The following is a 56,827-nucleotide window of genomic DNA, read 5'->3' as shown; positions in this document are numbered from 1 at the left end:
GAAAGTAGAGACGAACGGATCGACCGGAGTGAAAAATGAATTGACGTCGGCTGACATCGCGAAAGCGACAGCGATCATCGTCGCGGCGGACAAGGCGGTCGAGATGGACCGCTTCGCCGGCAAACACGTCATCGAAGTTCCGGTCGCCCAAGGGATCCGGAAACCGGAAGAATTGATTAACCGTGCCGTGAAGCAAGATGCGCCGGTTTATCAGTCGACTGGTAAATCTGGTGGCGAGAATAAAGAACAGCGTACCGGTGTATACAAACACTTGATGAGCGGGGTCTCAGCGATGCTTCCCCTCGTCGTCGCGGGTGGTCTCTTGATCGCACTCAGCTTCTTCTGGGGCATCAACTCGGCGAATCCGGACGATCCGTCATACAACGAGTTTGCCGCACAACTCATGACGATCGGTGGCGCCGCTTTCGGGTTCCTCGTTCCAGTCCTTGCCGGTTTCATCGCGATGTCCATCGCCGACCGTCCGGGTCTTGCACCTGGTCTCGTAGCCGGTTTCCTCGCAAGTGAGGGTGGGGCAGGGTTCCTCGGTGGTCTCATCGCCGGTTTCCTCGCAGGTTATGTCGTCGTGTTCTTGAAGCGTGCGCTCGCGAATTTGCCGGCCTCACTTGAAGGAATCAAGCCAGTTCTCTTGTTCCCGCTACTCGGTTCATTCATCTCAGGTATGATCATGTTACTCGTCGTCAACGAACCGATTGCCGCGTTCATGACATGGCTCATGGAAGTGCTCAACGGCATGAGCGGTGCGAACGCCGTCTTGCTCGGCGTCATCGTCGGAGGCATGATGGCAGTTGATATGGGTGGTCCGATCAACAAGACCGCCTACGTCTTTGGTACAGCAGCCCTCACGGCCGGAAACCAGGAAGTCATGGCGGCTGTCATGGCCGGTGGGATGGTCCCGCCACTTCTCGTCGCACTCGCATCGACTGTGTTCGCACGTCAGAAGTTCTCGAAACAAGAGCGTGAGGCAGGGAAGACCGCCTACGTCATGGGTGCATCCTTCATCACGGAAGCAGCCATCCCGTTCGCAGCGGCTGACCCGATTCGCGTCTTGCCGTCAGCGATTCTCGGATCTGCCATCGCCGGTGGATTGTCAGCATTCTTCGCCATCCAATTGCCTGCACCGCACGGCGGCATCTTCGTCTTCCCACTCCTTGAAGGAGCCGGAAACGTCGTCATGAGCATGGGGCTTTACGCACTTGCGATTCTCGCTGGTGCCTTGATTGGAGCACTCCTCCTTTCATTCTTGAAAAAACCACTTACGACTGCGACCGCTACACCTACACCGAAACAAGACGTCGCGTAAGATGAACGACCGTGGACAGACCACGGTCGTTTTTTGTCGCTAAATTGTCTTTGGATTTGCTTGGCTAATGGATTGCAAGGTGGCGATTTGTGGTAAAATACTTGTAAAACTTGTGCTAGGAGGGGGCCGAGATGATTATACGAGTAGCTGAACCGAAAGATGCGTATGGAATCGCACGCGTCCGAGTGAACGGTTGGCGGACGACGTATCGGGGCATCGTGCCGACCGATTTTCTATTGAAGTTGTCATCGAACGCGGTTGAGTGGGCCGAGAAGGTCCGCGACGCCCTCTCGCAACGGGAAGTGGACGGATATGTCGCCGTCGTCGATGAAGAAATTGTCGGCTTCGTCCTTTACGGAGCAGAGCGGACAGGGAAGTATCCAGACCATTCGAATGAAGTTTACGCCATCTACGTGCTCGAAGAACATCAAGGGAACGGTCTCGGCTCACGTTTGCTCGAGAAGGCAGTCGAAGCGATGAGTAGCTCAGGGATGATCATCTGGGCGCTCGAGTTGAACCCGTATCGCTCGTTTTACGAGCAAAAACAAGGCGAAGTGATTGACGAAAAAGAGCGCACGTTCGGGGAAATCGCGCTTCGCGAAGTCGCCTACGGGTGGACGAAGGCCAATTATGATGCCATTATCGGTGCTTGAACGGACGTGACCTCGTTGTCGCGTCTTTTTTGACGACTTCCAATCAAAAGGAGAAGATGACTGGATATATATATACAGTGTGACGAAATACAATCCTGACACGAGAGGGAAGATTGACGAATGGATCGATATGTCATGCATCGGTGACACGTATGACGTGATTGTCTTCACGCTTGAAGAATATCTACGTGTGGAAGCCAATTACATTGAAGCGATTGAGCGAATGATGGATGATTTGGGCGTGAAAACGTTGACCGTCTCCTACCTTGAGCGACGTTTCCATGACTATGCGTATCACCCCTCTTCAAGACGTGCGTTCAATGCGCTCTATCCGATTCGAATGAGAGACATGCGTAAAAAAATGAAGACAGGCAACGTCCTATCGCGGTGTCACATCCCGAACATGCTACGACTCATGTTAAGGAAAGGGCTATACACCGAGTTAGAACATAAGGCGGAAGGCTCAGACGAAGCGTATATGTTCAAAGTGTTCATCGGATACGACTACATGATGGGTGTTCATTCAGCGGTTGATCTCTCGTCACTTCAAGACGAGTTGCGCCAGTTGGCTATGTATCTTGAAGACTAATGCGGGGAGGGGAATAGCGTATGAATACGATTCAGTTGAAGTTTCATTTCGAGCACGAGACGAACCAACAGACAGCTCGCGACGTGTTAAACATCATGACGGACTATGGTCTAGTCATAGACAAATTAGGTTTCTATGAGCCGATCAACACCCCGTTTACAAATGAAACGTTTCTAAGCATGTGGATGGACGGCCTTGACGGTCATTTTCTTTTTTATGGCTCTCTCAAGCAAAGGAAAAGCTGGATGGCGTTTCATACACGAGGTGAGGGTCTGCCTGGTAGCTTTTATGTAGCTGTAAACCTCTCTGAAGCCCACTTCCATGAGCGGCCGGACGAGTGGGTTTTATTTTTTAAAGCGCTGTGCGACGCGCTAACGCCATACCGGGCCTTCATAGCGAAGGAGACCGTGACGCACTATATGTATGAGTATGAAAAGGATGAAGCAATCTTCCTCAAACCAGACGAGGTCGAATGGTACAACTATTGGAGTGGCGATGTATTCAAACATTCTACATTGGAATCGGTCAAACGTTTTGATTGGGCTTCAATCGAAAAAACTTCATCTGGTCTCTATTGTCAGTTGATTAAAGACATCCGAGACGACAATTACATTCTTCGGGCTGAACAAGCGAGAGCAGGCTTGGGCGAAGGGTTGCTATTGAAAAGAAACCTTGATCCTGAACTGTTATATGAACTGAACTATCAAGCTACATTACACGGTATAGAATTGGAACGTCATACTATCGTCTCTTTTATAAAACATATAAAATACCAACCGTTGAAATCCTACGAAGAAATTGTCTCGGCATTCTTGCTATTTATAAACCGACATGGAAAAAGGCATAATTAGGCTCCACAAACACAGCCTTTGCACCTGCGCGAGCAGGTGTTTTTGTCGTTTGTCGACTGCAAGCTGGAATAAAAAGGTTTTCAATTATGAACATTCTAACTAGCAAGAAGCATTTTAGTGAGGGTTATAAAGAAACACAGACTTCGTCCGATGTTGTCAGTAACGTGACGATCAATCGCTCGAGATTGGAGTTGTTTTATGAACCGAAAGTCAACACGCACGATCAGCATCAAACAGAAATTGATTATCATGTCTGCACTCGTTTTACTCGTTCCCTCTTTATTGATTGGACTTGTCGCCTATGGTCAGGCGAAACAGAAAATCAAAGATCAAATTTTGCAGTCTGCCCACTCGGGTGTGGAGCGGATGGATGTCGAGATCAACAATTTGATTGGTCCGATTAAAGGTGACGTCGATTTCTTTGCCGAGCGCATCGATGCGACGCTCTAGGAGTCGGGAGGTGACAATCTGGCATTAGAAGAGAAGCTCCTCGAGTATTTGGCGACACATCCGAAAGTCACCAACATCTATTATGCCTCTGGCGAAGGCGAGATGACCATCTATCCTGCACAGACACTTCCGGATGACTACGACCCGCGGACACGTCCGTGGTACGAGGCGGCCGAAGCGACAGCTGGGCAAGTCGTCATCACCGACCCATACGTCGACGCCGCGTCAGAGAAGATGATGGTCACCTTGTCGCGCGAAGCGACTGATGGACGAGGGGTCATCGCGGTCGATGTCGACGTCAATGACATCGCAGCCGTCGCGGCGAGCATTCAAATCGGGAAAGACGGCTATATCACGATTCTCGACCGGACTGAGCGGTTCGTCACCCATCCGACGCTCGCAGCTGGGGAAGAGGCATCGGGCGACTGGGTCGAACCGCTCTACAGCAAAGAGTCGGACAGCTTCGCCTATACGCTCGAAGGTGACGCGAAACAAATGGATTTCATGACGAACGGACTGACCGGTTGGAAAGTCGCCGGTACGCTTTACGAAGCCGAGATCGACCAAGAGACGGTCGGCATTTTGTGGACGACGCTCGCGGTCATCGCGGGGATGATTCTCATCGCGTCGGCTCTACTCTATTTCGTCATTCGCTCCATCGTTCGTCCGCTCAATCGTTTGACCGCCGGGGCCGCACGCATTCAACAAGGTGATTTGACGGAACAGATTCGGGTTGACTCAAACGACGAAATCGGGCGTGTATCCGAAAGTTTCAATGCGATGACCCAATCTTTGCGGACGATTGTTTCAAGACTTGATGCATCAATCGGTCAAGTGGCGGCATCGTCGCAGGAACTGATGGCCAATTCCGCTCAAAACACGGCGTCCTCTGAACAGATTGCCGGTGCGATTCAACAGATGGCGGCCGGCGCGGACGACTCAAAACGTCAACTTGACGATAATGCCGTCTCACTTCAAGCCATCACTTCTGGAATCATGCGCATCGCAGAGAGTTCGACGGACGTGTCAGAGCTCTCGCGCGAGACGGCGATGGAAGCAGAGGATGGGACCGCTGCCGTGACGAAGAACGTGGCCCAGATGCGCGCCATCGATACGTCGGTCGAATCTTTCGCTCACGTCATCGAGTCGCTGTCAGACCGCTCAAACGAGATTGGGAATATCGTCGACGTCATTAACGGAATCGCGGCGCAGACGAACTTGCTCGCCTTGAACGCAGCAATCGAGGCGGCCCGGGCCGGCGAGAACGGCAAAGGGTTCGCGGTCGTCGCGAGCGAGGTACGGAAGCTCGCCGAACAATCACAACAGTCGACGAAACAGATTGCCCATTTGATTGAACGCATCAAACAAGAGACCGAACAGTCGGTTGTCTTGATGAAAGAAGTGGCGGGTCATACGAAAGCAGGGCTCGAGACGACGGAGAACACAGCGGCCCGGTTCCATAAAATCATGGCCCGGACGCAAGCGATGACCCCGCGCATCGAGGACGTGACGGCGACGGTCGAAGAGATCGCCGCGAACGTCGAAGAAGTATCAGCGGCGGCGACACAAATCGCGCACATCGCGGATGAGAACTCGAGTGCCTCGAAGCAAGTGGCCGCGACGACCGAAGATCAACTCGGTTCGATGGAGGAAGTGTCACAATCCGCTAAAGAACTCGCCGATATGGCAGAAGAACTACAAGAACTCGTTTCACGATTCACGATTTAACGACAAAGCGTCGCGAACTCCAAACTCGGAGGATTGCGACGCCTTTTTTCATTGCTTGCTTGAGACTTGATTCCGACCGTGGTGTTTCGCCGCATATAACGCTTCGTCCGCGTCTTGTAACACTTGCTCGACCGATTTGCCGCCGGCGAACGAACTGACGCCGAACGAGCACGTTACGTGAGGGACTGGCCCGAACGGTTCGACGTTCACGGTTTGGCGGAGCTTGTCGGCCAAACGGACCCCGTCGGCGAGTGAGGAATGCGGGGCGACGATTAAAAACTCTTCCCCGCCCCAGCGGCCAATCGCATCGGTCTTCCGGATGTTTCGTCGGAGTAGCTGGGCGATTGAGCGTAAGACGAGATCTCCTGTCGGGTGGCCGAACGTATCGTTGACGAGCTTGAAATAATCGATATCGAGCATGATGACCGCGGCATCCGTTGAGGCATCGGGACGCTCGGCCACGGCCATCAACAAGTCGCTCACTTTCTTACGGTTGTACAGTTCGGTCAACGGATCGAGGGAGGACAGCTGTTCCATCCGTTCTTCGTAACGCCGCTGCTCGGTCACGTCTTCGAGCACGCCGACGCCTCCGGTCACGCGGTCGTTCTGGAAACTAGGCGACATCGTCGTCCGAAGGAAGCGGGCCTGCTCGTTCGAGCGATGGTGCCATCCGGCAAGACGGACCGTCTCGCCTGACAAGACGCGTTCTGCTGCCTCACTCAAATTCAATTGAACAGACGTGCATCGTTCAAATGAAGGGTAATCATGCACGGACAGACCGAGTAGTACGATGAACGCCTCGTTGTAGCTGATGATTCGGCCGGACCGGTCAAATGAGAACAGTCCGACCGGAAGTTCGTCCCATGAGGAAGGATCGATTCGTGCTGCAGTTGCTTCATGTTGGTCTCTAGGATCAGCCATAGGTGACATATGCGCGAACGCATACTTCCTCCTTTCCGAGTGGAAATTGAAAGCTTAGGACGTTCGTATTGATACTTTATACCCTGAATTGGAATTGGATTAGCTAAAAAGATAGAGAAATGTGCTGAATCTAAAAAACTGTCAAGGATTAGTCAAATCGAATACAAAAATTGAGGCACGTGCTGCTAGTCAATCAACGCAGAGAAAAAGAGGATGCGAACGAGGCACCCCCTTTTGTCTTAAGTTGAATCACGTAAAGATGTCGTCCTTATTTTGGAGGAGGATTGCGACCTGTCGTCTCACACGGGGAACGGAATCGTTTCGTTCGTACGCAGTCAACACCGGTTCGATTTCGTCGAGATGCGTCTCGAGGATGCGGGGCGATTGGGTGTCGACATACAACCCACCATGGCCTTCTACACAGCTGACCATCGCTTCAAGCGCGACTAAACTGAACGGCCGTCCACGTTCTAACCAGGCATTCATCCGATGCCACGTCGGCATGCTGACGGCAGCGAGTCTCGCCCAGTTCGAATCGAACGCGTCACAGTTTGACTCGATCCAATCGAGCACGTCAGGCGAACGGAAACGATATAAACATAAGAATGCGACACTCGGAAGTTCTTTCGGTTCAATCGCGTCCAACTTGTCGTAAACGCGTTTCAACCCTTCTTCGGTCGGTAGACTGGTCGCGGTCGCAGAAGCGAGTGAATCGAGTAGCTCTACGTCGACATCATGCCAGAGGCTGCGTACCCAGTCGGCTGCCGGTGTTTGGATGACGTCAGCGACGATTTCGAGCAGACGGGCCTTCACGTCGAGGTTTGGGGTCTGCTCATATCTTGTCTTCAAGGCATCGAGCAGCTCAAGCGCGTCGTGTTGCTTCAAAGCACTGATGACTTCGTCCTCGACATACCACCTCGTTACGGCAAACGAAAGGAGCGCCTCGACATCGGATTGGGCTTGCTCAAGCGAAGGGGGCAAGTCCTGTCTCGTCACGATGACTTCTGTTTCCGGTTGACACGCCGTGCCATCTTCATCGTATAAGTCGTCATGTAGCATCGGCTTAAACGATCCATGTACACTTGCCAAGTTGTACCACTCGATCGGGCGCAAGGCATAGTCCATCAGTCGTTCATGGCACGAGGCGCACAGACGGTACGGTTGAACCGGGTCATCGGTCGTCTCGATGACATCGACTACTCGGTGCTGACAGGCTTCACATATGGATTGATTTGACAACATACTTCCTCCTATTCATTGTTCACTATTGAAAAGTCCGCTCTCCGATGAGAAGCGGACCATTCTGACATTATAAGATTGGACTGAGCAGGCGTGACACGCCTTCTCGCATCCGGACGGTCCATTTCCGTTCGGCGTAATCTTCGACCGTGTAGCGTCGGCTGACGGCAATATCTGACTCGAACAGCGAGGCGAGCTCGAGGGCGACTTGTTTGTCATAAATGAGGGCGTTCACTTCGAAATTCAAGCGGAAACTTCGGGCATCGAGGTTCGTCGTCCCGACCGTCGCAATCTCATCATCGACGACGAGCGTCTTCGCATGTAAGAAGCCTTGGTCGTACATATAGACGTTCGCCCCGTAATCGAGCAGCTCGCCGAGGAACGACAGCGACGCCCACATGACGAACGGATGGTCCGGTTTCCCGGGAATCATGATGTTCATCTCGACGCCGGAAAGGAGCGCCATCTTGCAGGCGTCCATGAAACTCGCGTCGGGGATGAAATATGGCGTCTGAATGATGACACGATGTTTCGCCGACATGATCATTTTGATCATCATGTTCTTCAAATGCTCCGTGTCCGAGTTCGGACCGCTCGTCACGATTTGCATCGGCGATTTGGTCGAGATGTCGTGCCGGGCAAAACAGAACGTGTTTTCCGGGTCGTGCTTATCGTGTCCTGAATAGTTCCAGTCCAAGATGAAACGGTGCTGCAGATGATAGACGACGTCACCCTCAACCCGGAGGTGGGTATCGCGCCAATACCCGAACTTCTCGACGAGGCCGAGATATTCGGTCCCGACGTTGAAACCGCCGACATACCCGATCTTCCCGTCGATGATGACGAGCTTGCGGTGGTTTCGGTTGTTCAGTTTGAAGTTGATGATTCCGAGCGTCGGTGGAAAGAAGACGCGGACCTCACCGTTATGGGCGATCAGTTCTTTAAAATCGGAGTTCCGCAAGCTGCGTGACCCGACGGCATCATACAATAGACGTACTTTGACGCCGGCCTTGGCGCGTTCGATCAATTCGTGGATGAGCGCCTTGCCGAGGGCGTCCCGTTGGATGATGTAATACTGGATATTGATTTCGGTCTCGGCGTTCCGGATGTCATCCATAAGCGCCTTGAATTTCTGTTCCCCATCATGTAAGATGGACGACTTGTTGTGGACGCTGACGAGTGATTTCGAGGAGCGTAGGTTCATCTCGAGCAGTTGCTCATACTTCTCGAATAACGGTTGCTGGAGCGCCGTCTCTTTCCGGCGCAATTGTTCGATTTGATTCTCGACTTGAAGCGAGTGGAACGAACGCTCCTCGACGCTCAAGTTGAAGAAGTTGTCTTTCTTCAATTGGCGTCCTAAAAACAAATAGACGATAAAGCCGAGAATCGGCAAGAAAAATAGGACGAGGAGCCACGCCCAGGTGGCCCCGACGTCACGGCGCTCGGCGAAGATGACAGCGAGCGCGAATAATAAGTTTAATCCAAGGACGACATACAATCCCCAGCTGATAATGACGGACCAATCCATAATCCACTCTCCTAACGACAATTTGAACATCTAGCATTATCATACCTCATTACGGGGAATAGTATGCTATCGAAACAAAGGGGGAGAAACAAGATGCATATAAAACTGGACTGGAAACAAGGAATGGCGTTCGAATCGATGACGCCATCGGGGCACCGGGTCACGCTTGACGCGGGGGAAGACGTCGGCGGATTGAACCTCGGTCCACGACCGACCGAGATGCTTTTACAGGCGACGGCCACATGCACCGGAATCGACATCGTCTCGATTCTTCATAAGATGCGGCTACCACTCGAGACGTTCGAGATGGAGATTGACGGCGTCCGGGCGACGGAACATCCGAAACGGTTCACGGCGATTCACCTTCTGTATGTGCTCAAAGGCGATATGCCCGAAGAACGCGTCCGCCGCGCCATCGAACTATCGGTCGACCGGTATTGCTCTGTCTCACACAGCTTGAACGCGACGTTCACGTACAGTTATCGGTTGAACGGGGGAGAGGTCGTCTTGTTCCGGGCGGATTAATGAAGCAAGATGGTTGAAATCGGTCAGACACGTCCGTTATATTGGTATTTCAAATACTGTATGACTAAGGAGGACGTTATGATTCGACTCGCGACGAAACGCGATGCCTCAAACATCGCGAACTTAATCGAACAACGAGCCGTAGCGCTAAATGAACAAGGAAGCGACCAATGGACGGAATATTTGGAGCAAGATTTGTTGAAACGGGTAGAGACCGACATCGCTAGCGGTGACGTTTATGTATATGAACAAGCAGATGCCATATTGGCCTCGATCGCCTTGCTTCCACCGGACGAGTGGGACCATGCCTTATGGGAAGATGGCGAGCACGGTCAATATATTCACCGCATCGTCGTCAGCGAACAGTTGAAAGGGCAAGGGGTCGGACAACGGTTGATGCAACACGTCCTCGAAGAAGCGGACGGGGACGAGCCGATCCGTCTCGACTGTGTCGCAGACAACGCGTTTTTGAACGACTATTACCCCCGGTTCGGCTTCGTATATGTCGGCTCGAGGAATGGGTACAATACGTTTGAATACAAGCTCGAGGCGAGCGTCAGTGCATGAGAGGTCAAACGACCTCTCTTTTTGCTATACTAAAGGATGACCGATAGGAGGAGAGTACATGATCAACACGATTTTAGTCGGATTCGGATTCTCGGCGACGACGTTTCATTTACCTTTTTTAAAGGCGTTAGACGAATATAACGTGACGGGTGTCGTCTCATCACGGCCGGACGACGTGAAGCGCGAGTTACCAGATGTGACCGTGTACGAGTCACTCGAGGCGGCACTCGAGAGTGAGGCGACACTGTTCGTCATCACGACGCCGTCGCATCTACATAACGACATGGTCGAGGCGTGTTTAAAGGCCGGGAAAGACGTCCTCGTCGAAAAACCTGCGTTCTTGAGCGTCAAGGAAGGCGAGAAGCTCCGCGACCTTGAGGCGAACAGTCGAGGCATCGTCAACGTGTTCCATAATCGCCGGACGGACGGGGACTTCTTGACAGTCAAGGCGCTACTTGAAAAGGGGGAACTCGGGGACTGGAAAGTATTCGAGTCCCGATTTGACCGTTTCCGGCCCGCCGTCCGTGACCGGTGGCGGGAGAACGCAGGGCCTGGGTCGGGTATCTTGTTCGACCTCGGCAGTCATTTGATTGACCAAGCGCTCGTCTTGTTCGGTGTTCCAGACCGGGTGCAAGCGGACGTGATGATTCAACGCGACGGAGGGCAATCGGACGACGGCTTCTTCATCACGCTCCATCATGGAGAGAAGCGGGTGTATCTGCGCTCGAATCCGTTCATCGCCGGCGAGGCACCTCGTTTCGAGTTGCACGGGACAAAAGGAAGTTTCATCAAACATGGGCTCGACCCGCAAGAAGCGGCACTGCGGAACGGGAATCTGTCGCCGGACGTCCTCGAGACGGGAACGCTCAGCCAAGGCGAGACGAGTGCGGTCGCGATCGAGTCTGGTCGCTACACCGACTTTTACCGGGAACTCGCAGCTAGTTTTATCGCCCGCCGTCCGCTCGTCCCGCTAAGTGACGCGCTCTTGACGACACGAGTCATCGAGCTGGCCCGTTTGTCTTCAGACGAACAACGTACAATCGATTTCTAACCAAAAAATTCGGACGTCCCGTGGGACGTCCAAATTTTTTATGCTGCTTCTTCTGCTTCAATCGTCTTCTCGCTTTGCGAGACGATCGGGAAGTTTTTAAAGAGCTTGCTGCCGACGAGACCGGCGACGATTCCAATCCCGAAGACAATCACAGCCGTCACGGTGACGGTTTGCCAATCGTTGAACCCATACATGACGAGGAGACCAGGGACACCTGCGGCCGAGCCCGGCGCGTTATTGACCATTCCCGTCATCGCGACGACGAGACCGGCCATGGCGCCACCGATAAAGTTGACGCTATAGATTGGAATCGGGTTGGCCGAGATGAGGTCAGCTTGCGTGAGCGGTTCGATCGCGACCGACAGTTGGTCTTTTTTCGTCCCGATATTCAAGCGTTTGAACAGTAAAAAGTTCATTGAGATCGATGCTGTTAAGGCGAGCGCGGCGATGGCCATCGGCACGCCAGTCAGGCCGAGCATGGCCGTGAGTGCCATCGAACTAAGTGGTGACGTCGAGACGACCGTCACGATTCCACCGAGGACGAGCCCCATAATAATCGGATTCTGTGTTGCCGCGAGTTCGATGACCGCCCCGATTTGGGCGAGCGTGTTCGAAACGATTGGGTCGACGCCAATCGCGACGAGTCGAGCGAGCGGTGCCATGACGATGACGTAGAAGATCATGTCGACACCGGCCGGTAAGTGTCGATCCATCCGACGACCGACCAATCCGAGGATATATCCGGCGAAGAATCCCGGCAAGATCCCGAAACCAGCGACGGAAAGTCCGAGCATGAGCGCATAGACCGGGTTGATCCCAAGCGCGATGGCGACGAGTGCCGCGGCAGCCGGTCCCGAGAGCGACCCGGCGGCTTGGCCGACCTCTTCATAGAGCGGGAGAGGCAACAGCCCTCCGATCGCATAGGCGTTGAACGCCTCGACCAAGAACGTGGCGATGGCGGCCCCGGCGAGCGCCCCCATCGCTTTCATGCCGAACGGGGCCTTGTAACTGAACAATGTAAAAAGTGCGAGAATCAATAGTAACAGTGCTATCCCTTGTATGATCACCATGGTGTTGTACCTCTTTCTCTCCGTTTGTATTTCTTCTATATTTAAATATTCGATCGCTCCTGTAAAGCCATTTCATCGAACTGACATAAGAAATTCCGATGATAACGTTTCCAATCATATGGTTGGAAAAATATAGTTGGTCAAATATGAAAATGTGCTGAAAAAAAGTGTGAAAATGTGTCAGGATGCGCCGGAGTGGGAAACATGAAGTAGAAGTAGATTTAGATAGAAGGAATTGGAGGAGGAGAAGCAGAGATGGAGATCGAGAATCAAAAGTGGCACGCCCTCGAACCGGACCAGGTGAGGGAGCATCTCGAGACAGACGTCGACAACGGCCTATCAAAAGAGGAAGTGTCGAGCCGTCAAGAAAGATACGGGAAGAACGTGTTACCCGAGAAGGAGAAGACGCCAGAAATCATCAAGTTCTTACGACAGTTTAATGACGTCCTCGTCTACGTCCTTCTCGGTGCCGCCGTCGTGACCGGATTCCTCGGGGAATATATCGACACGATTGTCATCTTGCTCGTCGTGACAATCATCGCGGTCGTCGGGTATCTTCAGGAAAACAAAGCCGAACAGGCACTAGAAGGAATTAAAAAATTGCTTGAGACGAAAGCGAGCGTCATCCGTGACGGGAAACAGATTCAAGTCGATTCGAGTGACCTCGTCGTCGGTGATGTCATGGTGCTCGCGGCAGGAGATAAAGTACCGGCCGACGCCCGCGTCGTTCATGCCGAGAAGTTTAAAGTCGAAGAGTCCGCACTGACGGGTGAAGCGACGACGGTCGAGAAAAAGATTAAAGTCGTACCGGAAGACGCAGTGCTCGGAGACCGGAAGAATATGATCTACTCCGGGACGAGTGTGGCGACCGGCAGTGCGAAAGCACTCGTCACGTCCATCGGAGAAGGCACGGAGCTCGGTCAAATCAACGCCTCGATCGCTGAAGTCGAGACCGTGAAGACACCGCTCATCCGTCAGACGACGAAGTTCGGTCAAACGGTGTCAATCGCCATCCTCGTCATTTCAATCGCCATTTATGCGTTTGGCTATTTCTTCCGTGATTATGACCCGATCGAACTGATGCTGACGACGATCGGTCTTGCGGTCGCTGCCATCCCAGAAGGTCTCCCGGCCGTCATCTCGATTATCCTCGCGCTCGGCGTCCGCAACATGGCCGAGAAGAAAGCGATTGTACGAAGTCTGCCGTCAGTCGAAACGCTCGGTGCCGTTTCCGTCATCTGTACGGATAAGACCGGGACGTTGACGAAGAATGAAATGACCGTCAAACAAGTCGTGACGGCAAACCATGATATCGAAGTGTCAGGGAGCGGGTATGCCCCGGACGGCGACCTCGAGCTTAACGGACAACCGTTCGACCTCGATGATGACCCCTCGATGGTCGATTTGCTCACGGTCGGTAAGACGTGTAACGACGCCCAACTGTATCAAGAGGAAGGCAAATGGGTCGTCAACGGGGACCCGACCGAGGCGTGTTTGTTAACGCTCGCCGAGAAAGCCGAGCAACCGATCGAACGGTTGAAAGTCATCTCGAAGATTCCGTTTGACTCAGAATATAAATATATGGCCACCCTCGTCGACTATAAAGACGAGCGGATGATCTTCATCAAAGGGGCCCCGGATCGTCTGTTTGATATGGCGGAGAGTGCTGATTTCGACCGTACGTATTGGGATGAGAAACGGAAAGAGATCGCCGACCGCGGTCAGCGTGTACTCGGTGGCGGCTTCAAACGTGTCGATTCTTCAAAAGAGACGGTCGACCATGAAGACGTCGAGGACGGAGTCACGTTCCTTGGCCTGTACGGAATCGTCGATCCACCTCGCCCAGAGGCGATTGAAGCGGTCGCGGCTTGTCGTGACGCAGGGATTCGAATCAAGATGATTACCGGTGACCATAAAGACACCGCCGTCGCCATCGCCCGTGAGCTCGGGATGGAAGTCGAAGGGGCACTCGAAGGGAAAGAATTGACGAACATGTCCGACGAGGAGATTAAAGAAGCCTCGGTTCATAACGACGTCTTCGCACGCACGAGCCCGAACGACAAACTGCGTCTCGTCAAAGGGCTTCAACAGAACGGGTTCATCACGTCGATGACCGGTGACGGTGTCAATGACGCCCCGGCTCTGAAACGGGCCGATATCGGGGTTGCGATGGGGATTAAAGGGACGGAGGTCGCAAAAGAAGCGTCGCAGATGGTCCTTGTCGATGACAACTTCAAAACGATTTACAACGCCGTCCGTGAAGGGCGTCGCGTCTACGACAACTTGAAGAAGACGATCCTGTTCCTCTTACCGACGAACGGTGGACAGGCGCTCCTCGTCGCGATGAGCATTTTGCTCGGGGCTTCCGCGCCGCTCAGTCCGGTTCAGATTTTATGGGTCAACATGGTCGTCGCCATCACGCTCTCGCTCGCGATCGCTTTCGAGCCGCTTGAGGAGAGCACGATGAAACGCCCACCGCGCCCGGCGAACGTGCCGCTCTTGAGTAAGTATTACGTCTTCCGAATCATTTTCGTCTCGATTTTAATTGGGGGAGGGAGCCTCGCTATCAACTATTTACTCGCCGACTATGATTTCTCGACGGCGAAGTTGCAGACGATTACGCTCAACACGATCGTCATGGCCCAGTTGTTCCACTTGTACAACTGTCGGACGGAACTCGCGCCAGCGTTCAATCGCCATTTCTTCGATAACAAGATTGCGTTTCTCGTCTCTGGCCTGTTGATCGCGCTTCAACTGTTCATCACGTATGTGCCGTTCATGCATACGTTGTTCGGAACAGCCGCGCTCGAGCTTAGTGACTGGTTCTTCCCCGTCGTCTTCGGGTTCATCGTCTTTGTCATCGTTGAAATCGAGAAAGCCATCTCGCGTCGCGTGATTGGCAACAAAAACATTCACTGACGTTTCAGAAGTCTGACGCGGTGGAAAGAATGAATTATCGCAAAGGAGGGTTGCTTGATGAAACGTGACGAATCTCAGCCAGGGGTCCATCCAGACCCGGAGCCAGACGAACAATCCGATCCAGCTAAAAAACCGGCGCCGACCCAACATCCTGACCCGGACCCGGAAGAAGATAACGAATAACAAAAAGGAGAGGACCTTCGATCAGGTCCTCTCCTTTTGCGTTCATTTTTTCTTGACAGCCTTGAACTCATTCATGCGGTCAAACTCTTTTTCGTTGAAGTACTCGACGATGACGAAGTCACCGACCGGGCATTCCCAACGGTCTTTGGCGACTTGGCACTCCTTTAAGCTGACGTTCTCTTCATACATGTCGAGTTCGAGCATGTCTTTTAAAAATTGGTCGACCTTTTTCTCAGGCACTTTATGGTATTCGCTGAGGATGACTTCCTCTTGCTTGTCGTTCGTATGTGTCATGACTTTAAAATAACGCATCGTTTCATTCCCACTTTCTCTTGCACTTTTCTAAGTGCTTTTGTCTCAACGTCCATCATACCTTAATCAAACAACAGAAGAAACACGGACGCCCTATAACGTAATCTACGCGTCGGGCGTCCGTGTCTTATGCGTGCCGGGGGCGCCTTGTTGGCGCTTCGTTGAACGGCTGCTTATGGCGAATGATGAGCCAAAACAACAACCCGAATAGCGGGATGTAAGGGAGTGGCCAGAGGCTCATTTTGTATCGCTTCGCGTCACGGTTCATGAGCGTGATTTGAATGAAGGCAAGTAAGAAAAAGTCAACTGTCATCGTCCGGACGAACTGATTCTGTTCCACGTATGTCCAGTATGTCTTCACATCACCGGTCGTCGCGGCTGCGATGAATAACCCGATTGTCACGGCGAGCAAGACGACGCCGAGGATCCGTGTCGGAAGCGGCTTGATTGGTGTCGGGTAAGGCGACTGCCGGGCGAAGGCCAAGTAAGGCGCGATGATAAAGCCACCGACGACGAAACCGGTCGCTGCTGGCAAAAGCGGATTCGGTCTTAACTGATTGACCTCTGACCACAGGAGCGGAAATAAAGCGAGTGGATACACACCTAAGATGCTAAACAAAGACAGGGAATATCCTTCATATACGTCGGTGTTATACGTTAGAAAATCGAGTAAAAATCGGCTCGAGAACGGCTCGTTTGGTCCTAGGACTGCAATCGCAATTGCCAAACCCCATGGGATTAATAAAAACTTTCTTGTCATGCCGACACCTCACATCAAATACTGTTTTCAATAGTATACCCCGTTTTCAAATAACGAAAAATGAGAAAGTGTCAAAAGACACTCCCTCATTGATTCTCGCGTGCATAGGACTTAATCATCGTCACGAGCTGTTGCGCTTCTTCGTCACTCGATTCAAGCATAATGCCGTAATCATACAGGCTGCCCATTTGACTGCGGTGTCGGACGTGACCGGTCGCTTCGATTGCTTTCAACATCGGGACGAGGTCGATGGTGACGGCAACTTTTAACCCTTCAGACAAAGGGAATAGATAGTCACAACGCAATTTCAAACCGTGGGAGCTGATGTTTAATAACATCGCTTCCCCGTCGTGCAATTCTTTGCCTTCCCATACGAGGCGATACGGAATAAAACGAGGATTCGGTAAGATGTAGCGAAAGTTCTCTTGGCGTCGATAACGCATCAGTTCACCTCATTTCTTTACTACTTGTATCGGCTAAATCCTAGAAAAGTTAAAGGCTTGAATCTAAAAACTCAGCAAGGCGCGGTTTACAGAAATACGAGTAGTTTTTATAATAAAGACATGGATTGGGTCGAAGGAGGGAATCGTGTGAACGTCAAGGAGTTACTAACACGTTACTCGATCGACGAGCCCGTCGTTTATGTGAAAAAACGCGGGGAGTGGGTCAAGATGGAACGCTTGCCACCTTACACCATACTCGAGGTCAGCACGACCGAAGATACCATTGAAGCACTCGCCATCGACGCCTACGTTGCGCTCGCCGTCTGTCGAGAGACGTCTACCGTCGAAGATGCAAGACCATATGCAGTCCGACTCAAGATTCGGGCAAAATAAAACGCCACGACTTCTTCGTGGCGTTTTTCATTATGCTGCCTTTTCGGCTTCGTCTTCTTGCGGCTTTGTCCGTTTCGCATAATACATGAACGGTGTGGCCATCCAGGCAATCACGAACTTCGCGACGTATGTCGTGACGAAGATGTTCCACCAGATGCCCCATTCCATACCCCAAAAGGCGATCGTACAGAACGTGAGCGTGTCGATGAACTGGGAGACGACGGTCGAACCGGTCGTCCGGAGCCATAGTTTCTTCTCACCGGTCTTCGCCCGAATCTTCGAGTAGATGAAGACGTCGAACAGCTGCGAGACGAGATACGCGGCGAGGCTACCAAGCGTGATGAGCGGGAGCATTGAGAACAACGCCTCGAAACTCTCATGCATGAAGAGCGCTTCTTCGAACGGCTCGTATAGCAAGGCGAACTGCATGAGCACCGTCGAGACGATCAAGATGAAGAAACCGAGCCAGACGCCTTTACGCGCCGTATGACGACCGTATTTCTCGTTCAAGATATCTGTCGCTAAATAAAGGGAACCGTAGACGATATTCCCGAGTGTGAAGATGAAACCGCCGATTACAATCTGCTGCGTCACTTGGATGTTGGCGACGACCGAGGCCATCGCGATCCAGGCGAACAGCCCGACACGTCCGAACAGCTTATAGCTGAGGACGAGCAGGCCGAGCGTGAGCAAGGCAGAAGGAATCCATAACCATTCATTAAGCATTGGGATGTTGCTCCTTCCGAATCAATAGGTACTTTTAACTTTTCAAGTTTATAGAGGAACGGAAACCGTGTCAAGACAGTTTCCATGACTGAATGGAAAAGCTCTCACCCGAGTTTTGGATGAGAGCGATTCATCTGATTGGGATGTGGTCATACACCACTCAGATTGATAGCGATACCCTTCATAATTGATGACAGGTAATTCAGTTGAGTACGGGCATCTAAGCGTCCTCCGGGGCGTTTTTTGTCGTCTATCAAAGTATCACTCCTGGCTACGATTCAATATGTGACCTCAAGTCACAAAGAGGTCACGCATGAGTAAATCACGATGTCGCTTTAAACCAGAAGACTGATAGGCTATGGCATCGATGGACGGATAATCTGTCAGAGATATCTGATTTATTCAAATCAATCAAAATCGTCTGATAAACCGCTTTTGGGCACAAACTGTGCACGAATAAACAAAAGCACCTCCTGTCATAAACAGGAAATGCTCTGGACCGCTTGGTTGAGCGGTGTTTTTGATGCCTCCGACGAGAATCGAACTCGTGCTGCAGCATTACCATTGCTGAGGTCTGCCACTAACCTACAGAGGCGTTACACGTATTATGTTACACAGTTCGTTCAGCAATTTCAAGCTTTTTTAGAATAATAAGACCCCGCATCCATTTTGGACGCGGGGCAGGAGTGTTACTGTTTGCGAATCCAAACGGCACCAGCCGAGTTGTCTTTCGCTTCGCCGACGACGTCGACGACGAGACCGTACTTAGGCAATTTCTTACCTGCGTCCGGGATGAGCGAGTTGATATACGTGTTGGCGTCATTGAATTGCTTCACGCCAGGTTGTGCTTTGTAGTCGTAGATGCCACGGCTCGGTGAGTTGATATACCATGGAATCGTCTTGTCGAGACTGAACGCCGCGTCCGCGATTTGGTAACGCGTGCTGCCTGCGACCGTGTCTTTGCCGTTCAATTTCCCGATCAATGCTTCAGGATGTGAATCGACGACTCCGAGGAATCCTTCACCAGGGTGGACACCGACCCAGTTGTCAGAGAACGAATCGTCTCCGTACCAGACGACGAGACCTGTGTTGTATTTGACGCCACGGCCGTTCAAGAGACCCGTGTCAGCACCGGCATGGTTCCGCCACTCCAAGTAGTAGTAGTGTGGCTTCTCATCCCAACCGTCCGACTTGACGAAACCGTTCAATTTGACCGCTTCCGCGCCTTCCGCGTCGTCAGAGAACAATGTCGCGCTGCCCGATGTAATCGAGACGTTGTCGAGGGCAAAGCCTTCAAGCGCAAGGCCACCGTCCGTCACGTATTCGAAGACGATTGAGACGTCTTGATTAGCGAATTGTGACAAGTCGTATGACTTACGAACCCATTCACCGTTCGTCGATTCTGCATCGTTACCTGTGTTGTCGTCACCGTAAACGTCGAGGACGACTTCTTTACCGCCGCTAAGCGCTTTGACATAGAGATAGTCATAATCGTATTCAATTTCAAAACGTGTATCGAAGGCAAGTTGCCCGTCAGCTCCGAGTTTCACGCTTGGGATCGCCAATTCCGTATGCAAGTTGTCGCCTTTAGTCGAGTAGTAGTAATACTTCCCGAACTTCGGCTCGATGCCTTTAACCTTTTTATCTGGCAAGTTGATTTTCACGATGCCAGGGTTGTTCGATTTCGTCACTGATTGGTCGATTTGAGAGACGAAGCCTTGCGCGTTAATATCATCGAGTTCGACTTCCGTGATGTTTGCCCAGTTGCCGCCCATCAACTTTTGGAAGTACTCTTTGTTTTGTGGAGAGAAGCTTGTCGGTTCAGTACCGGCGATCTTCCCGGCCCAGCTACCGCCACTCATGATTGACCATGATTGGACCGGTTCGCCTTGACCTGTGTATTGCGTGTCATACTCATCTGGGAGCCCGAGGTCGTGACCGTATTCGTGCGCGAAGACGCCGACTGCACCGTCTTCTGGTTGAATCGTGTAGTCGAACGCGGCCACTTGTCCGCCCCAATACGGGACAGCTGCTTGTGTGCCGGCGATGCGATACGGGCTGTTGCCGACGACCCAACGGTGTGACCAGACTGCGTCGTCACCGAGCACACCGCCACCTGCTTCTTGGCCGGTACCCGCGTGAATGATCATCAAGTGGTCGACTAAGCCGTCCGGCTCGTTGAAGTTGCCGTCACCGTCAAGGTCATATAGATCATATTGGTCGAACTCAGCCAAGTTCATGCCGCTCTTCACAGCCGCGTTCAACGCGTCTTTGACAAGTTGACGTGGTCCTGGCCCGGCGTTGTCATGTCCGCCTGTCGGACGGTCGGCGCCGTAGTCTTTCGCCGTACCCGGGACGGTCAACCATTCTGAGACCGTTCCATCGACAGTGTAGCTGCCGCCTGATTGTTCTTCATAATACTGTTTGAACGTCTGGACTTTATCACCATTGAACAGTTCGAATGACTCGTCGCCGAACATATACTGTTCATAGTGTTCTTTACTGAAATTGTCACTATATAGATAGCCTTCCTCTTGGACGACGTTGTTATGTTTGAAGTCGCTATACTCGACGAGTAAGACGAGTACTTTGTCTTCGCGCACAGCGCCGTTATAGCCAGCCTGTTTCGCCGGGTCGACTTTGACTTGACCGTTCGGCTTGCCTTTACGATAGTTCGCTTGTCCCTTTTTCGCTTTGTCGAGGAGACGGTTCGATTCTTTTTCGAACTGGTTATGTATCTTCTCTTTGGCAGCGGCTGCTTTGTCATTCAAGTCATGCTTATGCGGGTCTTGCGCCGCACCTTGCTTCTTGGCGATATATGCCTCGACCGCTTTCGTGCGTTCTGAAGCCGATAAGCCTTTCTTGATGACGCCACGATTCTCAAGTGCTTTGGCGAGACGTTCCTCATCGATGATGTGATGATCGAACGGGGCGTGTTCGCTAGCCGACGGTAAGGCCGGTGCGACATTTGTTGGTCCTGCAGCGACCGGGATGGCGCTGACCGTCATCGCTGACGTCAGGACGGCCGCGAGTGTTGTGCGGCGGATGGAACGATTTTTCATCTGGACTAACCTCCTGTGTAAATAATGGGAAATTGTGTGAGCTTAGGGTAAACATTAGACTTGCGTCTGATTAATGTCAATATTCAGAAAATGGGTAGCGAAAAAAAGAGACTTTCGTCCCATTTGGGCAATAAGCCCTAAAGGATGTCTGTCTCCATGTCGATATATCCGTAATGCAGTTTTGACGTCTTTCGGATAATCCTCGTAAAACCGTACTCGTTGAACCATTCACTCTCAAAATGCGCTTTTAGGACGATTCGTTTTTTGGCGACACGCCGCGCTTCTCGAATGAGTTGGTCTGTTAGCGGGGCGGTGTTCGCGAGTGAACGTAACGGGTTCAAATGAACCGATTCTGAAATCGTCTTCTCGAACATCGGATCGAAGTAGACGACGTCAAACGAGTCGTCGGGACATGTCTTCAAATAGGCGAGGGCGTCTGCATGCATGACCTCGATTCGGCGCATCGCCTGATTGATGGCATCCTCTTTCTCGACCCAGACGCTGAGTCCTTCCTTGACGAGCATCGCCGTCACGAACTCACTTTCGAGTCCGGTGAGGCGACCGTCTGGTCCGATCGCATGGCTCATGACGATTGAGTCGGAACCGAGGCCGAGCGTACAGTCGAGGACACGGTCGCCGTTTTTGAGCTTGGCCGTGTCGACGAGCGGGTCGGGTCCGCCGCGTAGCAATTGTTTAATACGGAAGACCGAGCTCGACGGATGGAAAAAGAACGGTTCGGTCGTCCCGAGCGACGTATATTCGACGCGCCGCTTATCAAAAACGAGGACGCCTTTCTCATAACGATTCATCAGCGCCTCGATCGATTGTTTCTTCCGCTCGACGAAACGCGCACCGTACTCTGTGGCGTGGCGTGTAGCGTGTTCACGTACCGAATCGGTCGGTCGCAGGCAAGTCGTGACAATATACATAAAAAACGCTCCTTCATGAAAAAGAGACGCGGGTCGCGTCTCACTTTTTCTTGCTTAATAAATCAGACAACTCGTCAATGAGTGCTTTGTGCGTCGCCAATTCTTTTTTCTTTTCATCGTTCGGATTGATTGGACGTTTCGAGCGGCTTTGGAGTGCCTCGAGCGTCTCGTCAATTGATGATTTGAGCGTGTCACGGTCTTCAGGTTTGAGTGACACTTCCTGCGGGTTTTCACCACTCGCATCGAGTTCACGTAAACGAGCCATCAATTGCTTCGCCTCACGGTTCAAATCCGACAACAATCTGTCAATTTGTTCCAGTCTTAATTTAATCCCATCACGTTCTGTAAACATACGTTTCACCTCTTTTGCGTTGTACCCACACGGGTCTCTTCATGTTTACTTTACCATATTTTTCGTAAGACGAAACTACCGGGAATATATTCCATTTATTTTGCGAACGGGAAACAATGTTTCTCTATACCCACTCAAACCTCAGCTGATATACTAACTAGGCTAAAAGGGAGGTGGGCGGATGGGCACAACGAATCATCCACCAAAAGCGCTCAAAGGCGCGATTTTATCGATCACGACGTATTTAATTCTATCTATATTAAAAGTCGTCTTCGGAATCATTTATAACTCAGAGGCCGTCCTCGCTGACGGATTTAACAACACGACGGACATTATCGCCTCGATCGCCGTCTATATCGGGATTCGGATTGCGGCGTTGCCCCATGACGCCGAACATAAGTATGGCCATGCGAAGATGGAGACGCTCGCCGCACTCGTCGCATCGCTCATCATGGTCGCCGTAGGGGTGTTCGTCCTATTGAACAGCGTAGCAAACTTGCTTCGGGGGGAATACATTGAGCCGAACCCGCTCGCAGCGGTCGTTGCCTTTATCAGTGCGCTCGTCATGTTCGGTGTGTATGCGTACAACTCGAGCTTGGCTAAAAAGACGCGCTCGCTTGCCTTGAAGGCCGCCGCGAAAGACAATCTCGCCGACGCGATGATCTCAATCGGGGCGACGCTCGGTGTTTTGTTCGCATACTTCAAACTGCCATGGATGGACACGGTGCTCGCCGTCTTGATTGCCGGGATGATTATCCGGACGGCCATTCAAATCTTCTTAGATGCGACGCATCAACTGTCGGACGGGTTCCCCCCGGACCTCGTCAACGCGTACGAAGAGACGATTGGCGAGTTCGAATCGGTGCAGGAAGTGCGTGAAATCAAAGGCCGGCATCTCGGGAACCATGTCATGCTCGACGTGACGATTGCGGTCGACGGAGAGCTGACGGTCGACGAGGCGCATGACCTTTGTGACGAGATCGAGCGGAAACTCGACGAACGCCATGCCGTCGATTCGGTCCATATCCACATTGAACCTGCCTGACGTTTCGGTTATCTTTTGCGCATCAAGTCGTCGTTCGTATATAATGAGTGTGGAAATATTACGGAATAACTGTTAAGGAGGGCACGGGATGGACATCGTGCGTCAACCTATTCGTCAAATTGATGAGATTGAATATGAACATTTTCAGAAATACGGGCAGAGCTCATACGGCATTTCAGCCGAAGAGTTGAAAGGCATCTTTGAAGAGATGGGCACCGAGCACGTCTATTCAGCCGATGAACACAGCTACGGGGAAGATTTTTATTTTGATATCCTCGTTGACGGAAAGATCGTCGGAAAAGTACTTTTGCTCAAACTCGCGCGCGTCTATCAACTCGATTTGATGGTGTTCGACCCGTACAAAGGCAAAGGCTATGCGACGGAAGGGTTACGTCTCGCGCTCGAACAGTCGGATTTAAAAGACGGGCATACCGTCCGTGCCGGGATTCCACCGACGAGTCCGCATCAAGAAGCGATGCGAAGCGTGCTCGAGAAGAACGGCTTTGAGAAACGGAACGGACTCTATTATTTGAACTTTAAGAAACGATATGTAGTAAACCACTAAACTGACGGCGTTTGACGCGTCAGTTTTTTCGTATGGGGGTTTTTGGAGATGAGACAAGTAACGATCAACGACATCGCCAAGCTAGCAGGCGTCGCAAAGAGTACGGTCTCGCGTTATTTAAACGGAGGCTCGGTCGGACAGGCGACAAGGGAGAAGATTGAGCGCGTCATTCAAGAGACGAACTACGAACCGAACCAGTTCGCGCAAAGTTTGAAATCGAAACAGACGAAGATGATTGGCGTCATCGTGCCGCGTCTTGACTCGTACGCCGCCTCTCGCACGATGATGGGGATCGACGAGCGGTTGACCGAACGCGGCTATCAAATGCTCGTCGTGAACACAGCTCAACAGACCGAGCGCGAGATCGAGCAATTGTACAACTTGGCAAAACAGAAAGTCGCCGGCATTATCTGGCTCGGGACGACGGTGACCCCACGTCATTTACATGCGATCGAGGCGATTCAAATTCCGGTACTGTTAATCGGTCAGGAACATGCGACAGTGCATAGTCTCGTTTATCCTGACTATGAGGCGGCATACGCACTCGGTAAGCAGTTCATGGACTGGGGCCATCGGGACGTTATCTACGTAGGTGTCGAGGAGTATGATATCGCCGTCGGCCAAGCGAGACGCGACGGATTTTTACGTGCCTTTAGCGAATCGGGCGCGAGCGTCAAGACGTATACGACGACGTTCAAGATTGAGGATGCGATTCCGATTGGGGCACAAATCGGTCATGAGCAAGCGGCGTCACTCGTTGTCTGTGCGACCGATAATATCGCCCTCGGTGTATTGAAAGGGCTCGCCAATAGCGGTAAGGCCGTCCCGAATGACGTCTCGGTGAGCGGTTTTGGGGGCTATGATTTCACCGAAGTGTTGCATCCGTCCCTGACGACGGTACACCTTCCATATCGCAGGACGGGAGCGAAAGCGGCTGACATGATTCTCCAGTTGTTAACAGGTGATGTCATCGCAATGAAAACGTTCACAAATTTCGAGATAAAACTGCGCGAAAGCGTTGACATTTTAAATTAAATCGATTACATTTGTGTTGCGGAACCGGTTCCGCAACATTTTTTATCTTCCTTTGGAACCGGTTCGATAAATGAACGATGACAGAAGGATTATGGAGGTGGACGGATGAATACCGTACATTGCATTGGTGAACTATTGATTGACTGGGTGTGCGAGGACGCGTCGAGCGACCTCGTCAACGGCACGACTTTCGTCAAAAAAGCGGGCGGTGCGCCGGCGAACGTGGCGGCCGTCGTCAGTAAGCACGGGGGCGCATCGAGCTTCCTCGGACAAGTCGGGGCGGACCCATTCGGACAGTTCTTGAAAGAGACGCTCCAAACGAACGGTGTCGGCACGGACAATTTGGTCGAAGCAGGCGACACGACGTTCGCGTTCGTCTCGATTCAAGCGGACGGGGAGCGTGACTTCACGTTCCGACGCGGCAGTGACGGCGATTATGCGTTCGACGCGATCGACTTATCTCAGTTCAAGTCAGGGGATATCGTCCATTTCGGTTCGGCGACGGCACTCCTTGACGGTGAATTGAAGAACGCCTACTTCAAGTTGCTGCAATTCGCGAAACGCGATGGGCTGTTCGTTTCGTTCGACCCGAACTATCGCGACGCACTCGTGACGGACCTCGAGGCGTTCAAACAAGACTCGCTCCACTTCATCGCCGAGGCCGACTTCGTCAAATTGAGCGAAGAAGAAGCGCACTTGTTGACCGGAGCCGAGACGCTCGACGAGGCGGTCGACGCACTACTCAAACTCGGCGCAAGCCGTGTCGCCATCACGCTCGGTTCACGCGGCACATTGATTGCGACGAGTCAGTCACGTGACATCATCCCGTCGGTGAAAATTGAAAGCGTTGACTCGACGGGGGCCGGTGACGCATTCGTCGGCGCGTACTTGTATCGTCTCGCCACGCTCGGCGTCGATGATATGCGTTTACAGAAGGATATCGAATATGCGAACGTGACCGGCGCCTTGACATGCACCGCTTACGGCGCGATTCCAGCCATACCATCACCACAACGTGTTCAACAACTGTTAGGAGGGAAACCTGAATGAACTACAGACAAGAAGCAGAAGCGATTTTAGAGGCGCTCGGCGGCAAAGACAACGTCGCCGCGGCGGCCCACTGTGCCACCCGGCTCCGCCTCGTCTTGAACGATGAGTCGAAAGTTGATGAGAAGAAACTTGACGCGTTAGACGTCGTCAAAGGGACGTTCTCGACGGGCGGACAGTATCAAATCATCATCGGGACAGGAACGGTCAATAAAATCTACGCCGAGTTTACCCAATTGACAGGACTCGGCGACATGTCGACGAGCGACGTCAAGTCGGCGAGCGCGAAGAAAGGCAACCCGCTCCAACAGTTCGTGAAGATGCTATCTGATATTTTCGTACCGATCATCCCGGCCATCGTCGCCGGTGGTCTCTTGATGGGGATCAATAACTTGCTCACAGCACCGGACTTGTTCTTCGACGGCAGCTCGCTCATCGACCAGTACCCTGGCATCGCCGACCTCGCCGCAATGATCAATACGTTCGCCAACGCCGCCTTCGTCTTCCTGCCCGTCCTAATCGGATTCTCCGCGGCCAAGCGGTTCGGGGGCAACCCGTATCTCGGTGCCGCGCTCGGGATGATCATGGTTCACCCGGATCTCGTCAACGCCTACGCGCAAGCGACAGTCGGCGATATCCCGGTCTGGAACATCCTTGGATTTGAAATCGAGAAGCTCGGTTACCAAGGTCAAGTGTTACCGGTACTCGTATCGGCTTATATCTTATCGAAGCTTGAAATCAACATTCGTAAATTCATGCCGGCCTCACTCGACATCCTGCTCACACCGCTTCTCTCGCTCCTCTTTACAGCGTTCATTACGTTCGCCTTTGTCGGACCAATCACGCGTGAAGCAGGGAACTTGATTATCGATGGTCTCGTTTGGACGTACGACTCACTCGGCTTCTTCGGCGGTCTCGTCATGGGTCTCTTGTACGCACCGATCGTCATCACAGGGATGCACCACAGCTTCATCGCCATCGAGACGCAACTTCTCGCCGATATCGCACGGACGGGCGGGTCATTCATCTTCCCGATCGCCGCGATGTCAAACGTCGCCCAAGGCGCGGCTACACTCGCTGTCTTCTTCTTGACACGTGAGAAGAAAATGAAAGGTGTCGCTTCTGCGTCAGGTATCTCGGCACTTCTAGGGATCACCGAACCAGCCATGTTCGGGGTCAACTTGAAACTCCGCTACCCGTTCATCGCCGCCATCATCGGTTCAGGAATCGCCTCGGCGTTCATCGTCGGTCGTGAAGTCCTCGCTGTCGCACTCGGTGCGGCTGGTCTTCCGGGGATCATCTCGATCGCACCGGCATCAATCGTATCGTATATCATCGGCATGGCGATCTCGTTCGCTGTCGCCTTCAGCTTGACGTTCGTCCTCGCGAAGCGCCAGGGGAAAAAAGACGCGGTCAAACAAGCCGCATAAAACAAAGGAGTGATTTGAATGACTTGGACGAAGGCGGAACGTTATCGTTCGCTGCGTGACGTGAGTGCCCTCGACATGGAGACACTCCGCACGAAAACGGCGGCCTCGCCTTGGCGGTTCGGCTATCATATCCAACCGCCGACAGGCCTCCTCAATGACCCGAACGGTTTTACGTACTTTAACGGGGAATATCACATGTTCTATCAGTGGTTCCCGCTCGGACCGGTACACGGTCTGAAACATTGGTATCACGTCACATCGACGGACCTCGTCACGTGGACCGATCGCGGGGTGGCGTTAGTCCCGGAGACGACCGAAGACTCGCATGGCGCCTATTCTGGCAGCGGCTTTGTCGCTGACGGTGAACTCCACGTCATGTATACGGGTAACCACCGGACGGACGACTGGACGCGTCACGCCTCGCAACTGATCGGCGTGTTACGCGACGGGAAAATCGAACGACGGAACGTCGCCATCCCGGACGTCCCGGCTGGCTACACGGAGCATTTCCGTGACCCGAAAGTATGGCTTGAGAACGGGTCCTACTATGCGATCGTCGGCGCCCAGCGTGAGAACGAGACCGGATGTGTCGTCTTGTACCGTTCGAGCGACTTGAACGACTGGACGTTCCTCGGAGAAGTGAAGACGGGTCTCGACCCGTTCGGTTATATGTGGGAATGTCCGGACGTGTTCGAACTGAACGGTCAGCACGTCCTCGTCTTCTCACCACAAGGCATCGAGCCAGACGGTCATCGCTATCACAACATTTATCAATCGGGGTTCGTCATCGGCAAGCTAGACCTCGAGACGTTGACGTTTGAGCACGGTGTGTTCGAAGAACTCGATTTCGGGTTCGACTTCTATGCTCCGCAGACGACCGAACATGAAGGACGTCGCTTACTCGTCGGTTGGATGGGCTTGCCGGAGATCGACTATCCGACGGACCGGTTCGGTTGGGCACACGCCTTGACGCTACCGCGCGAACTATCGATTGAGGACGGTATGCTCAAGCAACGTCCCGTGCAAGCGATGACAAAGTTACGCCAAGCCGAATTCGTCAACGTCTCCGGGACTGCGGTGGGTGCTTCGACACCGAACCGTTACGAACTCGAACTGACGACGGACGGATCGGACTTCACGCTCGAACTGCTTCAAGTCGGAGATGAGTCGCTCGTCATCCGGTACGACGCGTCGACTCGTGAGTTGACGATTGACCGGACGAACGCCGGTGAGCCGTTCGCGACCGAATTTGGCACGACGCGTACGAACGTGATGGACGTCACGTCCCTCCATCTCTTCGTCGATTCGTCGAGCGTCGAATGTTTCGTCAATGACGGTGAAGCCGTCGCCACGCTCCGCGTGTTCCCGAGCGAGCTCGACAAACAGTTGCGCTATGAAGGGGCGACTGCGAGCTTGATTGGTTGGACGTACGAATAATTAAGCTGAGCTTCGGCTCGGCTTTTTTGTTGTTCCGAAATGTAACGATTTCACGTTTTGCTTATGCTACTGTAAAAATAGGTAATCAATTGTATAAATAATGGAGAGTGATGCTCTGATGTGGATTATATTTGGTTTACTGGCAATTGGTGCGACGTTATTCAACTTGTGCACATTCAGCGTGGGGAAAGACTATAAACTATCGATGGCAATTGCGTTGTCGCTTACGGCTCTCACGTTATGCGCCGAATATAGTCTGATTGCGATGTGGGTCGAAGCGGAGGACTGGGCGGCTTTATCGGACGTTGTACCAGGCATGGAACGGGCATTATGGGTTCTCACAAGCATCTCGATTGGACTGAACATACTCCCGATCTTTTTAGAACGGATTAAGGAGAAGCAGAGCTTAAAAGATTAACGAGATATTAATGAAACGTTCTGTTCGCGCTTTGCGTATGTAAGATAAGCAGACTTAGGTGGCCGAACATGATGGGCAGACTGTTGAATTTCATTAGTGAGGTTAGAAAAATCACGTTGCCGTATGGGGATGGAAGGGAACGATTCAACGCGATTGACGCTGAAGAGATAAACTGTGTCAAAATTGCTAAGTCGGTAGGAAGAGCACGATTCAACGAGCAGTTCCTCGTCGAGTACAACAAGCTACAGGACATCAAGGTGTTCGCGGATATGTTACGCAACGCGGACGAGTTGGTGGATTCGTCGGTTCGACGTGAACCGGATTTCGATCTCGAGATTTACTATAAATCCGATGCTGTGGAACGCTATCAACTTTGGCTCGGGCGTAACGGGACACCGAGTGTCCTTTCGAACGTCAGCGAGTCACACCGCCTCTATAAAGTAGAGGCCGACATTACGAATCGTCTAATTTTGACGTTAGGCGTGGAGGACTAAAGCGATGTCTTCCATGAAACCAAGCAAGTGATTTTTGCGTAAAGGAAACTGTCAATATACGGAGGTGAGGTCAGATGAAACGTAAAGGGAAATGGATAACAGTGATTGCCGCATTGACCGTCGGCTTGCTCGGGGGATGTGACACGAAAGAGCTCGTCACAGAAGATGTCACGGAAGTAAGAATTGCCGAATCGGTCGACTTCGGACGTTTCCAAGAGCAAGAGGTCATCACGTATGACGAACTCACAGATGTCAAAGTGTTCGCAGACATGATTCGGAACGCGGAACAACAACCGGGCATCGTAAATATGGCAACGCCTGAATATGACGTAGAAGTCCGTTATCAAGACGATACGGTGGACCGCTATTACGTTTGGCTCGGCGACTTAGGCATGCCGACAAGTATTATGGATGTGAACGATACGCATACGGTATATCTCGTCCCGGCAGACGTGACGGACGAGCTGATTCGACTGCTGGAGCATGAGTGAACAGGGCATGGATGGTGAAGCTTTCAATGAAGCGAATCATAGCGTCCATATTGGTAGTATTCATGTTGACGGGTTGTGGCTCGAACGATTTCCGCACGGATGGAATGGAAGAAGTCCGGGTCTCGGAATCTGATGGTACTCTAAGCTTCCAAACGGGAGAAGTAGTTACGTTCGATGCCCTGGAAGCAATTCGTGTATTTAAGAATATGCTTCGTAAGGCAGACAAGCTTCCTGGAGTCGTGAATATAGTTGGTCCGGAATACGATATCGAAATCAGGTTTGAAGATAGGGAGACGGATCGCTATTACCTTTGGCTTAACGATGACCCGAAGTCCGTCAGCAGCCTGTACGATGCAGAGGACACAAACATCGGTTATCGCCTCCCAGCTGACGTGACGGAAGAATTGATTGACCTCCTCGAGGCGGACGACTAAAAAAGACACCTAGAAAGGTGCCTTACGAATTAAAGCGGATAAAGCGTTCGATTTGTTGCTCGCTCTTCCTGGCTTGACGACCAATCCAAATCAAATGGCCCGGACTGTTCAAAATCGTGAACTGTGCATGCGGGATGAGCCGTTTGGCGTGATGGGCGTGTCGCACCGGCACAGCTTTATCATTTTTTGAATGGACGATATACGTCGGACACGTCACACCGAGCAGCGCCTCGTCCGGAACGCGTTGACGTAGGTCGAACTGCGCCCCGAGTCCGAACGCCATCTGACTGGCGACGCGTTTCAATAGGAAGATGTCGTACGGTGTCACTTCATCGCGAATCGCATCTAACGCGAGCAGGCTCGTCGACTGAATCATGCGGGCCGTCGCCTCGAATGGCTGTTTTTGAATCGCGCGGAAGACGAACTGTTTCAATGTGAACTGGGCGGCGATGAAGAGCGGCTGGGCGATGTTTCGACTGATATAGCGACGATAAGGGAAGTCGACCTCACTTGTCACGGCGGCAGCGAGCGTCAGACTGAGGGCCCGGTCGTTTCGTGAGGCAAGCTCGATCGAAGTCGGACCACCAGCGGAGATGCCGTACACATGATAAGCGCCGATGTTCATGATATGCATGAGTTGGCGCAAGTTCTCGGCGAACGCTTGCGGAGTCGCCGAAAATGAGTACGGAGTCTCACCGTAACCGGGTCGAGATGGGACAATGACCCGGAAACCAGACAAGACGAGCCGGTCCACATGGTACGGTTCGAGACTCGATGATTGGGTACCATGAATCAAAACGACGACAGGACCGTGACCGCGGTCGATGTATTCGATTTTCGTGCCGTTGACGTGGGCGTAATGTTTCACAGCGACGATTGCCTCCTTAAACGAAATGTAATGGAAAATAACTTTATTTCATGGAAATAACATGATAATGTCTCTTTATACATATTATATATACAGAAGTGAAAGGGGAACATACCGTGAACAACCGAGAGCGGTTACTCGAAGTAAGACGGTTCTTTGAACGCCATACGGACGACAATCATCCGAAGACGTTAGAGGACCTGCTTGCCTACTTATCTACGATTGGTGATACTTCTAAGTTAGCAAAAAAATCCGTGAAAGACGACATCCAAGCATTGACCGATTCGGGGTTCGAGGTGCAGGATGAGCTCGAGAAGAATGGTCTTGCCAAAAAATATTGGCATTCGGCCCGCTTGTTCGAGAGCCATGAGCTGCGGATGATGGTCGATGCGATCGTCGCCGCTAAATTCATCTCTGAGGACGTGACCGAGCAGATTGTCGACAAGCTCCGCAATTTGACGAGCATCCCGGAAGCGGAGACGCTCCAATCGATCATCAAGACACCTAAAAAGAAAGTGAATTATATCCCATACCATATCGACCGGATCCAACGGGCGATTCAAGAACAAAAAGCCATCTCATTCCAATACACGGACGTCGTCGGGTTCGACGTCGCCAAGCGGACGTTCCCGCTTCGACGTGACGGGGAACGGTACGTCGTCAATCCGATCGATTTGCACTGGAACCACGAGCAGTATTACTTGATCGGCATCGACGAATCGATCGGGGAGATTCGCAACTATCGGGTCGACCGAATCGTCAACTCAGAGATCGTCGAAGACGACTCACCGCGTCAAAAACATCACTTGCCGGATGACTACTTCCAAAAGTCGTTCAATATGTACAACGGGCTCGATGAAGAAGTCGTTTTGGCCGTTGACGAACGGGTGCTCCCGGTCATTTTCGACAAACTTGGGGAAGATGTATCGATCACGGAAGTGAACGATCGATTCCACATCCGATTCGATGCGGCCGTATCGGACGGGTTCGTCTTTTGGCTCTTGTCGCTCGGCAATCAAGTCGAGGTGCTCGAGCCGGTGACGCTCCGTGACCATATGCGTGAGACGATCGAATCGATGGCAAGCCGATATGCGAAAGCGAGCATTCATTGAATCGAATGATTTGAAGTTGTGATATACTGCTTGCGACACTTGTAGAAAGGGGACAGGCGGATGTTGAACTGGATGCCATTAATCATTCCGATTGTCGCTGTCATTTTTGTCGCTGTCGTCGCAAGACGCGCCATGAAAATGGACCAAGATAAATAAACTGAGGACATCCTTCTCGTTTTGAGGAGGGTGTCTTTTCAAAGAGAAAGGAGGGATACTGTGGATACGATCACACACACGCTGTTCGGACTCACGTTATATGGGGCAGCAGATAAGCACGAGTTACAGAAAAATGAGAAACGCGCGTTGCTCGTGACGACGCTCGTCGGGAGTCAAATCCCGGATGCGGACGTCATCTCTCGGCTGTGGGACACCGAAGGAATGTATCAGATGTGGCATCGCGGCATCACGCACTCGATTTTCCTCGTCCCGCTATTCGCGCTACTCATCTATTGGCTCGTCCGCGTTCTTTTTAAAGTAACCGATATACGTTATTTTTACTGGGCGATGCTTTCCGTGTTCATTCATAACACGGCCGACGTGTTCAACGCTTGGGGAACGGGTTACTTTGAGCCGTTGTCAGACGCTAGGCTCACATTCGGAATCATCCCGATCGTCGACTTCGTCTATTGGGGCATCTTCCTCGTCGCATGGCTCGTGGCACGCCGTTCAAACGTACGGCACACGGTGTATCGTTACGCTTGGGCTGCCATCCTCGTCCACGTTTTGATTCAAGGCGCGCAAGGTGCCTATTTGTATCAGTCGTACGCTGCCGAGCACGATGAGGTCGCGTTGTCGGCGTCGTTCATCCCGACGCAATTCACGGTCGTCACGAAGACCGGAGATGCGGTCTCGATTTTCAGTGATTCCGTCTATCAATCGTCTGAACTTCAATACGAATTGACGAGTGCGGACGATGCCGATTTGTCACCACTCTTTGATGAGAATAAAGAGGCGCTCACGCTAAAACAATGGTCACCGTTCGTTGTCGTTGTCGAGGAGGACGAGCGACTCGGTCTATTCGATCCGCGTTTCTTTGACGGCGAGTCGTCATTCCTTTACGAATACATCGAATTGTAGGTGAATCGATGCGACACCTCCGTTACTTATTCATCTTCGGCTACGAACAGGCACTCAGTTGCCTCTTCGCGGTCGCCATCTTCAGCGCACTCGCGTTGACGAAATGGATCGACTTTCCGATTCCACGTTACGACGTCCTCCTCATCTGGTGTCTGTTCGTCCAAGTCGTGCTCGTCAAGACCGGGCTCGAGACGGTGGAAGAACTGAAAGTGATCAGTTGGTTCCACGTCATCGGGCTCGGGCTCGAGCTGTTCAAAGTCCAGATGGGGTCGTGGAGCTATCCGGACGAGGCAGTGACGAAAGTTTTGGGCGTCCCGCTCTATGCCGGCTTCATGTATGCGAGCGTCGGCAGTTACGTCGTCCAGTCATGGCGCCGTCTCGATTTGGAATTTCTTAAGATGCCACCACCGCTCATCGCGTTCGGCCTCGGAATCGCCATCTACTTCAACTTCTTTTGGCACCACATTTGGCTCGATTTGCGCTGGGTGTTGATCGGGCTCGTCTTTCTCGTCTTTGGCCGGGCCATCGTCACGTATCGGCTCGACGACCGCCGATTCACGATGCCCGTCGTCGTCGCTTTCTTTTTAATCGCCTGCTTTATCTGGTTTGCGGAAAATATCGTCACTTTCTATAACGGTTGGGCGTATCCAAACCAATTGAGCGGTTGGGCGCTCGTCGACCTCGGTAAACTGTCGTCGTGGTTCTTGCTCGTCATCATTAGCATCTTGCTCGTGGCGTGGCAGAAGGGACGGATGAAGGCACATACATAAAACCACTCGTTCTAACGTTTGAACGAGTGGTTTTGTATGAAGTTTGAAACGATTGTCGAGACGGGCTCGTTGCTGCTCGTATGGTGAGTAGCGATGATGACGATCCCGGATATTTCGTACGGTCCGGGTATAGAGTATGTATGTACGGGAACGCTGACACGCGAAATAAAAAAACTTGTCGACTATGAGATTCGTTCTCTTGATGGGGATGTCCTCTTTTCAACATACTGAAGTATTCCTGTATCCGGGAATGCTTTTTTATTGGCCAAGAAGACGGATCTTCATCGATTGGTTATAGGGTATCATAATTTAAAAGGTTTAATATTTAGAATATTGTTTTTATTCACATAACTAATATGCTAAACTAACAAAAACTACATATGGATAATATTAACTTTAGTAGAATGAGTATGTTTTGAAAGGGAGTCGACACGATGAATTGGATCGCCCGAAAATCATCCCAATTTCTCATCACGTGTATCGTTTTGGTTGGGATTAGTGCCTTGCCGTCTTTAGTTGGACAACTCGAGTTTGTGCCCTCGAACTACTGGGGTGGTCTGCAACAACAATTTAGTCAGTTAACGAAACTGGATGAGATCACCTATTTCAACGTCACGGCGCAACGAGAGTTACCGTTGTTACCAGCGATTGGACCGCTCATGAAGGAGACCGTCATCATCTTCATGACGTCGTTGGTCGTCGCGGTTGGATTTGCTCTCGTGTATGCGTACTTCTTTTATCGGAGCGGGAGACGCGTGCGCACCGTCCTAAGACAGACAAGTGAGACGCTCGAGATGGTACCGGATTTGTTTTGGCTCATCTTCACGCAATTCCTCGCCATCACCCTTTACAAGAAGACGGGGTTCGATCACATCGAGGTCGCAGGCGGATTCGCCGAATACATACGTTTTTTACCGATCGTGACGTTGACGCTCACCATTTTGTTTTTCTTCCTCAAATGGTTGACGAAACACATATTGCAAGAAGAAACGACGCCGTTTCTCGAACTGGCACGAGCGAAGGGTGTCGAGCCGGTCTCGATGTTTTGGAAACACTTGCTCCCGAACTTGGTGTATCGGTTCTACCTCTTTTTCCGCTCGAATTTGATTACGGTATTGTCGAGTCTGTTGATTATCGAGTATTTGTTCAACGTGCAAGGCATCTTCCGGTTCATCGTCTATAATCCTTCCATGCCGATACTACTCGTCATCTTGTTCGTCATCTACATCCCAATCTTTCTCGTGGATGTATTGGCGGAATGGCTCATCCCAGACGCTTGGAAAGGAGGGGTATGATGCGCCGCGTACTCATCCGTGACCCGATTTTCTTGATCGTCTTCACGATTTTAATGGGTCTACTTTTACTCAGTATCGGGAATACGATCTTTCGTGACGGACAGGTCGACCAGTTCCTGAACCGCTACTCGGAGGAAGGAAGATTGATTGGCATCCCGCCGCTCGAACCGTCGAAAGACCAATGGCTCGGGACGGACCGGGCCGGGAACGACTTGTTCCAGATGATGATTGAAGGGTTCAAATGGACGGTCGGCATTTGCGCGACCGTTGCGCTCGGACGGATCGTGATTGGTTTGCTCGTCGGGATTCCGCTCGCGTTCCGCGGGGCACGATTGAATCGTATCTTCAAGATGGTGTTGGACGGCTTTTTGATTTTACCGATTTCGTTACTGGCGATGATGATGTTGTTCTCGTCCTTGATATTCGCCGACTCGACGATGGTGCCACCGCTCATCGATCGTGTATCGCTTCAACTGACGGTCTTCATCTTGCTCGGCTTACCTGCCGTCACGCTCTATTTGATCACAGAGGTAAGACAACTGCTGAAACAAGAGTTTATGGTCGTCGCCGAGACGTTAGGTGGCAGTGTGTGGCACCGGACGAGGCGACATTTATGGCCGCACCTCGTGCCGACGCTGGTGATCGTCTTCATGCAACAGTTCGTCCAGACGTTAATGTTGCTCATCCATCTTTCATTATTCGGCGTCTTCTTCGGGGGGACCGTCTTCCTGTTTGAAGGGGTCATGCCGACGCTATTTGAATGGTCGTCGATGTTCGGTTATTATTTCAAGCAGTTCACGGCGACGACTTGGATGACGAGTCATATGTTCCTCGTCCCGGCCATCGGACTGTCCTTGCTTGTCTTCCTTAGCAACTTGTTGACAAGCCGGCTCGAGCGGGCGTTTCGGTTACGGCGTCAAGAAGCAATCGTCACCGATGAGACAATCTCGCAAGCCGAGGCGGCAGCGGCGTCACTCGACGAACCGTTTATGCTCGTTCATACGGATGAGGCGCTTCGACTCCATCGTAAAAAAGATATGAGCGGATGATATGGTGAAAAAGTGAAGCCGCTGAATCCGTCTAAACGAGGCATTCCTGAGTATAGGAGTGCCTCTTCTTATTGTCTTGAGTCAATTTAAAAAATATAGATATCAGAATAATCAAACAAAAGGATGGTCATTTGGATAAATCTTGCTATACTTAAATCAACTAATAATTACCAAATGACACGTTGGAGGTAAAAATATGGGTGAGTTTGAGTGTGTACAAATGACACGGAAGTTTCAAGGGGATGGAATCGATACGTATGCGCTGAAGCCAATCAATTTGAAGTTCAAAACAGGTAACTTCGTATCTGTCATCGGACCATCAGGCTCAGGGAAATCGACGCTCTTGAGTCTTCTCGGAACGCTTGACGTCCCGACGAGCGGCACGTTATCTTACGACGGACACGAGTTGAGTCGATTGAACGCGAAGGAGCTGGCTAACTTTCGTTTCGAGAAGGTCGGCTTCATCTTCCAACAGTTCCACCTTATCCCCACATTGACGGCCGTCGAGAACGTGATGGCACCACTCTTCGGTCGTAAGGTCGACTATGACAAAAAGGAGCGGGCCATGTCGCTACTCGCACGTGTCGGACTACAGGAGAAGGCGGAGTCGCTGCCGTCCCAGTTGTCGGGCGGCCAACAACAGCGCGTCGCGGTCGCACGTGCCCTCATCCATGAACCAGAATGGTTGCTCGCAGACGAGCCGACCGGGAACCTTGACTCGGAGACGGGCGAGGTCATCTTTGAGCTGTTACGAGAGTTGAACCGGGAGAAGGGGTGTGGCGTTATCTGTGTGACCCACGACTCAAGTATCGCCGAGCGAGCGGATGTACAGATTCGCATGAAGGACGGCGCGGTCATCGAGGTGATCGACACGAGGGTGATGGGACATGCTTAAGTTCATTTGGAGCTCGTGGTGGCGCAACAAGGAGCGGTTCATCCTGCTCCTCGTCGGCGTCTTGATCGTCAGCACCGGGCTATCGTATCTTGTCGGGCTTACCGAGTCGAACAAGGGGACAGTCGTCTCCGAGCTCGAGAAGCGATGGAAATCGTCGTATCATATCGTCGTCCGGCCGCCGGGCTCGCGTAGCGTGACCGAGGAGCTGAATCTGCTCGAACCGAACTATATGAGCGGCCTGGACGGCGGGATCACACTCGAACAGTATGAGCAGATCAAGCAGATTGACGACATCGAGGTCGCGGCACCGATTGCGATGATTGGATCGTATGAATATTATAAAAAGATTGGCACGTTCCAAACGGACGAGCCGAGAGTGTATCGTGTGAAATTTATCGAGCGCACGAACATAGGCGCAGGGATTGAGGAAGACATCTCCAATCTTTACGTTCTAGGGGATTGGCGTCCGCTGGATGCAGATCCGAACTATGGCATGTCGCCACCTGACGTCGGCGAGACCATCGAGCCAATCCTGGCCTCCAATTTCATGATTGCCGGTATCGATCCAGAGGCAGAGGCAAATTTGGTCGGACTGGACCAGGCGGTAGTGAAGACTGAGCATAGTCAGTACTTCTCTGAATCAGACGATACGAGTGTGAACGAAACGGGAATCGTCCAAGTTCCCGTGATTATGAGCACTGAGAACTTTGTCGACATGACCATGGCTTATGAGTTAGAAGAAGTTGAACTTCCAATCGACACAACAGACACCCGAGAGATTGCAGATTTCGTGCGAGATAAAGGTGGAAAGACCTATCTCGAGAGCCTTTCCGGGAAAAAGATTGATGAAGTCGATCCCGTCGGTAGCAAGGATGTACATAAGGAAGTCATCCATTCCTTGCTGAACGGGGACCAACTCGGTTTCTCGGACGAGAATGATGCATTCAACTTTCTCATGATGCGCCCCTCTTCACTGGACTATGAGACCGTCACGAGCCCGTTCGCGGACCGTTGGCCGTTCGCCTATCAGGTGAAGCCCTACGAGGTTCCGGAGGACAGCATCTATCCGTTCAAACAGATGTACCGGCCGCTCAACATGTTCAGTGAGACGGGATTGGATTGGCCGAAAGTGAAACTAAATTATATCGGAGCCTTCGATCCAGGCAAACTCAACATGGCGCGCGACCCGCTTACGGATCTGCCGATGGAGACGTACTTCCCGGCCAAGGCTGACTGGGTCATCGACGCGGACGACGAGCCGGTCAACCCGGTGAAACAGATGTTGCCGCTCAACAACGACCGCGGCTTCCTGACGCGGCCGCCGCTCGTCCTGACGACGCTCGAAGCGGCAGCCGCTATCCTCGGCGACGAACCGATCTCGGCCATCCGCGTCAACGTGAGCGGCGTCGACGAGCTGAACGAGGCGAGCGAGGCGAGACTCCAGGCCGTCGCGAAGGAGATCGAGCAGGCGACGGGGCTCATCACCGACGTCACGCTCGGGTCGTCCCCGCAGATGGCGTTGACGTATCTGCCGGGCCTCAAAGAGGGGGAGGCGCTCGGATGGGTCCAACAGCCGTGGGTCCGCCTGGGCTCGTCGTTCACCATCTTCGAGGAGACGAAGATGGGCATGGGTGGTGTCATCGCGAGCGTCATTCTCGTCGCGATTTTGTACGTGTTCACGTCGAACGTGATCATGTTGTACGCCCGGAAGAAAGAGTTCGCGGTGCTCCTCTCGCTCGGTTGGGGACCGCGTCAGCTCTCCAGACTCCTGTTGATTGAGGCGCTCCTGCTCGGCGGTGTCGTCGCGCTCATCGCCTGGTCGATCTTGGGTGCGTTCCTCCTCGCCGGGGACACGGCGACGACCGGTCTTCGTGTCCTCCTGGTCGGGTTTGGGGGCCTCGGGATTTATGTGCTCGGTTCGCTCGTGCCGATAATGATGATTCGGCGGATCAAACCGTACGAGGCGCTGCGTTCTGGTGCGACGACACGCGGGCTCCGGGTCGTCCGAGCCGAGGGCGTGCTCGGGATGGCGTTCAACCAGCTCGTGACCCAGTGGAAGCGCACGCTCTTGACACTCCTCGCTATCGCCGTGCCGACGAGTCTGTTCATGTTCTTCCTGTTCGTCTCGGTCCGTCTGCAGGGCGTCATGTTCACGTCATTCCTCGGGGAGTATGTCGCCCTCGAGGTCGGGACGATGCACTATGTCGCCATGGGCGTCTCGCTCCTCATCGCCGTCCTGACGACGACGGAAGTCATGTGGCAGAACATTAACGAACGCAGAAGTGAGATCGCCATCCTCAAGGCGACCGGATGGCGCACGGCCAACGTACGCCGCCTTGTGCTCGTCGAAGGAGGACTGCTCGGGTTCTTGGCCGGCCTCCTCGGCCTGATCGTCGCGGGCGTGCTCGTCTGGAACGTGTATGGTTCACTCCCGCTCACCGAGTTGCTCTTACTCACGGCGACGCTGCTCGTTCCGGTGCTGACGGGTCTGATCGGCGCGTTGCTCCCCGCTCAGATGGCCGTCAACGTGTTGCCGTATCAGGCGATGCGTGGGACCCAGGTGAACACGAGACGGACAGAACGTCGTTTCAAATGGATTCTCGGAACTATCGGTGGTTCGCTCGGTGCCGCTGTTCTGACGTTATTCTTCTTTGCGTTACCAGAAGCGGGCGAACTTAGATCATCTGATGAGGCCAAGCCGATTATACAAGGAACGACAGGTGAGAAATTAGCAGATCTTCAGGATAAGAAAAATGAGGAGACATCACATAAGGAAGACGTCATTGTAGTGGAAGATGCCATCCAAGAACGTGGGGAAGCGGCATTCCGTATCTATGAAGTCACGAATGCAGAACGTGAAGGTGAAGAGATACAAGTTTTCAATCCGGTCAATCCACCAGATGGTATACAGATTTCCACTCCGACATCACGTTTACTCACTATTCCTGTTCAAGTTACGGTAAAGCTAGAAGATGTTCCGGGTCAAGAAGACTTTACCTTTAGGTTCATGCCTCAACACTATCCTTTACTTGATGGGCAAGGAGATAAATATGAGGTGAAAGATGTAACGATCCTTGAGGAGGAAGGGTGGGATGGAAAATCCCAGCTAACCGTCCCTGCAAACGTAAAAGTTCTATTAACATATGAGATTCCTTCAGAAGTTGAACGCGTTGCATTACTCGTAAACGGAAACTTGTTTATTGGAGAACATGTATACGTCATCGACTCTGTTTCAAATTGAAAAATCGAAGTGATTAATGGAGATATACGGAAGGAAGGATTTCATCGTACGAATATCGAAGGGAATGGTGCGAAAAAGTAATTGTCGCGTGTAGTTGAGTGCCAATCACTTATGTTCCAAAAACATTTAAAAGGAGATTATGAGATGGAATCCAACACTGTGACAGTATCATCTCTCGTTGATGTGCCAATCGATAAAGTATGGCGACTTTGGACAGAACCCGACCATATTAAACAGTGGAATCATGCATCCGAAGATTGGCATACGACGGAAGCAGAGAATGACTTGAGAGCCGGAGGAAAATTTCGAAGTCGGATGGAGGCCAAGGATAAAAGTATGGGCTTCGATTTTGAAGGTGTATATGATGAAGTTCAAGTCGATCAACTCATTCAATATCACCTTGAAGACAATCGTAGAGTAACCGTTTCATTTATTTCGGACGGTGAGCAAACAAAAGTGGTCGAAACGTTTGACGCGGAATCGATGAATCCGATTGAGATGCAGCGTCAAGGTTGGCAGGCGATTCTTGATAACTTCCAAAAGTACGTGGAAGCAAACTGATTTACGTTTATACAAATTTTGACGAAAGACACGCTATGCACATTTCGACGTAGAAATGGATATAGCGTGTCTCTTTTATAGCGATTGTGTCAATAAAACGACAACTTGAATGGAGGGTTGAAGTGCTGAACAGTAAAACGTTCATATTCTTTTTTATAGTTGTGTACGTGGTTCTAAGTCTTCCAGTAATGCTAGGAATCGGCTATGTGATTGATTGGGTACCGGAAGCAAGTTTGTCCCAAAAACTTAGAGGATACGTAATTGACGGACTAACGAATGAGTTTCAGCTTAAGATTGCAATCTCAGCGATAGCCAGTCTGGTGCTAATCTCCTTGCTGTCGAGACGTAGAGCCAATCAATCGCGTCGATAGACATCACTTCATTCTTCAACGGGTTGCGCCTTCACTTGCGCCATCCACGCGTCAAGCTTGTCATAATCGATGTTCCCTGACTTTGCCGTGTAAAAGAAACCGTGGTAGCGGAGCGTGTCCTCGCTATTGATGATAAATTCATCGAGCTCATCCCCATCTTGATCGTATAAAGTGACCCGATTCGAGTATCCCATGTAGCCGATACTGGGCTTTCCTTTTTGAAAGGTGACGTCATTCAAGTTATTCATGACAGCGTATATGTCGTCTCGGTCACTCAAGTTGAGTTCATAACCGCTCTGCCCGTCAAACACGTGGATGCGGGACACGCTCGACGGTGACGTCGTGATGACGCGTTGCGGGATAAATGTCGTCGCATATAGAAGTCCGACAACGAGACCGACAATTAAGAGATACTTGCGTTTTTTGTAGGATTTCTTCAAAGTGGTTCTCCTTCGTGTCAGTCTTCAATCACATCTTCCCCGGCTTGCCGCAGTTTCTCAAGTGAGGCCAGCATATGCGCGATCACATCGTCCGGGTGGCGTTCCCACGCACCGAGCTCGGCCACGACTTTGAGCGGGGCGTTCGACCGGTACGACCGGGTCGGATTGCCAGGGAAGCGTTTGTCCGTCAAGTTCGGGTCGTTCTCGAAGTCACCCATCGGTTCGACGAGATAGATGCGCTCACGAGCCTCACCGCTCGCCAGTTCTGCTCCCCATTTGGCGGCGTCGAGGGTGGCCGTGAAATAGATGTAGTTCGACTGCTTGTCTTGATAGTTCGAGCGTCGCTTCGGTTCAAGCAAGTCCCCCAGCTTCAGTTCGGCTTTCGTGCCGTGGAAAAACGGGCCGGGGTCGAGCGGTTTGATGTCATCACTCATGTTTCATCTCTCCTTAGGTCAGGTTGTCTTCACAGTATAGTGGATGAATTTAGGAGAAGACAGTCTGTTTATGGTTCGAAATTCGCGATATAATTGAGACGGGAAGAGCGCTCGGCTCTTCTTTTTTATATGCCTTCAAAGTTTTTTACGAAACGAGTAACTCGTGATGCCATAGTCCATTTTCTCTGTATAAAAACGGTGCGCTTCGGTCCGAGCGAGTCCCGATTCGAGGGCGACGTATTTGGCACCTCGGTCGCGGGCGTATTCGTGGACGAAGTGAAGCAACATCTCACCATATCCCTTCGAGCGATGGTTCATGCACGTCACGAGGTCGTAAACGAAGACGTGCTTCTCGAGATAGAGATTGACACGTACCTCGATCCCCGCGAGTGAGACGATTGTATCGTCGGCGTATAACGCATACAGTTCATAGCCTTGCGGTCGCATGGCGGAGACGAGCTCGCAATAGGCCTCAAGCGTCAGGTCGGTGCGCAGTTGGTTCATGACAACGAACGAGTCATCGAGTTCGCGTGGCGACTCGATTGGCTTGATGGAATAGATGGTCGATGGAATGGGAATCATGCCTCCTTATTCAAAAGGTTGTGCTGTTGATTTCTCTTATATGAGATCCGATTCCTTTACCGGCAATACATTTCTTACAGATTTTCAAGAGCATATCGAAAAGCCCTGGAACCATGCCGTTATCAACGTTAGGTTCCAGAGCTTGATCGGTCAATGTAATTTTAATGAAGCGATGACGCTTTCTCAAGAATGGCATCGACCATGACCGTTGCGTTCTCAAGTGTCACTTCATAAAATGTGTCTTCGTACGTCAAGCGCACATGCTCCCCGCTCTGTAACTCATAGTGTTCGAGCAATGGTCGGATGCGGTCGTGGACGACTTGTGCCGCCTCAGGAGACGTATGCGGGAAGATGATGGCAAACGTATCATGAGCAATTCGATATTTTTGATCGGTACGTCGTGTCGCCCCGTGAAGTTCGTCACTGAAGTAATTCAAAAACCATTCATATTCGGTGCGCCCATATGTCTGTTCGAATCGATCGAAGTCGTCGAACGTGATGAATGAGACCGAGAAGACACCACCATGTCGCACGAGTCGATCTCGTTCGCCATTGACGTCCATTTGGAACCGCTCGGCGTTGTCGAGCCACGTCTCAGGATCGACAGCAATCAGTTGGCGTGCCCGTTCTTCTAAAGCGAGCCTGGATTGCTGCACACGTTTGACGAGTTGATGGACGAGCCCGGAGACGACGGATAACATGAGAATAAGCGTAGTAAATCCGATTTCGCGCCAATTGAAGAACTGGACTTCACCTTGTGCGTTAAGTGGGGCGAACGATTGAAAATAGATGAATAGAAAGACGAGTAGCGTCACCGAAATCGTTAAACCGGCACGCATCCCGAAGGCGAGTGAAGACACGACGATCACTGGCAAAATCAATAAGCCGAGAAGGCCGCTGTCGCTCTCGACGAGTAAGATGGTGTAAGAAATCGTTCCGATGAGTAGGGAAGAGATGAGGCCAATCAGTTGAAGCGATTCATGGGTCCATCGTTTCATAACCATCCCTCCTTGTATGACGTATGGTGTAGGCCCACCTCGACAATTACCCGAAGTGCAGCAGAGGTAATCAAAGAAAGGTGCTTCATGTTCATTATAGAGCAAGCGTTAGTGTCGAAACGGTGCTTTTTTGAAATGAAGCGAGTGCGTTTATAGAAACTTGAATTTAAAAATCGAGACACCCGTTCATTGAACGACTGGCTCGATCTCTTTGTGATGCGTCTTCGAATGGAACAAAATCGTACAACAAACGTCGTGAACGTTCTAACACAACCCGGATCGTGACCAAGTCGATAAGCAAGGCAGCGAGTGAGAAGGCCACATACGTCGAGCGGATCCCGACAAACCGATGATAAGGATGGACTCGACCACACTGATTACATATGAGTTTTAAAGTATAAATGGAATAGAGAGCGTTGATATGATCAAATATGACATCAATTTATTTTGTCGGTTTTTGATTATCCCCAAAATTTCCATAGCTCACATCTAAAATAAGTGGCTCGAGCGCATATAATGATTCTCTAGGATTAAGCCATTCCTCTATAAAATAGTCATAGTAGCGACCTGAGGCTATGGCTGCGCGTGAATTTTTATTTTCATGCTCTAAAATAAGATCCAGATTTTCTTCTAATTCTTCAAATTCATTTAATCCGTCCTCGTTTTTACCAATTCGCTCTTCGAATTCTTCAACAGAAAAACGCTTAATGATCTCCCAGTCTTCTGGCGTTGACCTTGCTTCTTCTGCCTCATAACGCGTAGCATATTGTTGGAACGGACGCTTCGTTCTAAATTCTTTCTTGTACAACCATTCATAAATTGTATACCAATGTTGACACCATTTAAACAGCTCAAAGACTTGCCATTCTTCGTTTCGTGTTTCTTTCGGATGGCATACGATTTTTTTAACACCATCGGAAAACTCGACTACATAAATTAAATCACCCTGTATTGACTCATCTTCCATGAGATCTGACAAGCACGTGTTTTTTTGTGATGCGAACGTGAACAGATTTACTTGCCGCCCAGTATCGGATTCCCGATAAAAAATTTCTACGCTTTTTATAATACGAACAGTCATTCAAGGTTCTCCAATCAGCATCTAATATTTACTTTCTAGTCCTTTAACACCTAAAAAATTTAGCATTTCGTATTTCACTAACTTTTTATGAGACGTTCTCTTCTATCACCACCGGCTCATACAGTCCTCGTTTCGAACGTTCTAGCACTACCCGAACCGTGACCAATCCGACGAGCAAGAAAGCGAGCGAGAAGGCCACATACGTCGAGCGGATCCCGACAAACTCTGCCAGAAGCCCAATCCCAAACGTCAACCCGATAATCAAGACAGACTCCGCTACACTGATCACCCCGGAGAAGCGGCCCATCAGATCGGTCGGGACATTGTTTTGATAAAACGACAAGAAGCCAGTGTTCGCGAACGACAAGGCGAACGTGAGCAAGAAGAAGCCGACAGACGCGACTACGAACGATTCGGAGAAGGCGAAGATGAGATAGCCCACTGGCGTCATGATCGCGCCAAAACTAATCAAGAACGGCAACGTCATGCGTGTGCTGAATGTCGCATTGATGATGGATCCGGCGATAATCCCGGCTCCGGCGACACTGACGAGGAAGCCGTAACGGCTCTCGGAGAAGTCGAGCACCTGCGTCGCGAACGACGCCTCGAGTGAGTCAAGCCCGGACATGAAGATTGTCATGACACAGAACAGGCTATAGACGAGCGTCACGTAACGCTTCGTCGACGCGAACCGGACGACCGTCTTCCAATCCTCGATGATCATACGTACACTGAACACTTCAACCTCTTCACGTGCCGTGTGTAGCGTCGGCAAGAGCGCGAGGATGCCGACGGAGACGAGTAGCGCCAATGCGTTCAACTGAATGGCAAGCGTCGGGCTACCGATCATAAATAACAGACCCGCGATGGCCGGGCCTAAGATGAACCCGGCCGATTGGACGAAGTTCTTCATGGCGTTGAACCTTTGCCGGTCACCGCTAGGAACAAGCTTCGTCATATAGACGAGGGATGCCGACTCAAAGACGGAGCTCGCGATGTTCAAGAAAAAGACGAGCACATAAATGAGGGCGAGCGAGTCGATAAAGGCGAGACTGAAGACGACACCGGCACGAAGCGCATCGAGGAGGAGCATCAGGCGGCGTGTGTCGGTGCGGTCGATGACCGTGCCTGACCAAACGTTCGCACAGAGCGCCGCGAGCGGCACGAGCATGTAGAGGACAGAGACGGCGAACGGCGATTGCGTCATCTCGAGGACGATCAAGTTGAGGGCGATGAAGTACACCCAGGCGCCAAGGTTCGAGATCCCGACACCTGTGAGTAAAAGTAAAGGCTGTTTCCATGTCTGCATAACAATCGTCCCCGTTCAAATAGATTTTGAACAGTATGTCACAAAAATGATTCCTGCGCCATAACAAATGCAAATCATTTCAAATTTATGTTTGGAAATAGGTGGATTCATGCATTGGTGAGAAGGAGAGACAGGGCATTCAAGCGCTTTCGATGAGAAAAGCATCGATTTGCGACGGAATGTCCTCGAGGGAACCTGACAGCTGGACGACATGCGCGACGTGATAGAACGTACTCGTCGTCTCAAAATTCGTCATGCTGTCCGTCATATCATGGAGAAACACCGGAACGCCTGAACCGATGGCAATGCCGAGCTCGACGTGGCTGCCTTTCCCGGCCGGAAGCAAGATGACGACAAAGTCTGAAGCTTGGATGGCGTCACGCTCTTTCTCTCCGATGTCCTGTAGCGCATCGACCGAATCGGCCCGCGTGTTGAGCGTCCAGTCGTATGTATGGGTATGGCCCTGTGCGGAAAGCAAGTCGCGTAATCGTCTGACGTTCTCGATATTATAAAACCCTGACCCGATATAGTAGTTCATTTATCTTCCTCCCATTCAAATGTGATTCATGTTAATAGCGACAATCCACCAGAGAATGAGACCGAATAACAGCATAAAGGCGGCAATCAGTCCGATTCCGACGACGAACCGGTGGCGGGCTGTCCAATGATGCTTTCGTCCGAGGTGAAGGCTAAAACCGGTGACGGACAATAGGAGCAGACCGGTCGTCCCACCAATCCACCCCCATCCGTTTGCGAAGGGGAGGTTCGGAAAAAGCAGGAAATAGGCAAGAGCGGTGACGAGACCGCCAAAGCCTACAAATAACCAACGGCTCAACTTACCCTCCGTGACACCATCATCGCAATCTCATGAATAGCGAGGATGAACAGTCCGATGAAGAAGGCGAACAAGGCGATAAAATCTGCCTCGACGTTGAAGAAAAGATTGAGCCCGAAGAGTGGGGTCACGAATAACAAATAGAGTGGATATTGAATCGCGAACAACGCGTCAAGGATGACGATGTCATACACATACGTCTCGAAGCTATGTAGCGTAAAGACGGTCACCCCGGCGAACAGGAGGGCGGTCACGTAAAGCTTAGCGACCCGGTCGTTCAAGACGCACGTTCCAATCATGCAAAGGACGAGCAAGACCGACGCCGTTGCCTGGAGCGGTCCGATTGTCGTATCGGGGAACGTGACCGATGGAATGACGTTTAAGACAAAGGCGATGGCATAGACGCACGATAGCGTCACGAGGCATCGTTTTCTTATGTTCATGACAAAGACTCCTCTCGATGGTCTCGTGCGAGTCGGGCCAACACGTGCAAAGCATCATCCGCATCGAACGAGCTGTACCACCGTACGTCGTTTGAATCGAGGATACGGTAATGACTACTGATGACGTTTAGCTGCATCACATAATCGCCGTCTGTCGCAATCTGTTTCCACCAGACCCGGCCGCCGAGCGTCTTCGATTTCGGCTCGTAGGCGACCTCTTTAGCGAGCAATTTCACGAACTCGACCGGGTCGTCCCCAATCTCATTCAATAGAATCTCACTGTCATTGAAGAGGGCGCACAGCGTGACGACCGTGCCCCAGTTGGCGACAGTTCGTTCTTTCTCGATTTGGATGAGCGTCTTTTTCGAGATGCCGAGTATTTCCGCCATCTCTTCTTGGGAAAGCTGTTGCTCGACTCGAATCAGTTTTATGTGTTTTGAAACCGTTTGGATAAAATCAGTCTTCTTCATCATCCACCTCGATTGACTAGTTAAAAATAAAGGAGTTTATGACAATAACTTACAAGTGTAATTTTACACCTTTTAAAGTTTCTGTCAATGATATTCATTGGAAAATCGAACCTATGAAGTAAATATTGAGGTAAAATGAAGAAAAAACGAGGTGCAAAAAAATGACGAAAGAACAATTATTAGCGCTATTACCGACGTCCGAAATGGAGATACAACTGAAGGATGCAAAAGGGCTTCCGCGTTTCGCATTCTTGAACGAACGCGACCGTTTCGACGAGGTGCAAGGAGAGGTGTTCGATGAGGAAGAACCTTGGCCAAACCATCTCCCCGTCATCGGATATGAAGACTTTCTCGGGGATCTCGTCTGTGTCAATTTGAAGACGAACGAGGTCCTCATTGTCGACCATGAGACAGGTGAACACCTTGAAACGATCGCCGCTTCATTTGAAGAATGGTTGCAGTCAGAACGATGACATGGGAAGACGTGATCACGTTTCTTCCGACCGAAGTGCGTCCTGTCAACATGACGACCGCTGCGGGTGAACGCCTGCCCGCGACGCTACTCACTTCCGATGAGGCGTCCCGTCTTCCGTCGTCTCGACTTGGGCAACGAATCGGATATGACGCTTCCGGTGATTGGCTCGTGTACGGACGGGATGAGGTGCTCGTGCTGTGGGACGAGATGACTGATGAAACGAAGTTGATTCGGACGCCAATCGAGACGTTACTCGACACTGCGCCGACAAACCAACGGCTCATCGAACTGTTTGAGCAGGTGAATGAGGGAACGCTGTCGCCTAATGAACTTCCGAGGCGCCGGAACGTCCCGTCTCGCAAGGATCTCGTGGAATGGTTATGTGCGGTGAGGGTAGGCAAGCTGACGTTTGAAAACGTCTCCGACTTGGCGGCGGACGCACTCGAGCGGACGGAAGACATGCACGTTGATCCACGCGTGGTGGACGGGCTGAGATTTTTGCACGGCATCGACCTCCCAGTGGAACCGGGTGTATATATGCATGAGAAAAAAGAGCTTGAGCGTTGGATTGACGAGCTGCAAGAAATGGAGGATTGATCATGAGGATTTCAATCGAACAGCTAGGTCAAGACGGGTTGACGCGCGAGATATCTAAATTAGATGGCTTGCTTACCTTTCTTCATGTCTAGAGTCTTCACACAAATCGACGAAAAACTCATTCCCTCTTTTCACCAAAAAAAGTATACTTTAAGGTATCGAAAAACGAAGTGAGGGATTGCAATGCGTATTGAAACCAATCTGCCGGGATTTCGTTCGAAACCATCGAGGCGGTCGAACAAGCGCTCGGCAGCCGTTTGCCGAGCGGGCTCCGGGAGGCGTGGCTACACGACAATAAGTTTGAGGTCGGGGAGCGGTTCTATTACCCGATCAAAGATGAACGTTACTTCAACAAAACGTGGGACGACATCATCCGCGCGAACAGGGATGAACGTCAGTTGCCGAAAGACTTTATCACGGTCGCGGAGAACGGGAGCGGGGACGAGCTCGGCTTTTTGACTTCAGACGTCGAGACGATCTACATCTGGTGGCATGAGACGGATGAACTCGAGCGAGTGGCCGATTCGATTGATCTGTTCGTCGAGGTGACGCGATTGGAATCGGACGTGATCGAGCGGTTCTGTGAACGTGTCCTTGAGAGCGGGACGGTGTTCGGGTTGTCGGCCGAGACAGACGTTGGCTGGGCGTATGCGCCTTCCATCATTGAGACGACGGACGTCTTATTGTTCTTCTCAACTCCTGAAGGGGCACTTGCTTGTAAGGCTGAGGAGTGGGAGGACTATCACCTCATCGAGTTGCCACTTGATCTGTTCGTCGCGGGCTGGTTGCCGAATATGGCGGATGACGGGTTGTTATGTGGATTGGATTGGTCGAGTGACCTGAAAGGGATGGAATACGATCCTGAAACCGTTCTAGAAACCATCGAAGAAGCGGATTAAATTTATTTCAAATACCGAATTTACAATTTTTTTTACCAAGAGAGGTTTTAAAAATGTTGAATCGTTTCAAACAAAAGCGCAAGCATAACGCGCAATGTGCCTGTTCGGTCTGCCAAGCACCAATTGACGTACCACTCGGATATGGTTCGCTCATGCCGACCTTTATCGAGGAATTATCTAAGAAAGAGAGGAAACGGCGCGTCGTCTTGACCGATGACGTCTGCGTCCTAGACGAGGAACATTTCTTTGTGAATGGTTGTCTCGAACTCCCGATTATCGGAGAGGACAACATCTTCACTTGGAACGTCTGGGTGTCGCTCAGCGCGGATAATTTCTTTCGGATGCTTGATGCGTGGGAAGACCCGGCTCGTGTCGAACTTGAACCGATGTTCGGCTGGTTCTCGACAGACTTGCCCGATTATCCGGACACGATCAATTTGAAGACGAACGTCCATATCCGAGAGGTCGGGATGCGGCCGTTTATCGAACTCGAGCCGACCGACCATCCGCTCGCCATCGAGCAACGAATAGGCATCACACGTGAACGGATTGAGGACTTGGCGCGAACTATCGATCAAAGGGAACGGTCAAGGGACTAGAGTATTGAACGGACGAACGACAAAGTCGCCGTCTTGCTCGAAAAATTGTCTCAACAGATGAACATGGGCGAGACCGTACAAGAGCACGATGCGGTCATCCGCCTTCGCGACACGTTTCACGTTCTCATAGATGCGCTGATTCCGTGCATTCCAGTAAGATTCGACCCAACGCGAGCCTGTCGGACCGACGGCGGCGATTTCGGTGTAGGCTTGATGCATCGAATCGGTAATCTCGCTTTGGTTTATGTTCGCATAATACTCAGAAATCGAGAGGGTAGCGAAGGCGGTCTCCACGTCCTGTACGAGCGTACGCTGTGTTGAAATGATTCTCTCCATCTCGACAGGGTGAGTATCCATCACGTCACCGAGGCTGACACCGTCAATCGTCTCGTTCCAATCGACGGCTTGAACGAGCGGCAACTCGCATAGCTTCGCGAGCCGGAAGCCGATTTGTTCGCGCTCGTCTTCGCTAGCTGTGAGCGGATTAGTTACATATTTCTGATAACGCTGATTCAACGACTCCTGATCAGTTTTCGCGACTTCGAGACAGATGACGGTCGGTTCGAAACAAGAACATCGCCGTAACAAACGCATCTAGCTCCTGTTGACGGGTGGGACTGAGGATATCGGACGTTTCCGGCATCAAGACATCCCCGTTGTTCGGGATATTTAAATGTGTCGTTCCGATAAGCAACAACTGAATCATGCTTTCTCACACTCCTTAACAAAAGATGCCTATCCGTTTTCTTTATGCAATCTTATAAGCTAGGTTTCAGAGAAGGGAATCGCGGTATTATAAAAAGACCTCAAATTGAGGCCCTCGGCTTAGTGTCATTGTATAAGCTTGATGATTTTTTCTGTTATTGTTGCCGAAACGGTGTAGATGGAATGAGTGTCGTCTGCACGCATAACCGCACTTCGCTCACCTTCTTCACCTAACCAGAAATGAAAACGTTGCTTCTCTTTATCTGTATAAAAAACATCTACATAGTGTGAAGGGTTAGACATGTTGACAATTCCATCTTCTCTCCTAGCACTTTCAATGACTGAACTTAACGTTTCAATCGATTCGGCATCATCTAAAATGGTTACGTCACCGTCTTTTGAAATGCTCATCTTTGCTATTGATCCTTCAATGTTCAAATGATTCGCCTCTTCTTCTGAAGAACTATCCGCGTCAGCGTCAGAATCGGTAGCAGAGGCCACTTCAATCTCTTTAGCACTTTCTTTTTGAGTCTCGTCCTTTAATTGGCAACCTATTAAAATAGACGTTAAACATACTGAAGTCAAAAGCAATGACGCTTTTTTATTCATCACAATCATCCCTCTCCGTTTAGTTTAGCTTTATACTTGTTCTGTACAAGTGGATTGAATTCCTTTTTATTTCATTTAATCTAGGTTAATTATGTTAAATCGCTATTAAAATAGGAGGTCTCCATGTGTTTGACATCTCATTAGCCAATCGATCCGATTTAAATACGATCGAACAGATATATATCTTCTGCAAAGATAACCTTTTAGCTCGACAGATTTATCAATGGGATGACACATACCCGAACCGTGTTTATTTCGAGAATTGCATCGAAGACGGTTCTATCTATGTCATGAAAGACGGTGAGTAGTTGTTAGGGATTGTCGTGCTTGATGAATGTCAATCTTCGGAATGGGACGAAATCGAATGGCAAGGCAAGAAACCGCTCGTCATACACTCGCTCATGGTCCATCCGTCGCATCAAGGTAAGGGAATTGGGAAACTTGTTCTCCACGCCTCGGAGCGCTTGGCGAAAGAACAAGGGTACACTAGTATCCGGCTCGACAGTTTTTCAGGCAATGAAGCCGCATGTTCATTTTATCGCCGACAGATCTATTTCGAGCGCGGCAGCGTCCACTTTGACTCAAAACCGAAAGGACATGAACGATACATATGTTTTGAAAAAACATTAGACTGAAAGAGGGGGATTCAATGAAACAATCGACAGAAATCGCGACCTATCAGATGACCATCCAAGCCCCAATCGACCACGTCTTCGCCTGTCTGGCAGAAGATGAACACATCATCAAATGGAACGACCATCTCATCGAGAACATTTACGAGGACAATGACAACGCACTCGTCGAAGGCAAACGTTTCGTCTCGGTCCAACAGTTCGAGAATAAAGAGATTCGTGTCGATTCCATGTTGACGCATGTCAATCGACCTTATGCGTGTGAAGTACAGGCTGTGACGAACCAAGGTGTCTCGACGACGTCTTACGTCCTCGAAGAGACCGAAGGCGGCACGAGCGTAACGGTTCGAATCACGTTGTTGCCTTCGTCTTGGTTCTACCGGTTGTATGCGAAAGGATTCGCCTGGGCGATTCGTCTCATCTATGACGAGCAGTTCAAACAGTTCCGAATCTATACCGAGGCGAGTCAGCAGGCCGCCCCTGCCGATGAGGCGGAGTAAGCGATGATTCATGCCATCACAATAAATAACCGGACCGAGGTTCGTACGTTTTTCATGAATCAATGGGGGGCTTCCCAGATGGTCGTCTCGTCTGGGACATATGACTGTGCGTCGCTCGACGGTTTCGTCTGGATGAACGGGTCGATTCATGGGCTCGTCACGTACGTCATCCGTCATGATGCGCTCGAAATCATCTCGCTCGACAGTTTACAGGAAAACAAAGGCATTGGGTCCTCACTCTTAGAAGAAGTGGAACGAGAGGCGAAGCGTCATCGTCTCAAGCGTTTAACTTTGATTACGACGAACGATAATGTGCACGCGCTCGCGTTTTACCAAAAACGCGGCTTTCGGCTCGAACGAATCGTGACGGATGCGGTCAACGTGGCCCGGCTCGAAAAGCCAAGCATCCCCCTGATCGGGAACAACGGCATCCCACTTCACGATGAGATCGTCTTGTCAAAACAGCTATAAAGAAACGAGGAGATTACATATGATTCGATTCGGCATCATCGGCACGAACTTCATCACCGACACCTTTCTTGAGACAATCCAACAGATCACAGGCACAGAAGTGACGGCCGTCTATTCTAGGACAGCGGAGCGGGCAGAAACATATGCCGCTCAATTTGACATCCCCCATACGTTCACGTCGCTCGAAGCGATGGCCGCGAGTGACGTCATCGACGCGGTCTATATCGCGAGCCCGAACGCCCTCCACGCCGAGCAGAGCATGCTATTCATGCGTCACAACAAGCACGTCCTCTGTGAGAAGCCGTTCGCCTCGAACGTCCGCGAGGTCGACGCGATGCTCGAGACGGCCCGTGCGCATGACGTCGTCTTGCTCGAGGCACTCCGTAACTTGTTCATGCCGAACTTTGATGTATTGCGCCAACAACTCCATCGCGTCGGTCCGGTCCGGCGCGTCATCTTGAACAAGTCGCAATATTCGTCACGGTACGATTTGTATAAGCGTGGGGACAACCCGAACACGTTCAATCCAGCCTTCTCGAACGGGTCATTGATGGACCTCGGCGTGTATTGCCTCGGTCCCGCGCTCAAGCTGTTCGGTCGACCGAACACGGTATTGGCGAACGCCGTCAAACTCGAGTCGGGCGTCGACGGCAGCGGCTCGGCCATCCTATCGTATGACGCGATGGACATCGTCATGCTCCATTCGAAGATTCACGGTTCGAACTCGCCGTCTGAAATCATCGGGGAGACGGGGCGGATCTTGATTGACGACATTGCCACGTTCGACCGTTTGACGTTCGAAGGGCGTGACGGGACGACCGAGGAGCTCGTCAGTGAACAAGTGACTCCGATGGCGTTCGAGATTCAGGAATTCATTCGGTTGATCGAAACGGGGGAGCGGGAGACGCCGCATCATACATATGACGACATGCGCACGCTCGCCGACGTCATGACCGAGATGCGCCGGCAAATCGACGTCCGTTACCCGGCAGACGCATAAAAACAAGCCTCGAGCGCGCGCTCGAGGCTTGTTTCATTCTTTGTTCAGGTATAAGTGTCGGATGAACAATCCGAGCGCGATCGTCATGATCACGGCCGGAATCAAGCCGACAAGCAGTAATGATCCCATGCGTTCATTCCTTTCCGAGCGCTTCGAGGCGCTGTCTCATGTCGGTGAAAGACTGTCCGTCTGAGAGGACGCTCAGCTCACCAGAGACGAGTTCACGCACATCATCGTTCCAAGCAATACTGAGGCTTTCTTCGAGTCCGGCGAGTGCACGCGACGTCCGTTCGATTTCTCGGGCACCGATCGCTTCGAGCTGTTCCCGGACTGCGAGGCGCAGGCGCGCGCTCAAGTCGTCACGTAACATCGTCCGGCCGTCCCCTTCGAAGAATTGGCTCGTGTTCTTGAACTGTTTCAACACCGGCCGGAAGGCGGTTTGGTCAAACGACACCGTCTCGACCGTGTCACGCAGCCAGTCGATCGTCACGTCCTCGTCGAACGCGAACGTCGGCAACAGTGGACGCAACTTCGCTGTCTCTTGCGTGACGAGCCGGGCCGTCTCGGTCTTCAAGAACTTCTCGAGCCGATACTGGAACACTTGAAGCTCCTGATGGACGTCATAGGCATACTTATCGAGCGTCCGGACGAGGGCACGTTCTAGACTCGCCTTCGAGCCGTCCACTTCGACCGGATGGAACGTCTCCTTGACGAAGTCCGACAGACGGAGGAGCGACCGTGTCTCGAGATGGGCGAGCAGTTCCTTCGCTTCTCGGGCGAACGGTGCTTCAAGGGACGTGATTGTAAGTAGTTTTCCGTCCTGTAATCGTTCGAGCCGGTCGCGACGTTTCGCTTTGACGCTCGCGTCGGCGTCCGCCTCCCGGACGACTTCTTCGAACGAGGCGAGGAGTGCGGTTGTCTCTTCCTTGATGCGAAGCGCGTTCGCTTGGCGCAGGTCGTGGTCGACGAACTGGCCGAGCCGTTCAGCGAAGCGGTCGAATCCTTCGTCTCGTCCGTTCATGGCGTTTCGGCTCGAGATCGGCAACACGGAAGGGTGTCTCACGCCGAGCTTCGTCAATTGCTGGGCCACATAGTCGGAGACGGCGTCCCGTTCCGTCTCGTCCGCCGCTAAGTCAGAGGCGTTGACGAGGAAGAACATCTGGTGGTCGCCCGTCCCTTGGACCCGCCCGAGCTGGATGACGAGCTCGCGGTCGGCTTCGGTGAAGGCGTGATTGTAATACGTCACGAACAAGACCGCATCGGCGTCACGCATATAACCGAATTGGACCTCGCTATGTCGGTTGAACTGCGAATCGGCGCCCGGCGTGTCGACGAAGATAATGCCGCGCTCGGCCCAAGGGGAGTCGACATATAGCTCAATCTCTTTGACGATGCAACTCTTCGTCTCTTCCGTAACGAACGAGGCGAACGTGTCGTAATCGACCGTCTCCGTCGTCCCGAGATGGTGAAGTGGGGCGTGTTTCACTGCGTTCACGAACGGATGGTCGAGTGCGAGTGAATCGAGTGTCGTCCCGTAACCG

The 56,827-nt window shown here is 51.6% G+C and carries 64 protein-coding genes and 1 tRNA gene (2 of these 65 only partly in view); 38 read left to right on the top strand and 27 right to left on the bottom strand.

Going from position 1 to position 56,827, the window contains the following annotated elements:
* The 6 genes from KNP76_RS05450 to KNP76_RS05430 all read left to right on the top strand — a co-directional run.
* On the top strand, positions 1-1,321 hold the 3' portion of the coding sequence (locus KNP76_RS05450) for a PTS fructose transporter subunit IIABC (protein WP_214843337.1). 596 nt of this gene lie to the left of the window's left edge; only the last 1,321 of its 1,917 coding nucleotides appear in the window; its start codon lies beyond the left edge, outside the window; it ends in the stop codon at positions 1,319-1,321.
* A gap of 131 nt (positions 1,322-1,452) precedes the next feature.
* Positions 1,453-1,974, top strand: coding sequence for a GNAT family N-acetyltransferase (locus tag KNP76_RS05445; RefSeq protein ID WP_034815332.1), 522 nt, complete (start codon positions 1,453-1,455; stop codon positions 1,972-1,974).
* Positions 1,975-2,053: 79 nt separating this feature from the next.
* Complete coding sequence (locus tag KNP76_RS05440; RefSeq protein WP_214843335.1) at positions 2,054-2,563, top strand: hypothetical protein; 510 nt, start codon at positions 2,054-2,056, stop codon at positions 2,561-2,563.
* Positions 2,564-2,583: 20 nt separating this feature from the next.
* Positions 2,584-3,414 carry a hypothetical protein gene (locus KNP76_RS05435; protein WP_214843333.1) on the top strand — a complete coding sequence of 277 codons (831 nt, stop codon included), beginning with the start codon at positions 2,584-2,586 and terminating at the stop codon, positions 3,412-3,414.
* A 198-nt stretch (positions 3,415-3,612) separates the two neighbouring features.
* Positions 3,613-3,864, top strand: a complete 252-nt coding sequence (locus KNP76_RS15830) for a hypothetical protein (protein ID WP_246514185.1) — start codon at positions 3,613-3,615, stop codon at positions 3,862-3,864.
* Between the two features lie 48 nt (positions 3,865-3,912).
* A complete protein-coding gene (locus tag KNP76_RS05430) occupies positions 3,913-5,592 on the top strand; it encodes a methyl-accepting chemotaxis protein (RefSeq protein ID WP_251137355.1) in 1,680 nt (559 codons plus the stop codon).
* 48 nt (positions 5,593-5,640) lie between these two features.
* Here KNP76_RS05430 and KNP76_RS05425 read toward each other — a convergent pair whose 3' ends face one another.
* The 3 genes from KNP76_RS05425 to cls form a co-directional block, all read right to left on the bottom strand.
* Positions 5,641-6,513, bottom strand: a complete 873-nt coding sequence (locus tag KNP76_RS05425; protein ID WP_214843331.1) for a GGDEF domain-containing protein — start codon at positions 6,511-6,513, stop codon at positions 5,641-5,643.
* A 249-nt stretch (positions 6,514-6,762) separates the two neighbouring features.
* Positions 6,763-7,602, bottom strand: coding sequence for a hypothetical protein (locus KNP76_RS05420; protein WP_251137354.1), 840 nt, complete (start codon positions 7,600-7,602; stop codon positions 6,763-6,765).
* 220 nt (positions 7,603-7,822) lie between these two features.
* Positions 7,823-9,280 (bottom strand): cardiolipin synthase, encoded by a 1,458-nt coding sequence (cls, locus tag KNP76_RS05415; RefSeq protein WP_214843327.1) that lies wholly within the window; start codon positions 9,278-9,280, stop codon positions 7,823-7,825.
* A gap of 93 nt (positions 9,281-9,373) precedes the next feature.
* Between cls and KNP76_RS05410 the strand changes: the two genes are divergently transcribed.
* The 3 genes from KNP76_RS05410 to KNP76_RS05400 all read left to right on the top strand — a co-directional run bounded on the left by KNP76_RS05410 (position 9,374) and on the right by KNP76_RS05400 (position 11,423).
* A complete protein-coding gene (locus KNP76_RS05410; RefSeq protein ID WP_034804689.1) occupies positions 9,374-9,805 on the top strand; it encodes an OsmC family protein in 432 nt (143 codons plus the stop codon).
* 78 nt (positions 9,806-9,883) lie between these two features.
* The gene (locus tag KNP76_RS05405) at positions 9,884-10,372 is read left to right on the top strand and encodes a GNAT family N-acetyltransferase (RefSeq protein ID WP_214843325.1); all 489 of its coding nucleotides are present in this window, start codon (positions 9,884-9,886) and stop codon (positions 10,370-10,372) included.
* A gap of 58 nt (positions 10,373-10,430) precedes the next feature.
* Entirely contained in the window at positions 10,431-11,423 is a 993-nt protein-coding gene (locus KNP76_RS05400; protein WP_034815340.1) for a Gfo/Idh/MocA family protein, read from the top strand.
* Between the two features lie 38 nt (positions 11,424-11,461).
* Here the strand turns inward: KNP76_RS05400 and KNP76_RS05395 are convergent, their stop codons facing one another.
* Positions 11,462-12,493 (bottom strand): PTS sugar transporter subunit IIC, encoded by a 1,032-nt coding sequence (locus tag KNP76_RS05395; RefSeq protein WP_211779546.1) that lies wholly within the window; start codon positions 12,491-12,493, stop codon positions 11,462-11,464.
* A gap of 255 nt (positions 12,494-12,748) precedes the next feature.
* On the opposite strand from KNP76_RS05395, the gene KNP76_RS05390 reads away from it, so the two are divergent.
* Positions 12,749-15,412 carry a cation-transporting P-type ATPase gene (locus tag KNP76_RS05390; RefSeq protein WP_214843323.1) on the top strand — a complete coding sequence of 888 codons (2,664 nt, stop codon included), beginning with the start codon at positions 12,749-12,751 and terminating at the stop codon, positions 15,410-15,412.
* Positions 15,413-15,469: 57 nt separating this feature from the next.
* Positions 15,470-15,595 carry a hypothetical protein gene (locus tag KNP76_RS15945; RefSeq protein WP_034815346.1) on the top strand — a complete coding sequence of 42 codons (126 nt, stop codon included), beginning with the start codon at positions 15,470-15,472 and terminating at the stop codon, positions 15,593-15,595.
* A gap of 42 nt (positions 15,596-15,637) precedes the next feature.
* On the opposite strand, the gene KNP76_RS05385 is transcribed toward KNP76_RS15945, so the two are convergent.
* The 3 genes from KNP76_RS05385 to KNP76_RS05375 form a co-directional block, all read right to left on the bottom strand.
* A complete protein-coding gene (locus tag KNP76_RS05385) occupies positions 15,638-15,889 on the bottom strand; it encodes a hypothetical protein (protein WP_034804944.1) in 252 nt (83 codons plus the stop codon).
* A 145-nt stretch (positions 15,890-16,034) separates the two neighbouring features.
* Positions 16,035-16,526, bottom strand: a complete 492-nt coding sequence (locus tag KNP76_RS05380; RefSeq protein WP_251137353.1) for a hypothetical protein — start codon at positions 16,524-16,526, stop codon at positions 16,035-16,037.
* Between the two features lie 227 nt (positions 16,527-16,753).
* A complete protein-coding gene (locus KNP76_RS05375) occupies positions 16,754-17,110 on the bottom strand; it encodes a PilZ domain-containing protein (RefSeq protein WP_214843319.1) in 357 nt (118 codons plus the stop codon).
* 147 nt (positions 17,111-17,257) lie between these two features.
* Between KNP76_RS05375 and KNP76_RS05370 the strand changes: the two genes are divergently transcribed.
* Positions 17,258-17,503 carry a hypothetical protein gene (locus tag KNP76_RS05370; protein WP_034804670.1) on the top strand — a complete coding sequence of 82 codons (246 nt, stop codon included), beginning with the start codon at positions 17,258-17,260 and terminating at the stop codon, positions 17,501-17,503.
* Between the two features lie 30 nt (positions 17,504-17,533).
* On the opposite strand, the gene KNP76_RS05365 is transcribed toward KNP76_RS05370, so the two are convergent.
* From KNP76_RS05365 to KNP76_RS05345, 5 genes are all read right to left on the bottom strand, one after another.
* The gene (locus KNP76_RS05365; protein WP_214843318.1) at positions 17,534-18,229 is read right to left on the bottom strand and encodes a queuosine precursor transporter; all 696 of its coding nucleotides are present in this window, start codon (positions 18,227-18,229) and stop codon (positions 17,534-17,536) included.
* Positions 18,230-18,753: 524 nt separating this feature from the next.
* Positions 18,754-18,824, bottom strand: a tRNA-Thr gene (locus KNP76_RS05360).
* 94 nt (positions 18,825-18,918) lie between these two features.
* On the bottom strand, positions 18,919-21,291 hold the full coding sequence (locus KNP76_RS05355; protein ID WP_214843316.1) for an immune inhibitor A domain-containing protein: 2,373 nt from the start codon (positions 21,289-21,291) through the stop codon (positions 18,919-18,921).
* A gap of 137 nt (positions 21,292-21,428) precedes the next feature.
* A complete protein-coding gene (locus KNP76_RS05350) occupies positions 21,429-22,220 on the bottom strand; it encodes a class I SAM-dependent methyltransferase (protein WP_214843314.1) in 792 nt (263 codons plus the stop codon).
* A 40-nt stretch (positions 22,221-22,260) separates the two neighbouring features.
* A complete protein-coding gene (locus tag KNP76_RS05345; RefSeq protein ID WP_034807168.1) occupies positions 22,261-22,572 on the bottom strand; it encodes a hypothetical protein in 312 nt (103 codons plus the stop codon).
* A gap of 181 nt (positions 22,573-22,753) precedes the next feature.
* On the opposite strand from KNP76_RS05345, the gene KNP76_RS05340 reads away from it, so the two are divergent.
* The 10 genes from KNP76_RS05340 to KNP76_RS05295 all read left to right on the top strand — a co-directional run bounded on the left by KNP76_RS05340 (position 22,754) and on the right by KNP76_RS05295 (position 30,968).
* Positions 22,754-23,617, top strand: a complete 864-nt coding sequence (locus tag KNP76_RS05340; protein WP_214843312.1) for a cation diffusion facilitator family transporter — start codon at positions 22,754-22,756, stop codon at positions 23,615-23,617.
* Between the two features lie 88 nt (positions 23,618-23,705).
* Positions 23,706-24,182, top strand: coding sequence for a GNAT family N-acetyltransferase (locus KNP76_RS05335; RefSeq protein ID WP_214843310.1), 477 nt, complete (start codon positions 23,706-23,708; stop codon positions 24,180-24,182).
* A gap of 48 nt (positions 24,183-24,230) precedes the next feature.
* Entirely contained in the window at positions 24,231-25,217 is a 987-nt protein-coding gene (locus tag KNP76_RS05330; RefSeq protein WP_214843308.1) for a LacI family DNA-binding transcriptional regulator, read from the top strand.
* A gap of 105 nt (positions 25,218-25,322) precedes the next feature.
* On the top strand, positions 25,323-26,267 hold the full coding sequence (locus tag KNP76_RS05325) for a carbohydrate kinase family protein (RefSeq protein WP_214843306.1): 945 nt from the start codon (positions 25,323-25,325) through the stop codon (positions 26,265-26,267).
* Positions 26,264-27,694, top strand: a complete 1,431-nt coding sequence (locus tag KNP76_RS05320) for a sucrose-specific PTS transporter subunit IIBC (RefSeq protein ID WP_214843304.1) — start codon at positions 26,264-26,266, stop codon at positions 27,692-27,694. Before KNP76_RS05325 ends, KNP76_RS05320 begins: the two co-directional genes overlap by 4 nt.
* An 18-nt stretch (positions 27,695-27,712) precedes the next feature.
* The gene (locus KNP76_RS05315) at positions 27,713-29,131 is read left to right on the top strand and encodes a sucrose-6-phosphate hydrolase (protein ID WP_214843302.1); all 1,419 of its coding nucleotides are present in this window, start codon (positions 27,713-27,715) and stop codon (positions 29,129-29,131) included.
* Between the two features lie 118 nt (positions 29,132-29,249).
* On the top strand, positions 29,250-29,549 hold the full coding sequence (locus KNP76_RS05310) for a hypothetical protein (RefSeq protein WP_214843300.1): 300 nt from the start codon (positions 29,250-29,252) through the stop codon (positions 29,547-29,549).
* 71 nt (positions 29,550-29,620) lie between these two features.
* Positions 29,621-30,043, top strand: coding sequence for a YhfM domain-containing protein (locus tag KNP76_RS05305; protein ID WP_214843298.1), 423 nt, complete (start codon positions 29,621-29,623; stop codon positions 30,041-30,043).
* A gap of 74 nt (positions 30,044-30,117) precedes the next feature.
* Positions 30,118-30,534: a YhfM domain-containing protein gene (locus tag KNP76_RS05300; RefSeq protein ID WP_214843296.1), complete on the top strand. Its 417-nt coding sequence runs from the start codon at positions 30,118-30,120 to the stop codon at positions 30,532-30,534.
* A gap of 62 nt (positions 30,535-30,596) precedes the next feature.
* Complete coding sequence (locus KNP76_RS05295; RefSeq protein WP_214843294.1) at positions 30,597-30,968, top strand: YhfM domain-containing protein; 372 nt, start codon at positions 30,597-30,599, stop codon at positions 30,966-30,968.
* Positions 30,969-30,990: 22 nt separating this feature from the next.
* On the opposite strand, the gene KNP76_RS05290 is transcribed toward KNP76_RS05295, so the two are convergent.
* Entirely contained in the window at positions 30,991-31,836 is an 846-nt protein-coding gene (locus tag KNP76_RS05290; protein WP_214843284.1) for an alpha/beta fold hydrolase, read from the bottom strand.
* Between the two features lie 116 nt (positions 31,837-31,952).
* Between KNP76_RS05290 and KNP76_RS05285 the strand changes: the two genes are divergently transcribed.
* The 8 genes from KNP76_RS05285 to KNP76_RS05250 all read left to right on the top strand — a co-directional run bounded on the left by KNP76_RS05285 (position 31,953) and on the right by KNP76_RS05250 (position 41,836).
* Positions 31,953-32,948 carry a helix-turn-helix transcriptional regulator gene (locus tag KNP76_RS05285; RefSeq protein WP_024370350.1) on the top strand — a complete coding sequence of 332 codons (996 nt, stop codon included), beginning with the start codon at positions 31,953-31,955 and terminating at the stop codon, positions 32,946-32,948.
* A gap of 216 nt (positions 32,949-33,164) precedes the next feature.
* On the top strand, positions 33,165-34,025 hold the full coding sequence (locus KNP76_RS05280; RefSeq protein WP_214843282.1) for a metal-dependent hydrolase: 861 nt from the start codon (positions 33,165-33,167) through the stop codon (positions 34,023-34,025).
* An 8-nt stretch (positions 34,026-34,033) separates the two neighbouring features.
* Positions 34,034-34,795, top strand: coding sequence for a DUF817 domain-containing protein (locus KNP76_RS05275; RefSeq protein ID WP_214843280.1), 762 nt, complete (start codon positions 34,034-34,036; stop codon positions 34,793-34,795).
* 434 nt (positions 34,796-35,229) lie between these two features.
* Positions 35,230-36,090 (top strand): ABC transporter permease subunit, encoded by an 861-nt coding sequence (locus KNP76_RS05270; protein WP_214843277.1) that lies wholly within the window; start codon positions 35,230-35,232, stop codon positions 36,088-36,090.
* A complete protein-coding gene (locus KNP76_RS05265) occupies positions 36,090-37,139 on the top strand; it encodes an ABC transporter permease (protein ID WP_214843275.1) in 1,050 nt (349 codons plus the stop codon). Before KNP76_RS05270 ends, KNP76_RS05265 begins: the two co-directional genes overlap by 1 nt.
* Positions 37,140-37,335: 196 nt before the next feature.
* Positions 37,336-38,034 (top strand): ABC transporter ATP-binding protein, encoded by a 699-nt coding sequence (locus tag KNP76_RS05260; RefSeq protein WP_214843273.1) that lies wholly within the window; start codon positions 37,336-37,338, stop codon positions 38,032-38,034.
* Positions 38,027-41,275: an ABC transporter permease gene (locus tag KNP76_RS05255; RefSeq protein WP_214843271.1), complete on the top strand. Its 3,249-nt coding sequence runs from the start codon at positions 38,027-38,029 to the stop codon at positions 41,273-41,275. The genes KNP76_RS05260 and KNP76_RS05255 overlap by 8 nt, the downstream gene beginning before the upstream one ends.
* A 144-nt stretch (positions 41,276-41,419) precedes the next feature.
* Positions 41,420-41,836: an SRPBCC family protein gene (locus KNP76_RS05250; RefSeq protein ID WP_214843269.1), complete on the top strand. Its 417-nt coding sequence runs from the start codon at positions 41,420-41,422 to the stop codon at positions 41,834-41,836.
* A gap of 379 nt (positions 41,837-42,215) precedes the next feature.
* Here the strand turns inward: KNP76_RS05250 and KNP76_RS05245 are convergent, their stop codons facing one another.
* From KNP76_RS05245 to KNP76_RS05200, 10 genes are all read right to left on the bottom strand, one after another.
* On the bottom strand, positions 42,216-42,647 hold the full coding sequence (locus KNP76_RS05245; RefSeq protein ID WP_214843268.1) for a hypothetical protein: 432 nt from the start codon (positions 42,645-42,647) through the stop codon (positions 42,216-42,218).
* Positions 42,648-42,664: 17 nt separating this feature from the next.
* Positions 42,665-43,081: an NAD(+)--rifampin ADP-ribosyltransferase gene (gene arr / locus KNP76_RS05240; protein ID WP_214843266.1), complete on the bottom strand. Its 417-nt coding sequence runs from the start codon at positions 43,079-43,081 to the stop codon at positions 42,665-42,667.
* Positions 43,082-43,216: 135 nt separating this feature from the next.
* On the bottom strand, positions 43,217-43,663 hold the full coding sequence (locus tag KNP76_RS05235; RefSeq protein WP_371816160.1) for a GNAT family N-acetyltransferase: 447 nt from the start codon (positions 43,661-43,663) through the stop codon (positions 43,217-43,219).
* Between the two features lie 161 nt (positions 43,664-43,824).
* The gene (locus KNP76_RS05230; RefSeq protein ID WP_214843264.1) at positions 43,825-44,661 is read right to left on the bottom strand and encodes a GGDEF domain-containing protein; all 837 of its coding nucleotides are present in this window, start codon (positions 44,659-44,661) and stop codon (positions 43,825-43,827) included.
* 442 nt (positions 44,662-45,103) lie between these two features.
* Positions 45,104-45,742: a hypothetical protein gene (locus tag KNP76_RS05225; RefSeq protein WP_214843262.1), complete on the bottom strand. Its 639-nt coding sequence runs from the start codon at positions 45,740-45,742 to the stop codon at positions 45,104-45,106.
* 85 nt (positions 45,743-45,827) lie between these two features.
* Complete coding sequence (locus tag KNP76_RS05220; RefSeq protein WP_214843259.1) at positions 45,828-47,051, bottom strand: MFS transporter; 1,224 nt, start codon at positions 47,049-47,051, stop codon at positions 45,828-45,830.
* A gap of 139 nt (positions 47,052-47,190) precedes the next feature.
* Complete coding sequence (locus KNP76_RS05215) at positions 47,191-47,589, bottom strand: TIR domain-containing protein (RefSeq protein WP_214843257.1); 399 nt, start codon at positions 47,587-47,589, stop codon at positions 47,191-47,193.
* 15 nt (positions 47,590-47,604) lie between these two features.
* Positions 47,605-47,886, bottom strand: coding sequence for a hypothetical protein (locus KNP76_RS05210; protein WP_214843255.1), 282 nt, complete (start codon positions 47,884-47,886; stop codon positions 47,605-47,607).
* Positions 47,883-48,329, bottom strand: coding sequence for a hypothetical protein (locus KNP76_RS05205; RefSeq protein ID WP_214843253.1), 447 nt, complete (start codon positions 48,327-48,329; stop codon positions 47,883-47,885). Before KNP76_RS05205 ends, KNP76_RS05210 begins: the two co-directional genes overlap by 4 nt.
* On the bottom strand, positions 48,326-48,799 hold the full coding sequence (locus KNP76_RS05200) for a helix-turn-helix transcriptional regulator (protein ID WP_214843251.1): 474 nt from the start codon (positions 48,797-48,799) through the stop codon (positions 48,326-48,328). The genes KNP76_RS05205 and KNP76_RS05200 overlap by 4 nt, the downstream gene beginning before the upstream one ends.
* Positions 48,800-48,960: 161 nt before the next feature.
* On the opposite strand from KNP76_RS05200, the gene KNP76_RS05195 reads away from it, so the two are divergent.
* The 4 genes from KNP76_RS05195 (at position 48,961) to KNP76_RS05180 (ending at position 51,369) form a co-directional block, all read left to right on the top strand.
* Positions 48,961-49,272: an SMI1/KNR4 family protein gene (locus KNP76_RS05195; protein ID WP_214843249.1), complete on the top strand. Its 312-nt coding sequence runs from the start codon at positions 48,961-48,963 to the stop codon at positions 49,270-49,272.
* The gene (locus KNP76_RS05190; protein WP_214843248.1) at positions 49,251-49,871 is read left to right on the top strand and encodes a hypothetical protein; all 621 of its coding nucleotides are present in this window, start codon (positions 49,251-49,253) and stop codon (positions 49,869-49,871) included. Before KNP76_RS05195 ends, KNP76_RS05190 begins: the two co-directional genes overlap by 22 nt.
* A gap of 209 nt (positions 49,872-50,080) precedes the next feature.
* The gene (locus KNP76_RS16035; protein ID WP_371816161.1) at positions 50,081-50,770 is read left to right on the top strand and encodes a DUF2750 domain-containing protein; all 690 of its coding nucleotides are present in this window, start codon (positions 50,081-50,083) and stop codon (positions 50,768-50,770) included.
* 53 nt (positions 50,771-50,823) lie between these two features.
* Positions 50,824-51,369, top strand: a complete 546-nt coding sequence (locus tag KNP76_RS05180) for a DUF2199 domain-containing protein (RefSeq protein ID WP_029335090.1) — start codon at positions 50,824-50,826, stop codon at positions 51,367-51,369.
* On the opposite strand, the gene KNP76_RS05175 is transcribed toward KNP76_RS05180, so the two are convergent.
* The 3 genes from KNP76_RS05175 to KNP76_RS05165 all read right to left on the bottom strand — a co-directional run bounded on the left by KNP76_RS05175 (position 51,358) and on the right by KNP76_RS05165 (position 52,683).
* Complete coding sequence (locus KNP76_RS05175) at positions 51,358-51,885, bottom strand: DUF5694 domain-containing protein (RefSeq protein WP_214843244.1); 528 nt, start codon at positions 51,883-51,885, stop codon at positions 51,358-51,360. The two genes, KNP76_RS05180 and KNP76_RS05175, sit on opposite strands and share 12 nt — an antisense overlap.
* A 10-nt stretch (positions 51,886-51,895) precedes the next feature.
* Positions 51,896-52,075 carry a hypothetical protein gene (locus KNP76_RS05170; protein WP_214843242.1) on the bottom strand — a complete coding sequence of 60 codons (180 nt, stop codon included), beginning with the start codon at positions 52,073-52,075 and terminating at the stop codon, positions 51,896-51,898.
* Between the two features lie 125 nt (positions 52,076-52,200).
* Positions 52,201-52,683 carry a YhfM domain-containing protein gene (locus tag KNP76_RS05165; RefSeq protein WP_214843240.1) on the bottom strand — a complete coding sequence of 161 codons (483 nt, stop codon included), beginning with the start codon at positions 52,681-52,683 and terminating at the stop codon, positions 52,201-52,203.
* A 308-nt stretch (positions 52,684-52,991) separates the two neighbouring features.
* Between KNP76_RS05165 and KNP76_RS05160 the strand changes: the two genes are divergently transcribed.
* The 4 genes from KNP76_RS05160 to KNP76_RS05145 are packed head-to-tail and all read left to right on the top strand — an operon-like array spanning position 52,992 to position 55,286.
* Positions 52,992-53,318, top strand: coding sequence for a GNAT family N-acetyltransferase (locus KNP76_RS05160; protein WP_214843238.1), 327 nt, complete (start codon positions 52,992-52,994; stop codon positions 53,316-53,318).
* 14 nt (positions 53,319-53,332) lie between these two features.
* A complete protein-coding gene (locus KNP76_RS05155) occupies positions 53,333-53,815 on the top strand; it encodes an SRPBCC family protein (RefSeq protein WP_214843236.1) in 483 nt (160 codons plus the stop codon).
* A 3-nt stretch (positions 53,816-53,818) separates the two neighbouring features.
* Positions 53,819-54,286, top strand: coding sequence for a GNAT family N-acetyltransferase (locus KNP76_RS05150; protein WP_214843234.1), 468 nt, complete (start codon positions 53,819-53,821; stop codon positions 54,284-54,286).
* Positions 54,287-54,305: 19 nt separating this feature from the next.
* Entirely contained in the window at positions 54,306-55,286 is a 981-nt protein-coding gene (locus KNP76_RS05145) for a Gfo/Idh/MocA family protein (RefSeq protein WP_214843232.1), read from the top strand.
* Positions 55,287-55,419: 133 nt separating this feature from the next.
* Here KNP76_RS05145 and KNP76_RS05140 read toward each other — a convergent pair whose 3' ends face one another.
* Positions 55,420-56,827: the end of a dynamin family protein gene (locus tag KNP76_RS05140; protein ID WP_214843230.1), read on the bottom strand. Its footprint extends 1,979 nt past the window's final position; 1,408 of the gene's 3,387 nt are visible here — the last part of the coding sequence; the start codon falls outside the window, past its right edge; its stop codon occupies positions 55,420-55,422.

Source organism: Exiguobacterium sp. s150, from assembly GCF_018618435.1.
GTDB lineage: Bacteria > Bacillota > Bacilli > Exiguobacteriales > Exiguobacteriaceae > Exiguobacterium > Exiguobacterium alkaliphilum.
The sequence above is the reverse complement of the archived record's forward strand: the minus strand, read 5'-3'. Positions and strand labels throughout refer to the sequence as shown.

Excerpts from the sequence above, each read along its gene's own strand:
- KNP76_RS05445 (WP_034815332.1), top strand. The coding sequence starts at position 1,453 with ATGATTATACGAGTAGCTGAACCGAAAGATGCGTATGGAATCGCACGC.
- KNP76_RS05435 (WP_214843333.1), top strand. The coding sequence starts at position 2,584 with ATGAATACGATTCAGTTGAAGTTTCATTTCGAGCACGAGACGAACCAA.
- KNP76_RS15830 (WP_246514185.1), top strand. The coding sequence starts at position 3,613 with ATGAACCGAAAGTCAACACGCACGATCAGCATCAAACAGAAATTGATT.
- KNP76_RS05425 (WP_214843331.1), bottom strand. The coding sequence starts at position 6,513 with ATGGCTGATCCTAGAGACCAACATGAAGCAACTGCAGCACGAATCGAT.
- cls (WP_214843327.1), bottom strand. The coding sequence starts at position 9,280 with ATGGATTGGTCCGTCATTATCAGCTGGGGATTGTATGTCGTCCTTGGA.
- KNP76_RS05410 (WP_034804689.1), top strand. The coding sequence starts at position 9,374 with ATGCATATAAAACTGGACTGGAAACAAGGAATGGCGTTCGAATCGATG.
- KNP76_RS05405 (WP_214843325.1), top strand. The coding sequence starts at position 9,884 with ATGATTCGACTCGCGACGAAACGCGATGCCTCAAACATCGCGAACTTA.
- KNP76_RS05400 (WP_034815340.1), top strand. The coding sequence starts at position 10,431 with ATGATCAACACGATTTTAGTCGGATTCGGATTCTCGGCGACGACGTTT.
- KNP76_RS05395 (WP_211779546.1), bottom strand. The coding sequence starts at position 12,493 with ATGGTGATCATACAAGGGATAGCACTGTTACTATTGATTCTCGCACTT.
- KNP76_RS05390 (WP_214843323.1), top strand. The coding sequence starts at position 12,749 with ATGGAGATCGAGAATCAAAAGTGGCACGCCCTCGAACCGGACCAGGTG.
- KNP76_RS15945 (WP_034815346.1), top strand. The coding sequence starts at position 15,470 with ATGAAACGTGACGAATCTCAGCCAGGGGTCCATCCAGACCCGGAGCCA.
- KNP76_RS05385 (WP_034804944.1), bottom strand. The coding sequence starts at position 15,889 with ATGACACATACGAACGACAAGCAAGAGGAAGTCATCCTCAGCGAATAC.
- KNP76_RS05375 (WP_214843319.1), bottom strand. The coding sequence starts at position 17,110 with ATGCGTTATCGACGCCAAGAGAACTTTCGCTACATCTTACCGAATCCT.
- KNP76_RS05365 (WP_214843318.1), bottom strand. The coding sequence starts at position 18,229 with ATGCTTAATGAATGGTTATGGATTCCTTCTGCCTTGCTCACGCTCGGC.
- KNP76_RS05355 (WP_214843316.1), bottom strand. The coding sequence starts at position 21,291 with ATGAAAAATCGTTCCATCCGCCGCACAACACTCGCGGCCGTCCTGACG.
- KNP76_RS05350 (WP_214843314.1), bottom strand. The coding sequence starts at position 22,220 with ATGTATATTGTCACGACTTGCCTGCGACCGACCGATTCGGTACGTGAA.
- KNP76_RS05345 (WP_034807168.1), bottom strand. The coding sequence starts at position 22,572 with ATGTTTACAGAACGTGATGGGATTAAATTAAGACTGGAACAAATTGAC.
- KNP76_RS05340 (WP_214843312.1), top strand. The coding sequence starts at position 22,754 with ATGGGCACAACGAATCATCCACCAAAAGCGCTCAAAGGCGCGATTTTA.
- KNP76_RS05335 (WP_214843310.1), top strand. The coding sequence starts at position 23,706 with ATGGACATCGTGCGTCAACCTATTCGTCAAATTGATGAGATTGAATAT.
- KNP76_RS05330 (WP_214843308.1), top strand. The coding sequence starts at position 24,231 with ATGAGACAAGTAACGATCAACGACATCGCCAAGCTAGCAGGCGTCGCA.
- KNP76_RS05325 (WP_214843306.1), top strand. The coding sequence starts at position 25,323 with ATGAATACCGTACATTGCATTGGTGAACTATTGATTGACTGGGTGTGC.
- KNP76_RS05320 (WP_214843304.1), top strand. The coding sequence starts at position 26,264 with ATGAACTACAGACAAGAAGCAGAAGCGATTTTAGAGGCGCTCGGCGGC.
- KNP76_RS05315 (WP_214843302.1), top strand. The coding sequence starts at position 27,713 with ATGACTTGGACGAAGGCGGAACGTTATCGTTCGCTGCGTGACGTGAGT.
- KNP76_RS05310 (WP_214843300.1), top strand. The coding sequence starts at position 29,250 with ATGTGGATTATATTTGGTTTACTGGCAATTGGTGCGACGTTATTCAAC.
- KNP76_RS05305 (WP_214843298.1), top strand. The coding sequence starts at position 29,621 with ATGGGCAGACTGTTGAATTTCATTAGTGAGGTTAGAAAAATCACGTTG.
- KNP76_RS05300 (WP_214843296.1), top strand. The coding sequence starts at position 30,118 with ATGAAACGTAAAGGGAAATGGATAACAGTGATTGCCGCATTGACCGTC.
- KNP76_RS05295 (WP_214843294.1), top strand. The coding sequence starts at position 30,597 with ATGTTGACGGGTTGTGGCTCGAACGATTTCCGCACGGATGGAATGGAA.
- KNP76_RS05275 (WP_214843280.1), top strand. The coding sequence starts at position 34,034 with ATGCGACACCTCCGTTACTTATTCATCTTCGGCTACGAACAGGCACTC.
- KNP76_RS05270 (WP_214843277.1), top strand. The coding sequence starts at position 35,230 with ATGAATTGGATCGCCCGAAAATCATCCCAATTTCTCATCACGTGTATC.
- KNP76_RS05265 (WP_214843275.1), top strand. The coding sequence starts at position 36,090 with ATGCGCCGCGTACTCATCCGTGACCCGATTTTCTTGATCGTCTTCACG.
- KNP76_RS05260 (WP_214843273.1), top strand. The coding sequence starts at position 37,336 with ATGGGTGAGTTTGAGTGTGTACAAATGACACGGAAGTTTCAAGGGGAT.
- KNP76_RS05255 (WP_214843271.1), top strand. The coding sequence starts at position 38,027 with ATGCTTAAGTTCATTTGGAGCTCGTGGTGGCGCAACAAGGAGCGGTTC.
- KNP76_RS05250 (WP_214843269.1), top strand. The coding sequence starts at position 41,420 with ATGGAATCCAACACTGTGACAGTATCATCTCTCGTTGATGTGCCAATC.
- arr (WP_214843266.1), bottom strand. The coding sequence starts at position 43,081 with ATGAGTGATGACATCAAACCGCTCGACCCCGGCCCGTTTTTCCACGGC.
- KNP76_RS05235 (WP_371816160.1), bottom strand. The coding sequence starts at position 43,663 with ATGATTCCCATTCCATCGACCATCTATTCCATCAAGCCAATCGAGTCG.
- KNP76_RS05230 (WP_214843264.1), bottom strand. The coding sequence starts at position 44,661 with ATGAAACGATGGACCCATGAATCGCTTCAACTGATTGGCCTCATCTCT.
- KNP76_RS05225 (WP_214843262.1), bottom strand. The coding sequence starts at position 45,742 with ATGACTGTTCGTATTATAAAAAGCGTAGAAATTTTTTATCGGGAATCC.
- KNP76_RS05220 (WP_214843259.1), bottom strand. The coding sequence starts at position 47,051 with ATGCAGACATGGAAACAGCCTTTACTTTTACTCACAGGTGTCGGGATC.
- KNP76_RS05215 (WP_214843257.1), bottom strand. The coding sequence starts at position 47,589 with ATGAACTACTATATCGGGTCAGGGTTTTATAATATCGAGAACGTCAGA.
- KNP76_RS05205 (WP_214843253.1), bottom strand. The coding sequence starts at position 48,329 with ATGAACATAAGAAAACGATGCCTCGTGACGCTATCGTGCGTCTATGCC.
- KNP76_RS05200 (WP_214843251.1), bottom strand. The coding sequence starts at position 48,799 with ATGAAGAAGACTGATTTTATCCAAACGGTTTCAAAACACATAAAACTG.
- KNP76_RS05195 (WP_214843249.1), top strand. The coding sequence starts at position 48,961 with ATGACGAAAGAACAATTATTAGCGCTATTACCGACGTCCGAAATGGAG.
- KNP76_RS05190 (WP_214843248.1), top strand. The coding sequence starts at position 49,251 with ATGGTTGCAGTCAGAACGATGACATGGGAAGACGTGATCACGTTTCTT.
- KNP76_RS05180 (WP_029335090.1), top strand. The coding sequence starts at position 50,824 with ATGTTGAATCGTTTCAAACAAAAGCGCAAGCATAACGCGCAATGTGCC.
- KNP76_RS05170 (WP_214843242.1), bottom strand. The coding sequence starts at position 52,075 with ATGATTCAGTTGTTGCTTATCGGAACGACACATTTAAATATCCCGAAC.
- KNP76_RS05165 (WP_214843240.1), bottom strand. The coding sequence starts at position 52,683 with ATGAATAAAAAAGCGTCATTGCTTTTGACTTCAGTATGTTTAACGTCT.
- KNP76_RS05155 (WP_214843236.1), top strand. The coding sequence starts at position 53,333 with ATGAAACAATCGACAGAAATCGCGACCTATCAGATGACCATCCAAGCC.
- KNP76_RS05150 (WP_214843234.1), top strand. The coding sequence starts at position 53,819 with ATGATTCATGCCATCACAATAAATAACCGGACCGAGGTTCGTACGTTT.
- KNP76_RS05145 (WP_214843232.1), top strand. The coding sequence starts at position 54,306 with ATGATTCGATTCGGCATCATCGGCACGAACTTCATCACCGACACCTTT.